Annotated in this window: 45 protein-coding genes, 2 tRNA genes and 1 pseudogene (1 of these 48 running past the window's edge); 6 read left to right on the forward strand and 42 right to left on the reverse strand. The window is 58.2% G+C overall.

Annotation, left to right across the window (positions count from 1 at the left end; all coding sequences use genetic code 11):
- Positions 1-283: 283 nt before the first annotated feature.
- The 7 genes from ACEXKH_RS06770 to ACEXKH_RS06800 form a co-directional block, all read right to left on the reverse strand.
- Positions 284-1,102, reverse strand: coding sequence for a hypothetical protein (locus ACEXKH_RS06770; protein ID WP_373573566.1), 819 nt, complete (start codon positions 1,100-1,102; stop codon positions 284-286).
- A gap of 2 nt (positions 1,103-1,104) precedes the next feature.
- Complete coding sequence (locus tag ACEXKH_RS06775) at positions 1,105-2,205, reverse strand: AAA family ATPase (RefSeq protein ID WP_373573567.1); 1,101 nt, start codon at positions 2,203-2,205, stop codon at positions 1,105-1,107.
- Positions 2,206-2,841: 636 nt separating this feature from the next.
- Positions 2,842-4,206 carry an AbiH family protein gene (locus ACEXKH_RS06780; RefSeq protein WP_373573568.1) on the reverse strand — a complete coding sequence of 455 codons (1,365 nt, stop codon included), beginning with the start codon at positions 4,204-4,206 and terminating at the stop codon, positions 2,842-2,844.
- Between the two features lie 503 nt (positions 4,207-4,709).
- Positions 4,710-5,642 carry an Abi family protein gene (locus ACEXKH_RS06785; RefSeq protein ID WP_373573569.1) on the reverse strand — a complete coding sequence of 311 codons (933 nt, stop codon included), beginning with the start codon at positions 5,640-5,642 and terminating at the stop codon, positions 4,710-4,712.
- A gap of 556 nt (positions 5,643-6,198) precedes the next feature.
- Positions 6,199-6,360, reverse strand: coding sequence for a hypothetical protein (locus ACEXKH_RS06790; protein WP_349090448.1), 162 nt, complete (start codon positions 6,358-6,360; stop codon positions 6,199-6,201).
- Positions 6,361-6,447: 87 nt separating this feature from the next.
- On the reverse strand, positions 6,448-7,113 hold the full coding sequence (locus ACEXKH_RS06795) for an RloB family protein (protein WP_373573570.1): 666 nt from the start codon (positions 7,111-7,113) through the stop codon (positions 6,448-6,450).
- A gap of 1 nt (position 7,114) precedes the next feature.
- Positions 7,115-8,272, reverse strand: a complete 1,158-nt coding sequence (locus ACEXKH_RS06800) for an AAA family ATPase (protein ID WP_373573571.1) — start codon at positions 8,270-8,272, stop codon at positions 7,115-7,117.
- 658 nt (positions 8,273-8,930) lie between these two features.
- Here ACEXKH_RS06800 and ACEXKH_RS06805 point away from each other — a divergent pair.
- A complete protein-coding gene (locus ACEXKH_RS06805) occupies positions 8,931-10,259 on the forward strand; it encodes a hypothetical protein (RefSeq protein WP_373573572.1) in 1,329 nt (442 codons plus the stop codon).
- Positions 10,260-11,105: 846 nt separating this feature from the next.
- Here ACEXKH_RS06805 and ACEXKH_RS06810 read toward each other — a convergent pair.
- The gene (locus tag ACEXKH_RS06810; protein ID WP_373573573.1) at positions 11,106-12,608 is read right to left on the reverse strand and encodes a reverse transcriptase domain-containing protein; all 1,503 of its coding nucleotides are present in this window, start codon (positions 12,606-12,608) and stop codon (positions 11,106-11,108) included.
- A gap of 82 nt (positions 12,609-12,690) precedes the next feature.
- Here ACEXKH_RS06810 and ACEXKH_RS06815 point away from each other — a divergent pair, with 82 nt between their 5' ends.
- Entirely contained in the window at positions 12,691-12,948 is a 258-nt protein-coding gene (locus tag ACEXKH_RS06815) for a hypothetical protein (protein WP_373573574.1), read from the forward strand.
- Positions 12,949-13,407: 459 nt separating this feature from the next.
- On the opposite strand, the gene ACEXKH_RS06820 is transcribed toward ACEXKH_RS06815, so the two are convergent.
- The 20 genes and pseudogenes from ACEXKH_RS06820 to ACEXKH_RS06915 all read right to left on the reverse strand — a co-directional run bounded on the left by ACEXKH_RS06820 (position 13,408) and on the right by ACEXKH_RS06915 (position 34,042).
- Positions 13,408-13,791 (reverse strand): hypothetical protein, encoded by a 384-nt coding sequence (locus ACEXKH_RS06820; protein WP_373573575.1) that lies wholly within the window; start codon positions 13,789-13,791, stop codon positions 13,408-13,410.
- 511 nt (positions 13,792-14,302) lie between these two features.
- Complete coding sequence (locus ACEXKH_RS06825) at positions 14,303-14,461, reverse strand: hypothetical protein (RefSeq protein WP_349090465.1); 159 nt, start codon at positions 14,459-14,461, stop codon at positions 14,303-14,305.
- A gap of 31 nt (positions 14,462-14,492) precedes the next feature.
- Positions 14,493-15,506: an acyltransferase family protein gene (locus tag ACEXKH_RS06830; RefSeq protein WP_373573576.1), complete on the reverse strand. Its 1,014-nt coding sequence runs from the start codon at positions 15,504-15,506 to the stop codon at positions 14,493-14,495.
- A gap of 157 nt (positions 15,507-15,663) precedes the next feature.
- Positions 15,664-16,197: a serine acetyltransferase gene (locus ACEXKH_RS06835; RefSeq protein ID WP_373573577.1), complete on the reverse strand. Its 534-nt coding sequence runs from the start codon at positions 16,195-16,197 to the stop codon at positions 15,664-15,666.
- Complete coding sequence (locus ACEXKH_RS06840; protein WP_373573578.1) at positions 16,194-17,333, reverse strand: glycosyltransferase family 4 protein; 1,140 nt, start codon at positions 17,331-17,333, stop codon at positions 16,194-16,196. The genes ACEXKH_RS06835 and ACEXKH_RS06840 overlap by 4 nt, the downstream gene beginning before the upstream one ends.
- A 116-nt stretch (positions 17,334-17,449) precedes the next feature.
- Complete coding sequence (locus ACEXKH_RS06845) at positions 17,450-18,478, reverse strand: glycosyltransferase (protein WP_373573579.1); 1,029 nt, start codon at positions 18,476-18,478, stop codon at positions 17,450-17,452.
- A gap of 126 nt (positions 18,479-18,604) precedes the next feature.
- Complete coding sequence (wecB, locus tag ACEXKH_RS06850) at positions 18,605-19,792, reverse strand: non-hydrolyzing UDP-N-acetylglucosamine 2-epimerase (protein ID WP_373573580.1); 1,188 nt, start codon at positions 19,790-19,792, stop codon at positions 18,605-18,607.
- A gap of 4 nt (positions 19,793-19,796) precedes the next feature.
- Positions 19,797-21,014 (reverse strand): polysaccharide biosynthesis C-terminal domain-containing protein, encoded by a 1,218-nt coding sequence (locus ACEXKH_RS06855; RefSeq protein WP_373573581.1) that lies wholly within the window; start codon positions 21,012-21,014, stop codon positions 19,797-19,799.
- 1 nt (position 21,015) lies between these two features.
- Complete coding sequence (locus tag ACEXKH_RS06860) at positions 21,016-22,077, reverse strand: polysaccharide biosynthesis protein (protein WP_373573582.1); 1,062 nt, start codon at positions 22,075-22,077, stop codon at positions 21,016-21,018.
- A 148-nt stretch (positions 22,078-22,225) separates the two neighbouring features.
- A pseudogene (locus tag ACEXKH_RS06865) lies at positions 22,226-22,369 on the reverse strand (acyltransferase); the annotation flags it as partial.
- A gap of 286 nt (positions 22,370-22,655) precedes the next feature.
- Entirely contained in the window at positions 22,656-23,975 is a 1,320-nt protein-coding gene (locus tag ACEXKH_RS06870; RefSeq protein WP_373573583.1) for a lipopolysaccharide biosynthesis protein, read from the reverse strand.
- The gene (locus ACEXKH_RS06875) at positions 23,962-25,293 is read right to left on the reverse strand and encodes a hypothetical protein (RefSeq protein ID WP_373573584.1); all 1,332 of its coding nucleotides are present in this window, start codon (positions 25,291-25,293) and stop codon (positions 23,962-23,964) included. Before ACEXKH_RS06875 ends, ACEXKH_RS06870 begins: the two co-directional genes overlap by 14 nt.
- On the reverse strand, positions 25,293-26,477 hold the full coding sequence (locus ACEXKH_RS06880; RefSeq protein WP_373573585.1) for a glycosyltransferase: 1,185 nt from the start codon (positions 26,475-26,477) through the stop codon (positions 25,293-25,295). Before ACEXKH_RS06880 ends, ACEXKH_RS06875 begins: the two co-directional genes overlap by 1 nt.
- On the reverse strand, positions 26,474-27,487 hold the full coding sequence (locus ACEXKH_RS06885) for a capsular polysaccharide synthesis protein (RefSeq protein ID WP_373573586.1): 1,014 nt from the start codon (positions 27,485-27,487) through the stop codon (positions 26,474-26,476). The genes ACEXKH_RS06880 and ACEXKH_RS06885 overlap by 4 nt, the downstream gene beginning before the upstream one ends.
- The gene (locus tag ACEXKH_RS06890) at positions 27,480-28,763 is read right to left on the reverse strand and encodes a glycosyltransferase family 4 protein (RefSeq protein ID WP_373573587.1); all 1,284 of its coding nucleotides are present in this window, start codon (positions 28,761-28,763) and stop codon (positions 27,480-27,482) included. Before ACEXKH_RS06890 ends, ACEXKH_RS06885 begins: the two co-directional genes overlap by 8 nt.
- Positions 28,760-29,884 (reverse strand): glycosyltransferase family 4 protein, encoded by a 1,125-nt coding sequence (locus ACEXKH_RS06895; RefSeq protein WP_373573588.1) that lies wholly within the window; start codon positions 29,882-29,884, stop codon positions 28,760-28,762. Before ACEXKH_RS06895 ends, ACEXKH_RS06890 begins: the two co-directional genes overlap by 4 nt.
- Positions 29,885-30,634, reverse strand: a complete 750-nt coding sequence (locus ACEXKH_RS06900; protein ID WP_373573589.1) for a sugar transferase — start codon at positions 30,632-30,634, stop codon at positions 29,885-29,887.
- Positions 30,635-30,715: 81 nt separating this feature from the next.
- Complete coding sequence (locus ACEXKH_RS06905; RefSeq protein ID WP_373573590.1) at positions 30,716-31,306, reverse strand: hypothetical protein; 591 nt, start codon at positions 31,304-31,306, stop codon at positions 30,716-30,718.
- A gap of 324 nt (positions 31,307-31,630) precedes the next feature.
- The gene (gene thrS, locus ACEXKH_RS06910) at positions 31,631-33,394 is read right to left on the reverse strand and encodes a threonine--tRNA ligase (protein ID WP_373573591.1); all 1,764 of its coding nucleotides are present in this window, start codon (positions 33,392-33,394) and stop codon (positions 31,631-31,633) included.
- A gap of 216 nt (positions 33,395-33,610) precedes the next feature.
- Positions 33,611-34,042, reverse strand: a complete 432-nt coding sequence (locus ACEXKH_RS06915) for a double zinc ribbon domain-containing protein (protein ID WP_373573592.1) — start codon at positions 34,040-34,042, stop codon at positions 33,611-33,613.
- Positions 34,043-34,831: 789 nt separating this feature from the next.
- On the opposite strand from ACEXKH_RS06915, the gene ACEXKH_RS06920 reads away from it, so the two are divergent.
- From ACEXKH_RS06920 to ACEXKH_RS06935, 4 genes are all read left to right on the forward strand, one after another.
- Complete coding sequence (locus tag ACEXKH_RS06920) at positions 34,832-36,295, forward strand: NAD(P)/FAD-dependent oxidoreductase (protein ID WP_373573593.1); 1,464 nt, start codon at positions 34,832-34,834, stop codon at positions 36,293-36,295.
- Between the two features lies 1 nt (position 36,296).
- Entirely contained in the window at positions 36,297-37,643 is a 1,347-nt protein-coding gene (locus tag ACEXKH_RS06925; RefSeq protein ID WP_373573594.1) for an NAD(P)/FAD-dependent oxidoreductase, read from the forward strand.
- Between the two features lie 4 nt (positions 37,644-37,647).
- A complete protein-coding gene (locus tag ACEXKH_RS06930) occupies positions 37,648-38,046 on the forward strand; it encodes a DUF1667 domain-containing protein (protein WP_373573595.1) in 399 nt (132 codons plus the stop codon).
- A 485-nt stretch (positions 38,047-38,531) separates the two neighbouring features.
- Positions 38,532-39,620, forward strand: coding sequence for a M24 family metallopeptidase (locus ACEXKH_RS06935; protein WP_373573596.1), 1,089 nt, complete (start codon positions 38,532-38,534; stop codon positions 39,618-39,620).
- 325 nt (positions 39,621-39,945) lie between these two features.
- On the opposite strand, the gene ACEXKH_RS06940 is transcribed toward ACEXKH_RS06935, so the two are convergent.
- From ACEXKH_RS06940 to selA, 14 genes are all read right to left on the reverse strand, one after another.
- Positions 39,946-41,289, reverse strand: coding sequence for a bifunctional folylpolyglutamate synthase/dihydrofolate synthase (locus ACEXKH_RS06940; protein ID WP_373573597.1), 1,344 nt, complete (start codon positions 41,287-41,289; stop codon positions 39,946-39,948).
- Between the two features lie 280 nt (positions 41,290-41,569).
- The gene (locus ACEXKH_RS06945) at positions 41,570-44,266 is read right to left on the reverse strand and encodes a valine--tRNA ligase (protein WP_373573598.1); all 2,697 of its coding nucleotides are present in this window, start codon (positions 44,264-44,266) and stop codon (positions 41,570-41,572) included.
- Positions 44,267-44,476: 210 nt separating this feature from the next.
- Complete coding sequence (gene clpX / locus ACEXKH_RS06950; protein WP_373573599.1) at positions 44,477-45,883, reverse strand: ATP-dependent Clp protease ATP-binding subunit ClpX; 1,407 nt, start codon at positions 45,881-45,883, stop codon at positions 44,477-44,479.
- A gap of 1 nt (position 45,884) precedes the next feature.
- Positions 45,885-46,505 carry an ATP-dependent Clp protease proteolytic subunit gene (locus tag ACEXKH_RS06955; protein WP_022095182.1) on the reverse strand — a complete coding sequence of 207 codons (621 nt, stop codon included), beginning with the start codon at positions 46,503-46,505 and terminating at the stop codon, positions 45,885-45,887.
- Positions 46,506-46,668: 163 nt separating this feature from the next.
- Complete coding sequence (gene tig, locus ACEXKH_RS06960; RefSeq protein WP_195363869.1) at positions 46,669-47,967, reverse strand: trigger factor; 1,299 nt, start codon at positions 47,965-47,967, stop codon at positions 46,669-46,671.
- Between the two features lie 91 nt (positions 47,968-48,058).
- Positions 48,059-48,142, reverse strand: a tRNA-Leu gene (locus ACEXKH_RS06965).
- A gap of 327 nt (positions 48,143-48,469) precedes the next feature.
- Complete coding sequence (locus ACEXKH_RS06970; protein ID WP_373573600.1) at positions 48,470-51,301, reverse strand: molybdopterin-dependent oxidoreductase; 2,832 nt, start codon at positions 51,299-51,301, stop codon at positions 48,470-48,472.
- The gene (locus ACEXKH_RS06975; RefSeq protein ID WP_373573601.1) at positions 51,301-52,203 is read right to left on the reverse strand and encodes an FAD binding domain-containing protein; all 903 of its coding nucleotides are present in this window, start codon (positions 52,201-52,203) and stop codon (positions 51,301-51,303) included. Before ACEXKH_RS06975 ends, ACEXKH_RS06970 begins: the two co-directional genes overlap by 1 nt.
- A gap of 133 nt (positions 52,204-52,336) precedes the next feature.
- Positions 52,337-53,692: an NADP-specific glutamate dehydrogenase gene (gene gdhA / locus ACEXKH_RS06980; RefSeq protein WP_373573602.1), complete on the reverse strand. Its 1,356-nt coding sequence runs from the start codon at positions 53,690-53,692 to the stop codon at positions 52,337-52,339.
- Between the two features lie 257 nt (positions 53,693-53,949).
- Entirely contained in the window at positions 53,950-54,345 is a 396-nt protein-coding gene (locus ACEXKH_RS06985; protein WP_373573603.1) for a DUF3343 domain-containing protein, read from the reverse strand.
- 29 nt (positions 54,346-54,374) lie between these two features.
- Complete coding sequence (gene mobA / locus ACEXKH_RS06990; RefSeq protein ID WP_373573604.1) at positions 54,375-55,007, reverse strand: molybdenum cofactor guanylyltransferase; 633 nt, start codon at positions 55,005-55,007, stop codon at positions 54,375-54,377.
- 154 nt (positions 55,008-55,161) lie between these two features.
- Positions 55,162-55,258, reverse strand: a tRNA-Sec gene (locus tag ACEXKH_RS06995).
- A gap of 149 nt (positions 55,259-55,407) precedes the next feature.
- Positions 55,408-57,375: a selenocysteine-specific translation elongation factor gene (selB, locus tag ACEXKH_RS07000; RefSeq protein WP_373573605.1), complete on the reverse strand. Its 1,968-nt coding sequence runs from the start codon at positions 57,373-57,375 to the stop codon at positions 55,408-55,410.
- Positions 57,372-57,671, reverse strand: the end of a protein-coding gene (gene selA, locus ACEXKH_RS07005) for an L-seryl-tRNA(Sec) selenium transferase (protein ID WP_373573606.1). The gene runs 1,158 nt beyond the window's last position; the window shows 300 of its 1,458 coding nt (coding positions 1,159-1,458); its start codon lies off the right edge, out of view; the stop codon is at positions 57,372-57,374. Before selA ends, selB begins: the two co-directional genes overlap by 4 nt.

Consider the following 57,671-nt stretch of genomic DNA (forward strand, 5'->3'; position numbering starts at 1 on the left):
CCGCCCCCGGTGCCATTCCGCAATATCAACGGTGCCGATTCGCAATAATCACCGGTGCTCAGACGAGCAAATACTCAGTTCTGTCCATTATCTAGCCGAGGATATGAGTGGAAACGCCCTGCCACCGAGGCAAAAACCGGAAGTATGCGGCAAATTCAAAACTTGCCGAGCGCACCGGGATGCCGCAACGCCTCTACCTGCGGTTTCTCTGCGCAAAAAGGGCGGTGTGCTCGTGGGTTCCGGAATTTGCCGCATACTTCGGGAAAGAGTCGAAGGAAAACTTTTAGAACAAACGGATACCCAAGCCCCGCATAGTTGCCTTGCCCCAAATGTCATTCAGCCTCTTGGGCCAATTTGCAATAAAGAAAAGGCAGGTGCAGCAGGCACAAAGCATATCATTATTAAGACGATTAATCTCTTTTTTTAGGAGCACAGAATGATTAACCCCGGCGGCCATCTCAGCCAAATCATCGGCGCGCTCCAAATCAAAGTCAGTCTTTTTTTCGTTAGTTATCCCTAGAGCCCTCACAGCATGAACGGCTATTACGCCTGCGAAGGTATAACCATCTAGCCGCCCAATATCCGCAAGCGAATCTCCTCTTCGAGCGACCCATTCCTTGTAAGACGGATGACCAGAAATGACCTCAGGAGGAACAACGGCATCTTCCAATGATAGGTATTTGAGCGGATCGAAATCGCGGTATGCTTCGATCGACGGATAGTTAAGAAATAGCTGACCCATATCAGTGCTATCGCAGTAATAATCCTGCATATTCTGCAGACGCTTAAAATCGTGTCGATTATCTTGAGGGTCCAGATCAAATATGAGCAAGGTATCAGTAAAGTTAGTTTCAAGCAGTCGCGCCGCCTTGCGCTTATCCGGAAGCAAGTCAGCGACTAAATCCACAAGCTCAAGCCCGTCAAAATCACAGTCGTATTCTTGAAAGAGCTTATCAAGAAAATCATGAACGTTAATCTCGACAGGAACAATTTGATAATCGTCCGCGAGCCCAAATGATTCAAATAATCGCCGCATAAGTTTAGGCTCGCGTTTGGCACCTTCGACAATGAGCAGAATGTTCTTTTCGGACGAGCTGTACATGACTAGTCAAACTCTCCAGCGCGAAGAAGCTTCTCTATGTTATTTCCAAGCCTCAGCTCACGTTCCGTAGAGTCAGCCAACGTTCGAATGCCATCTTTTGCAGAGATTTGATAGACGCAATCAGGCCTCATGACACCGTTTTTTACAAGCGAAGTATTGTGCGTCGAGCACAAAATCTGACAGGACGTCTTAGATGCGAAAAACTTTAGAAGACTCTCAGCCATCTCAAAGTGGCAAAAAGCGTCAAACTCGTCAATAAACAGAAAGCTTGCCGATTCCTTCAGCTCTAGCTCCGAAAAAAGCTTGACCAGGGTCCTAGTGCCACTTGAGCACGCCTCTACAAACGGAATGTATCGCATGGGATGATCAAAGTAGAGAACGGGCGTTCCGTCGGGCTCTTTAACAACAACAAGGTTCTCATCAATTCCAAAGTCGCGAATAAACGACTGGAAATGAGCGACTTTGTCTTCACGAATGATTCGGTCTATAACTCTTCTTGTCTCGATGCCTTTTACGCGAACGTCGTCCATTCGAATCAGCCTCATACGCGAGACAAAATGTCGCAATTCGGCCAAAACGCCTAAAACGTCAGTCGGAAGGCTACTCGTAATGTATGCCAGAAGACTCAAGGAGGAGTCGGAGAACTCAAAGTTGACCCCATCGGCCCCGATTCGATCAAGGTGTTTTTCTTCGAATACTCCCTTGTAATTATTAAAATCAAAGATGCACTCACCATCGATTGCGAGACTCTCATGAAGCCATGCCCGTGGAGCAATCTTCTCATAGCGGTAGCGAATCTCACGACCGTCGAATTCAAAATCATAGGTAAAGCGAGCGGCACCTCGACCGCAGTCCGCATTTAAATACAAACGGTCTTCCTGATCAGAAAAATCCAATTGCTTCGAAAACCCAAGAGTTATATCGAACAATGATGCTCCGAAGTTCGATTTGCCAGATGCATTTCTTCCGATAAGAAGCGCATTCGTCACGATTCCGAGGCGTACATTGTTTTCCGCAAATTGATAATCACGCGAAGCAGAGAAATCAAACGTAACCGGAACCGGAAAATTCCTGTATCCATCAACAGTAAATCGCTTAAGCATTTGAGCCTCCAGTCTCTTGCCGTAATTATATTACGGCAAGAGACTGGAGGCTCGCATTAAATACGCCATTGCGGAAAAGTTATGCAACCAAAACCTGTATGAGCCATTAAAAATCCGCTCTGAAGCCACCAATAATCGGAAGTATGAGGCAAATTCAAAACTTGCCGAGCACACCGGGATGCCGCAACATGTCTACCTGCGGTTTCTCTGCGCGAAAGGGCAGCGTGCTCAGGAATTCCGAAATTTACCGCATACTTCTGGAATTACTGACCCAGATCGAAAGCCCACGCAGCAATGAAGGCATCCGCGACAACATCCAGTTGTCGCGGAAACGTCAAAGGGCCGTTGCCGGAAACCGAACAACGACCCTTCTTTGTCTCCGCCTCACTTAGAGTCCACGGCGACTGTATCACTGAAAACATCTTACCGTAACTTCAAGCGGCCCAACAAGGCGACGATTGATAACGCAGTCGTTCATCCCAATTTCCATCTAAATTAAACTAGGGGATGCCCTCCGTTTGGAAGGAACCCCCTTGCAAAACGATGGCCTATAACAGGCATTCATTTTTCATCTAGGACATCATACCGCAGCGGCTACTTTCAGAGCCGACCCATTTCCGACATAGGCAAATCGACCTAAATCTCCCGAACGACGAGCCTGCCCTCCAGCATGAGCTTGTGCGCGAGATTGTTGCTATGTCCAGCAATACCGAGCGAACTGCCATAGTAATCAAGGAGGGCAAGCACTTTGGCCACCTCTGACTCGCGAACACCCTTGGCGTAGTTTGAGTATAGGAAGACCAGGATGGTATGCCCGCTATACAAATCCACCGTGCTAAAAATGGACTCAAAGTAAGAATAATCGGCCCGCGAAAGCGAATGGCCAAAAAAGACTATCGAAGATGTCTCAAGACCATCCCCTCCCCTTTGCGAAGGATAAGCAATCGAGCCGCTTGGAACCCCTCGAGCAGACTTCAACACACGATATGTCTTGGTAAACGGGAGGATATCCCGATCATCCAAATTGCCGGAACCGTCGATTCCGAAAATACTTTCATCGTCAAGCGTGCCGTGGATATTGACAAGAGCGGCATCCCCAAACTGCTGTTTAAGCCACCGATATGGAGACGTGTAGTTAAAGTTGAGAACAGTCACTGCATCATCGGGCATACCATCGACCACCAAGGTATGCTTAATCAGCTTTTGCATTAAGTTATCCGAACAATCCGAATAGCCATCTTTGCAGGCAACCTCATCTTTGAGATAACAATTAAAGCAATGTTCCATACGCTCAAGTTCCGTCATGAGGATGGAAGACAACTGCCCCTCAGAATCCTTAAGGACCTGAGGGTACTCACAAGCGAGATAGCGCTCCACACGTTCGGTCCAAGGATTGGGCCTATGTCCCAAAAGATGAGAGCCCTCTCTGAATAAAGCGGAATATACCTCTGAGGCATCCGAGTCCCCTGAATCTTCAATGCCCAGCTCCGATAGAACCCCTTGATCGCCATCATCGATGCCGTCTCTAAGCCGTTCGATTTCATCGACCCGATTCTCGATATAGTCACTTGCATTGAGAGTGTTCACTTCATCTGCCAGATATAGGTAGTCCTGCAAAGAACCGAACGAGACGGCATAGTCGGATATCATAACGCCTTCATCGTCGATGCCGTCCTCGGGCAGGTTGATGCCAAACACATTGGCAATAGCCGTCTCGACGTCGCACCAATTCACATTGAAGGCTCTTGCCTCCATGTCCTTTCGGCTTCTAAGAATTAGATCCCAAGCAGTCAGGCCTCTCGCTTTGATGGCTTCATAATCACAAGAGCCCTCTTCCGAAACAAGTGAGTCGACGACTCTCATCCGAGGCTCAAAGAAATCTTTAAACGAAGACGCCAAACCGCAGGAAAGATCGAAGCCGTTGCCAATCACTATAAGGTGATGATTGTGGCATTTCTTCCCATCATCCTCATCGGTAAGCCTGATATCTTCTGCACTCACACTAGTCCCTAATACACCGTTAAAACTCATTCTCTGTCAGATAACGCTAATGATATCCAAACCATTGGGATGTCATTAACGTATTTACGTCTGCCGACCTTGGCCTAATAGAGTTACTTATCATGAGCATAATGAAGAGAGACGGCCATCCAAAGGAACAGCCGCCCCTCCGCAGGACGCAGGCCCGTAGGTTGACTGCGTCAATACCGCTTATCTACTCTATCGCCCGGGTACCAAGGGGTCAATTCAATTATTGGCAGCAAACATATGACGCCCCAACTTCACGCCTGACTGACGAGGTATATCAGGGCATCTCGCGCAACCTCATTATCAAAACGTCTAAATATGCATCATTAAACTCATAAAAAGGGCAACACTCTCCATTGAAAGCGTCACCCTTAAAGCTCCCGAAAAGCTTTTGTATTGCAGCACAACACCTTACACCATCACAAGGAGATGGTGTAAGGTTTCCACCAACGCAAGCATCAAATCGCACACATCGATTACAACCCTAATATTTCCTTAGGAAACACGCTCGGTAAATCATTGACACCCATAGCAAAAAGAACCCTTGCACTGGCATCTCCGCTGAGTGAGTCACTTAACTTAAAAGTTTCAAGCAGTATTTCACGACGTAGCATCTTGTAATCGTCCTCAGTTAGCACTAGCTCAAGATCGCCTAAGACACCCACCAAATTGACATCGCAAGATGGAGATACCCTAGCGCAGAACAGACGCTCGTCATGCGCGCAGATATTTCGAAAATCTTTAATGTGATCGTATGCAAGTCTTAGCCTACGAGGGCTGATGTGCTTATCGACTTCATGCGTCTCGGAATAGAGATCAGAAAACGACTTGGCAATGGAATTTCTCATACTTTCTGGCTGGAACTCGTAAAACTTGAATGCCTGACCAAGCATCAAATAATTCATAAGAATCCATACAGGCGTATTGTCGTGATTATTTTCGTAATGACGAATGTAGTCCCTTTTATAATCACTTTTCCATTTTTTAGACCTACATAGTACCTTCTCGAAATCACCGATAAGCGTGTCGATCTTTTTTCGATAGCCGGCATCAGCACGATAGGATTCTCTGTCAAGGTATGCTTCTGGGGTATCTTTATGAGCCATAGCAAACCGATAAGAGCAGACGGTCTTAAGAACTGCCTCCGCCTTGTTAAAATACTCAAACATCAGCAGGCGCAACGTTCGATCGAATTCGAATAAACGATAGATATCAGAAAACTTGGCCCCTGTAACGAAAAGCTCTTGGCCGGGGTCTCCCCGTTCGTCGAGAAACAAATCCTTGTAGCCGTTAACAACCGGGTAGTATCCCTCACGCTCCAGAACTAAACGAGTATCGTTATCGCATTCAAGCCCACGGCTTTCAAGAATAGCAATCTGCTCGGCAATAGATTTAAATGGCTTATCCATATGGGCCCCTTAAACGCGAAAACCGCCTTTCGGCGGTTCCCACGGACCAAGCCGGACGTACCGTCGCAAGGCCTCATCACAACAGTTACTTTAAGGGAGAACTCGGGGGCCGTCAATCCAATAACCACGAATCTCCCAAATCGGCCTTTAGAACCTTGAATGCCAACTTCATCCTTTAGACTCTCGCCCGAGCCAAAGAGCCCTGCACGCGCCGGCGCACGGCCCAGAATAGCGAACCGCTACCCCTCAGGCATAATTCCTGAGCAAAATCAAGCAGGAACACGGCTTTTTGCGGCACTTTGAGACGTAATCGGGGTGTGGCAAGCGGTCAAATTCGGAAGTGCGGGGAAAATCGAAGAAATGCTGACCAGACCCCCGTTTTACGCTTCCGCGACCTGCGGTTTTGTTCCTAAAAATCGCGTTGTGCTCGAAGGTTTGCGATTTTTCCCCGCACTTCCGAAATTACATCCTTCGGCAGCCAGATGTCAAAAGAAAACGGGGCAGAACCGCTTGCGCAATCCCGCCCCGATAAGCCCAAAGGCTTTGTTATGTAGCGTTAGTTTAGTACGCCCACCGCCACGGTCAATCGCTTCATGAAGAGAAGCGCCGCGACCGCCGCGTTCTCCTGAGGAATCCCGCAGCCGTCGACGAGAGAGACGGCCCGCGCGTCGCGGGCGAAATCGAGAACGTTATGACCCGAGTGCTTGGAGGCGATCATGAGGGGAATCGATAAGTTCAAGGAGCGCTTCGCAGGTCACGATGGCGACTGTTCATGCGAGTGCTCCTTTCGCTCTCGAAACTTATTTCACCCCAGGTAGGGCCCCAGCTCCTCGAATATGTCCCCGGCCCTGGTCGCCGGGTTCCGGTCCGAGGGCCTCATGTTGCCGAGGCTGTCGTGGTGGCCGTCCAGGCGCGCGGCCCTCGCTAACGCCTCCTCGCGATTCTCTTCGACGAGGTCGAAGAGCCCGTCGATGTTCTTTCGGTAGTCGACGCCGAACCCCTTCGACATCGCCTGCGACAGCGCCCTCTGGCACTCCGCCGCCGACATCGGAGCCGACGTGTAGCGCAGGTGCAGGAGCGGCCACAGTTCGAAGCAGGGGTTCGACCACAGCGCATGGAACGTCCTCGACCCGTCGGAGAGCTCGGCGAACTTGCGCTCCATCGCGTCGAAGTCTGCCGCTGGGAAGTCGTCCTTGTCGAACACGAGCCACACGTGGTCGAACGTCTCTGGCGCGTAGCGGCAGTGCTCGACGGCGAAGCCGAGCAGGTCGAGCGTGTGCTTGCCGGTTCCCTTGACGACGATGGAGACCTTGCGGCCGTTCGCCGCATCCAGCGCCGCGCGCACGCCCTCGAAGTAGCGGGGCTCGGTCTCCTTGCCTTCGCTCACCACGAGGTGGCGCGTCATCTGGACCATGCGAGAGCGGCCCTCGCGCCTGCCGCTGCGCCAGTCCCTCGCCTTCTTCGCCACCATGCTAGTCCCACTCCTCGATGCGGGTGAGGTACGGGTCGGCGCCGTAACGGCCCGACAGGTACTGCTTGTCGAAGGCTGCGTTCTTGCTGACCAGGTTACCGTTGGCCTCGTGGATGTCGGCGAGCGACCACAGCTGACTGGCCTCCCCCTCGCCGCGCGCTGCGAACCATATCTCGTCGCGGCGAAACACGTCGTTTCGCATGGTGGACACGTCCTGCGACGAGAAGATGAGCTGCGCGCCGTGCTTGTTGACCTCGGGGTCCTTAAACAGCAGGATCACGTAGCGCAAAAGCTTCGGGTGCAGCTTGGCATCCAGCTCGTCGACGATCACGGTGCTGCCGCGCTCGAGCGCTGCCAGCAAAAACGCCGCCAGCCCCATGAGCTTCTGCGTGCCGGCCGACTCCTCGGGCAGCCGCAGCTCATAGCCCCTGCCATCCACGTCGTGCCTCACGAAGACGCGCTGGCCGCGCCCCTCGGGGGCCTTCTCCACCCTAAAGCCGCCGATGCGCACGTCCACGGCGCGCAGGAAGCGCGTGACCTCGGGCGAGTCTGCCTCGTCGAGCATCTGCTCGAGCGCCCGCTCCAGATAAGAGCTGTTGTAGTTCAGGAACACCCCACCGAGAAACCAGCCGGCTGCTTCCTTGACCACCGGCGCGTCGAAGTTGATGCAGAGGAACGACAGGTACGGCAGGTTCGGGTTGAACGTCGCGGCCGTCGCGAGCTTGCGCAGCGTAGGGCCGAGGTCAACCTCTGCGCCCTCGCGCTCAAACAGCATCGCCGTGCGCGATGCGCCCAGCTTGCGCCGCCACAGCCCCTCGGACACGATCTCGTCGGCGTGCACGGACAGGATGTAGCGGTACTCGTGCTCGCCTGCGCGGTAGTAGAGCTCGAACTCGGTGGGCTCGGCGACCGACACGTCGTCGAACGCGAACGCCGAACAGCGAGCCATCGTGGGGCGCTCCCCCTCGGGCGCGTCGGCGCGGGCGGACAACAGCCAGACCGGCCTGGCCACCGCCGATCGCACGTAGTCGAGGGCCTCGAGAAGGTTGGACTTGCCGCCGGCGTTGGGGCCGTACACCGCGGCCACCGGCAGGAAGCTCTGCCCGTCGGTACACTCGATGAGGGAACGCTCGAACTCCCTCATCGGCGTCGCCTGCATGGACAGCTCCGCCTCGTCGCGGTAGGACCTGTAGTTCCTAAAGGTGAACTGGCAAAGCATTGTCCTCAACATCCTATCGTTGTTTTTGAATTGAATATCAGAGTTTTCTTATGATCATATGCTCTAAGACATATCAAATCAAGAGTCGCTCGCAAGCTTGAGCCGCATACCCGTACGCAACTTGCAGACTATGCAGCTCCCGGAGTTTGCGCGACACCTCTACGCGCGCAACAACGCGCTCGTGTCGCATTTCGACTTTGTCTAGAAAATCGTTGACACCTGGGCGTCCGCTCGCCCAAAATGGCATCAGATGTCAAAACCTCCGGGTTTTATAAGGGCGGAGCCGTTTGGCGGTTCGGCCCTAATTTTTTGCCCAAACGCCATACAAACGCAAACAGTAGCACGAGTGGCGAAATCGAAAGGCATAGGAGCGCGGCCAGCAGCGTGGCCACACCCCACGTCAGCCCTTCTCGTATCTGCTCGCGCGTCACGACAGGATCTCGTACACGCGCTTCTGAACGGTCGAGTATAGGCTGCCGAGCTCCTGCCTCCTTGCCTCCCCGTTGCTGATAGAATCAAGGATGGAAAGACGGACATTTCCTACAACCAAAAGCTCGACAAATTTCTTTTCATCTTTGATTTAGTGTAGGTGAGCGAAATGACGACTCATGCATACGATGACCTTTATTCTTATCTAGCCGCATTCAAGAACAGCTCTCTTGCCGAAATAAATGCGTACCTAGAAGAACTGGGGCAAAATAGGTTCGACGCCTTTATTGGGGGCCTTGCACCCCTTATCCCAATCGATAAAATCGAAAATCAATCCCTATTCAATTTTTCTGTTGACTCCACCCTTGAAGGAGGCAAATTCCCCTGCACTGACTATGCCTGTCGAGAGCAAAACATTTACCATTTGGCAAAGTTCTCAGCATTGTATGCAGATAAAACCCTGATTCATTGTCCTATAGATTCGGCATTCGAAATGGCGCACGATGATTATGTCTCAGTCGATGAACTTGCATTCGGGATCTATTTGACCATGCGAGTCGAAGACATAGTCAAAGCTGGAATACTCGGATTTTCGAGCAATTACATTCCTCTTTGCGAAAATTGCCTAGTGCGACAAATCGAAAGAGAGTCAAAAGCAAAAGGATTGATATCGACTTATTGGGATGATCTCGTACGACAATTATGTTCCTCTACCACGTGCACTTTAAAACAAGCACCGGATGGGAATCTGTATGTAGCGATTGAGGGAATGGATGCATATGGGTCCCATGAGGAGATGGATGTCGATTTCCGGGTAATCCCGTCTGAATACGAATCGCTCTATGCAAGCCAAGGTGAAACGCGATTGGATAGGGACATGCTGGAGAACGGCGGCATCTTGACTATCTTACTGCCATTGTTGGACGACTGCTTTCAAGCCCTCGTCAATCCCTATTTTTCGAATAGCTCGTATTTAACCACTCGTCCTGCTCAGATTGAGTTCCTCGAGTCCGCAACTTCCACCCTTTATCCTCGAAAGGATCAGACCCTACCCATTCGCCGGTTATCTTGTCCCCTCCCCATTGCTGAAAATGCGACGTTACGTAGCATCCTTGATTGCCGCATTAGAAACGAAGAGTCGTTTCTTGTGTTTAGGGATACCTTGTCCAAAGGCCTGAGCGAAAGGCCCATCGACAGTTCAACATTAACTGACCTAAAGAACGACCTAATAGAGCCCGAGCTTCACAAGATATCTTTGGTGATGAAAAACGAACGATCCCGATTAGTCACCTCCGCAGGCATTGAAGCCGCTATCGGAATTGCAAGCTTTACATTGGGGCAATACGGAGTCGCATCACCTTGTGATGTCATGACCATCCTCGGGGCTGCCGGCATAGGGGCCGTTGCATCTCAATCCGCAGATTTCTTGCGAGAAGCCAAGGCAAAAGAGAACCCCATGAATTTCCTCTGGAAGCTCAATAGAAACAACCGTCTGTAACCTAATAAGAGAACTGACTGAAATATAGTCATCGAATTTTGCAGAGGACCACGCCGGCCCTAGCGCCCGCACGTAATAGCGATCACGCCCAAAAACGCATACCAACATTGATATTGAATAATCGGGGCACAACGATAAACGCTGGACTCATGAGGAGTTCCCCGCCTCAAACAGACAGTTCGTCTTACTCAATCAAAAGAAAACGGGGACACACCCAGTGGATGCGTCCCCGATAAGAAGGTATCAACCTTCTTTGTATTGTGAGTGAGTATTATAGCTATAGTCTTGTTCCCAAAAGAGACTATTTTCTAATTCACAAACCAGCCATTAATCAGGCCGCTAATAAATGCGAAACCAGTTCTTATTTGGTCATTACGAAGATAGTAGCTCTCGTTGCGATACATTCTTTCAGCTAGCCTGCGCAGCTGTTTTCCTTTATTACTCCTTACCCCGGTTGAAGCCATAGTGCTGTGAAGGTACAACGTAGTCGCAATATGCTGTAGCCGATCGTTTGATAGCTCAGCCTTAACATTCACATCTTGGAGCTTAAGTCCTGTCACAGCATTTCTTACGTCATACTAAACGTTATACGACCGGAGCCTGAAATAATTATTGTTATGTTTTAAATAACTCAGAGCTTCTTGTTTGCTCATCAAGTTGAACGCTACGCCCTTACGCTCCAAATGCTCAATCTGTTGTTCAGGAGTAAGCCATGGTTTATCGTGCATAACGCCCCCCACCGGTCATTCTTTATTAGTGAACAGAATATCAAGCAATTGACATTGAAAAGTTGTAAGGCGAAGCCCCGCAGGGGCAACGATTAAGGGCAACTACTAATTGGTTTAATTAATTGTCTATTTGTAGTCGAAATCGATCGGCGCTATAGCAGCAAAATGCCCGAGCACTCAAGCGTTTAATATTCCTGTAAATCTTGGCCTCATCAGGGGCAATCGGATCATTTGGAAACGCCTTTTGGGCTCTTGCCACGTAGGAAAGAAAGTTTCCATAGAGCGAAAATGCAGAAAGGCCGGCATCACCCGATGGGCACAAACTTCTCCCCTTAATACCAAGCGGCGAGTAATGTTGATACAGAGCGGAGACGCGCTTCTTGGACGCATGTCTCCCCTCCCCCTGATTAGAACGCGCAATCGCAGTGGCCGCCTTACGGAGACGCTTGTGGTACCTTCCAACCGTAGACTGTCGCAGTCTTACAACGCGCCCGTCAAAGTCAAACCCCAGGAAACTGACGTTCTGCGCCGGATGTGCATCAGAGTACGAATAGACCTTACCAGCACGAACGCTTTCAAAATCAAGCTGAGCAACTCCGTTGCCATCAACCCGGAACACCATGGTTTTATCAGGCTGCAGTTTAACGGAATCGACATCGGCCATTAGATTGATGGCGTCTACAAGTGCATCAAAGCCAGACTTTGGAACGGCAATAATAAAGTCATCGCAATAACGAAGATACAAGCCGCCAACCCGTTCAACGGCAAACCTGACTTTCATGTCGATATCGGCCATATAGATGTTAGCGAGCACTCCACTTGCAGCAAGACCCTGAGGAATGCCCAGAGCAACGCCCTTTCGCTTCCACGGCCTGGTGATGACCTTACTTTTGTTTGCAAGAAACTCAGACCTTGGCAAGATAACATCCAGCTTATTAAGTTCGCGAATAGACTTGAACCGAAGCTCGATAGCTGCTTCGCTGATCATTTTCTCCCGAGTAGGATCGATTGCTGGCCATGGCAATTCATGTCGAGCAGCCAAATCATCAATAGGCCAGCACGAATAGTGGAGGATATTTTTAATGACTTGATAATGATCGTCCGGCAAGCGTCCACTGGGAAACAACGAACGCAACGACGTCATTAAATGAGCATGATTTAAATTGTCGAAGAAGCTCTCGAAATCACCCGTAACCACAAAAGCCGAATCTTGCTCGCGTATATAATCGAAGGCCTTTTTAGCTGAGGAAATATTGCTGGCAGCAGTTACGGCGCTGTCTGATGAAAGCGAAGAGCGGTATGCTACGGCAACCTCATTAAACTCTTCGGCAATAGCCTTCTTGTTATATAAGTCCGACCAAAGATAAGAGTAGTACTGGAAGACGCGATGATCAAAATGCGAGGCATAAGCGATATTGCGAACCTTGTAGCTTCGCTTACCTCCACGATACCGAACAGTAATGATCTCGTTGGAAATTAAAGGGTAGAACGCGTGGTCGGAAACGTACCCTGGATCTAGGATCTTGGTCTGAGCTTCGGCAAAAGAAACCCTATAATCAAAATGGGCATATGAGCTTTTGGAACTATATCGAGGAATACGAGCAATATCGAACTCGGCCAAAATACCCCCAAATAAATCAACCTGTCCGGATCAACAAGCGGCGGCTAACCCTCCCCGGACAGGCTAATCAAAGGCGCAGCAAGTGCAACCAACGCTTTCGCGGCCACCTAAAACAATGCTTGCCTATGGCATACTAGACGAAAGCGAGGAATTGGCACTTAAGACCATCGAAGCCCTTATCCGGCTAGCCGCAGGCAACGCTGGCGTCAATGTTGCGAACGTCGGAATTTCGTCGTTTGCTATATTGACGGCAGTAGCGCACCCCATCGCCAATTCGCGATGGGCAGGAAACTTTATTCCCTTTTCAGTCAATGCTAAACAGCAAAAAGGCCAGTTTTAGCAAGCACTCAATTGCAGAACAAGGACCTGCGCATCCCTAACAACATGCGGATTGGAATAGGCACTGTTAGCGCCGGGCGATTTTAGCCACTGATAGTCAAACGATTTTGACCAATCCCGATTACCGAATAATGGCCACCGCGCCTCCCCGCCGCCACTACGCTGATGGCGCCAACACGCCGGCGTTAGGAGAACCATAGAGGTGAACGAGAGACACGATGACCTACAGGAGATTATAGACGCGGCGCTCCAGGAGATGACCGCGGAGAAGGGCGACGGGTTCGACCCGCAGGCATGCAACCTCGCGGAGTTCTGCAGAAGGACGGGGCCCACCCACTGCTGGCCGAATAAAACAATTTGCGAAATAATCTTCACGGCACCGGGGCACCGACCGGCAGCGATGCCCCGAAAGATAATTCGCACTTCCTTCAATCCGATAAGTAATTTCTGCCTTACCGGACTATTCACCTTCGATTGAATTAACCCATTCATCAAATGAATCAAGCATACGTCCGACGAAACAAGAGTCGATAAATTTAAACAAAGGCTGTTCAAAAAACCTCTGTCTCATTAGATCCAATAGAACACAAGCAACATATAACGCACAGGTGAAAAGAATGCCCTCGAATAGCAACACGATAGAGGGAGAACTATAGATCGAGGCAAGAGACGGCCACAACGTCTTTCTCACCAGCCAGTTTTCATGTATTAAATAAACAGCGAAAGAACCAGATGCCAGCATATTGATAGAAAGGATTGAACCAATTTTTAGTTCCGATGCAGCTCTAAACACGCAAACGGATATGCACAGCATGAAAATCGAGTTCATTGCAGTAAGGGGCATCTTGCGAACTCCACAAGCGCAAGATATTACAAAGCTGGATATATAGATGACGGCAAAGCAAATGCCAATCAGTCTATAATCCAGGCGCCTAGACCACGAAATCCCCAAAGACGAATATATACAGCAATTAGATATAGATAAACGAACCATACAGACCCATTAACAATAAAATCCATATGGGTAAACGTCGGAATAACCGACAAAGGGACAAACATGAAAATTAAAAATCTATAAAGCTGCTTTTGACTGAGCTTATTCAATAGTAGCCTCAAGACCGGACTAACAATAACCATGCCGATATATGAAGTTACAAACCAATACATTGAGCTAATACAAGGAATGAAAGACTTGACAACGTTAGAGCCGCTGTCAACAACAGCTGGATTAAAGATCAGATAAAGCAAAAGAATGCTTACTGAATAAAACACTGTTTCAAATACCACGCGCAACAGCGATCTGGATTTGAAGGTCGAGCAAGCTGTCATATAACCAGATATCAGAATGAACAGATTTACACCGAGCTTCCCCCCCATGCAAGAAGCAATAAAACACCCGTCTTAATGGGATCGTCAGCGGTAGCCGGCGCATAGTAACCCAAATGATGCAAAACTATTAAAATCATCGAAACAATACGCAGCAGCTCGAAATTTGACTGACGTTGTTTATTCATGTTTCTCCCAAATACTGAAATTGACTATTTGCTAGTCCCTTCCCAACCGCAAGCATTTCCCATAAGTAGCCATTGCTATCTCGTGCAGAAGCACGATAACCCACTCCGCAGCTCTGTTTATCATCGAACAAAAGGGCCTCATAAGCCTTTGGCGTAGAAGATCAAAGAGAATACAAAAAACGAATACTCCCATCGCCACAGCCAGCGAGAACATCATATACGCCATGCCATTCAGGCCCAAAGAGCCCACGGCGCCGCCGATCAGACGAGATGCTACCGTGTCAGTAAGAATAAGGTAAACGGCCAGCGTGCCGGTAGCCGCCTTATTGATAATCAGATTAGTCCGGGGATTTTTCGTTGATGCGATTGTCAGCGCACCAAGCGCGAGAAACATCGGGGGAAGGCACGCCGGTGTATTAAGCCAAAGCTGATGACTAAGCATAGATTTGCCCATAATCAGCAACGGAAACCCAAACAGAACCTGTGTCCCGATTCCCAACGCAAGTCCCAATGCCAACAATCGTTTTCCCAGGCGCCCATTCAGTAGAAACTCTGAATAATGCCATCGAAGACAGGTTATTAATACGTATTGGTAAACAAATAGCCAAACTGAATAGGACATATCGAATCGAATTAACCCATTTAGAAAAGAAAATGGGAACAGAGAATAGAGAAGCAACAGGACAAAGCAAAGAAGCGAATGTGCCCGTTTGTCCAACGAACGAAGCCCCTCGTTTAAAAAGGGGCAGAGCAGCAGGAAAATCGCATAGCTCGTTGTGTACCACCAATGCGAAGACATCAAGGGAAAGAAAGCACCAAACAAAGCGTGGCACAAACCGCCCAGCGAGAAAGAACCTCCTTCTGCGCATTGAGTCGCCAACGTTGTCGCAAATAGGATTGTCCCATAGAACAAAAGCTGCGCCTCGAGCGTGCAGACGCGTTTGACGTTCTTCCCAAGTCCCTGGATCTCCTCAGATAAGAACCATGCGCTGATGCCAAAGAACAGACAGTCACCAAGCCCACCGAAGTTGGATAGTAAATTCACCAAGAACAGCGCTATCCCCCCCCCGGAAAGCAAGCGGAGGAAAGAGAGTCGTAATCCCAGGGAAAGTGGTTAAGGACAATACACGCCATGCCCAATAAGCGTAGAAACTCAATGTTTGAGTTACGATTCACGGCAGATCTTCGTTTTCCTGATGCTGCTATTGCACTTCCCATCTATTTCTCACATACCTTCCAGGGTTATTAAAGTTAACGACCTTAGCGTAGTTACCGACCGCCGTGGCATTAGCAGGAATATCTTTCGTGACAACGCTCCCAGCCCCTATGGTGACGTTGTCTCCGATATGAACATTCTCGATCAGACAGCAGGCGGGACCGATATAGACGTTATCCCCGATAACCGCAGCAGCACCATCAATAGCTCCGATAGTCGTGAACTGAGACAAGTTAACATTGTTGCCCAGGATAGCAGTGGGGTTTACGACAACGGGACCGTTGTGCCCAATATATAAGCCGTAACCCACCGTGGCCCTACGATGAATCTGAATGTTTTGACGGTTGCGATTGGTCTTCCAGAGAAGCGCACCGATCAGCTTTTCGATACCGGTTGAGTTCACAAGCCTGAATGCAACCTGCCAACGAAACGTCTTGTTTCTAAGATATTCGGAAGCGACTCCTCGAAAGGTCGGAACGGCACCGTACCTCACAGCGTCACTTTTGACGTATTCATTCATGAGAAAGACCCTCCACATGAAGAAATCGATTCATAGATGCGAAGCAATGTAGAGAGGTTGGCGTCCCTATCATGAGTCTTGGATGAGCGCTTATGCGAAGCATGGGAGAATTCCATAGCCAAAGAATCATCGTCAAACAGTCGTTTGACGTACCAGGCGAGCATATAAGGGGCACTCGATTGATAGAGGAAGCCTTCCTTGCCATGATCGAGCAGATCGGAAACCCCACCAACGTTCGACGAGACAACTGGACAGCCGAGCAACATCGCCTCCCCGACAGAGTTAGGCGAATTCTCAATAGTCGAAGGCGAGATAAAAACATGCGTGCGTAGGTAGCGATCACGCATCGCATGTGCGTCGAGCGGCCCAAGGAACCTAACGTTATCTCGAAGCCCAAGCTCGTCTATAAGGCGCGCGATGTACAGTTGATAGGAGTTGCGCCCCAGGTTGCGCTTGAGACTGTCACGAAAGACTGTCTCCCCCGTGGTGTAAAGGACAACGTCTGGATAGTTAGCCTTGAGCATGGAAAGTGCCTGCAGCGCGTAGTGGAAGCCTTTTACGGGATATGAGCACTGGCTGACAAAAAGGCTATGTCTCTCAACGGTATCCAAATTCCAGTCGCCGGCGTAGAACTCGTCGCGCAGCGATTCGTTGCAGTGATGATATTTGACATTCGGGTTCACTTGGTAAGCACAAGCCTTGTCCCACTCGGTGCGTCCGATAACGTGCTTGGCAAGCCTGAGACATTCCCTTTCGGCTTCGCCGTGGCGGATGAAGGTCAGGCGCGCTTTTTCCAGCGACGTGCGGCGGATGAAATCCCCAAAGCTCGGGTTGCGCATCACGTGTTCGGGGACGCCCTCGGCATAGTGATATCGGCCATATATCGACACAAGGCCCTGAATCGAGACAACCGTCGAGGCATCGATCCTCAGCTCGCGGGCAGCTTCGACGGCCTTGAGAGAGTGCGGGGCCTCGGTCCCCCATACGTGCACCACGTCAGACTTGAAGGTCTCCAGCCTTTCAGCGAACCACGATGGCTGGACATCCGCTGGGAACGAGCAGAAGGACAGGGCTCCTGCATGTCCAGACACCCCCTCCCCGCCAGGAAAGAGGACGAGCAGCTCCGTGTCATCCATGCCCAAGAGACTCGACGCGGTCGAGTCGAGCCATCCGCCGAATACACCGCCGTCAATCCCGGCGGCTCGCGATACCGGCAAAGGGGCCTTGTTGCATACCCAGGCTAAGCGCATTCTTAAAATCCTTTCTCGCCAAACAGGAAGCAGGCCAATTGGTTGGAATAGACGCGATAGTCAAGCAATCGTCTTGCAGTCGAAACCGATTCCCCGCGCATGCGCGCACGCTCAGCAGGTGAGAGCGCGATGGCACGCCTCAGGGCGTTGGCGCACGCGCTCGCCGAGTAGTCATCAACCACGACGGCGTTCGTGCCATCCGAAAGGAACTCGCCAAGGTCGGACGTTAGATTCGAAATCACGGGGACGCCGCTACCGAGACTCTCCGTCACCTTGGTTGGCATGCCCGCCCGGGCGAAGGTCTTCGAGGGGTCGCGCATTAAAATGGTAAATTCGCTGCAATGCAGCGCCTCGATGATCTCGGAGCGCGGAACGCGGCCGTGAGCACGAACGCACTCCGGCAAAGGCTCACCGTCACGCATAAGTCCGCGCGCCTGACCATCGGTCACACCATACAGGTCAAGTCGCAGGCGCCCCCTCTCCTCCGCGGACAGTTCGCTTATCGCCGCGAGCACGATGTGGAGCGCGTCCTTCTTTGCAGGCGATCCCGCGTACATCAAACGCACCTCGCCCTTCGGCCGGACTGAAATATCGCGCGGCGCAAGTTCCTCGATATCGAGGACGGCGGGGACGCGCAGGACGTTACAGCCCATCGCCTCGAAATGGCGCTGGAGATAGCTGCTGATGGCTATGACCTTGACAGCAGGGTCAACGGCCTGCTTGAGAAGCCTGATGTGATCACGATACCCACCGTCCCGCTCGCCCTTCGGGAACTGCTCGGGTTCGAACCACTCGGTGAAATCACCGGCAAAGACCGTCCCGCGGCTTCGGCACGCCGCCTTCATCGCCTCTACCGACCTTGCGGGAAGAAAAGAGAAGACGATAGCATCGTACTCATCGACGTGTGCACGCACGAAAGAAGCGGCCCTTTGGCCCATCAGCCTCCACATCGCCCAGTTGAGAAACTTGTTATCGGGATAAGGGTTGAGCGTGTGGCATTTAAAGCCATCGAACACCGACTCGTCGCCCATACCGCAGAGTTCAACGTCGCAGCCCTGCATCCGAAGAGCGCGAGCCAGCATAAGAAGCCGGGTGGCTCCGGCATCGCCCTCAGGGAACTGGAAGGACGATATGAATAGGACCCTCTTTGACACGCCTTACCTCCCAGCCTTCCTCCACACCATCTTGTCCACGACGCCGGTGTAGCTCTGGATGATCTTGACCACCTTCGTGGACACGGTCTCGTCGGCGTAGTCGGGAACGGGGGCCTCGGGAAGCGACCCCTCCGCGTCGAGCTCGACGGCGGTGCGGACGGCCTGCAGCAGGCCGCGCTCGCTGATGCCGGCCAGCGTGAAGCAGGCCTTGTCGAGCGCCTCGGGGCGCTCGGTGGAGGTGCGGATGCACACCGCCGGGAACGGGCGGCCGACACTCGCGAAGAAGCTGGACTCCTCGGGCAGGGTGCCGGAGTCGGAGACCACGGCGAAGGCGTTCATCTGCAGGCAGTTGTAGTCGTGGAAGCCCATGGGCTCGTGCATGCGCACGCGGGAGTCGAGCTCGAAGCCCGTGGCCTCCAGGCGCTTGCGGGAGCGCGGGTGGCAGGAGTACAGGATCGGCATGTCGTACTTCTCCGCGAGCGCGTTGATCGCGGTGAACAGGCTCGTGAAGTTGGCCTCGGTGTCGATGTTCTCCTCGCGGTGGGCCGAGAGGAGCATGTAGCGCTTGGGCTCAAGGCCGAGCTCGGAGAGGATGCCGGAGGCCTCGATCTTGCCCAGGTTGGCGCGCAGGACCTCTGCCATGGGCGATCCGGTGACGTAGGTGCGCTCCGGGGCGCATCCGGTGTCCTTGAGGTAGCGGCGGGCGTGCTCGGAGTAGGCCAGGTTGACGTCGGAGATCACGTCGACGATGCGGCGGTTGGTCTCCTCGGGCAGGCACTCGTCCTTGCAGCGGTTGCCGGCCTCCATGTGGAAGATGGGGATGTGCAGGCGCTTGGCCGCGATAGCGGACAGGCAGCTGTTGGTGTCGCCCAGGATAAGCAGCGCGTCGGGCTGGACCTGGACCATCAGCCTGTAGCTCGCGGCGATGATGTTGCCCACGGTCTCGCCCAGGTCGGCGCCCACGGCGTCGAGGTAGACGTCGGGGTCGGCGAGCTCCAGGTCGCGGAAGAAGATGCCGTTGAGCGTGTAGTCGTAGTTCTGCCCGGTGTGCGCCAGCAGGCAGTCGAAGTGGCGGCGGCACTTCCTGATGACCTCGGACAGGCGGATGACCTCGGGGCGCGTGCCCACGATGATCAGGAGCTTCAGGCGGCCGTCGTCCCTGAATGCGATATCGGAATAGTCCTTGCCCATGCGGCTAGACCTCCTCGTGGTAGGTATCGGGGTCCTCGGGGTCGAAGGGCTCGTTGGCCCACATGACCGTCACGAGGTCCTCGGTGTCGGACAGGTTGGTGATGGAGTGCGTGTAGCCGGGGATCATCTCGACCGCGCGCATGTCGGAACCGGAGACGGTGTACTCGTCGACGGGGAACGGGTTGCCCTCGGCGTCCTCCCCCACCTTCCTCAGCTTGATGCTCGCGGTGCCGGAGACGACCAGGAACCTCTCCCACTTGCTCATGTGCCAGTGGTTGCCCTTGGTGATGCCAGGCTTGGAAACATTGATTGAGACCTGGCCGCGCTCGGGCGTGCGCAGGAACTCGGTGAACGAGCCCCGCGCGTCCGCGTTGGGCCTGAGGCCGTAGGCGAAGTGCCCCGGCTCGTAGTAGGACAGGAACGTGCTCCAGAGCTTCTTGGAGAAGGAGCCCTCCGTGAGGTCGGGCACCGAGAGCGTCTCGCGGCTGTCTCGGAAAGTGCCCAGCAGGCAGACGATCTCGCCCAGGGTCTTCACGTCGGTACCGGGGACGTAGCAGAATTCCTCGCCGTCGATGCGCTCAAGGCCATCATAGCCGCAGCGGTGCTCATCGCCCAGCAGCGCGCCCAGCATCTCGCCGACCAGGTCGTCGATGTAGAGGAGCTCCAGCTCCACGGATGGGTCGTTCACGGTGTAGGGGCGCCCGTTGGCGATGGCGTCGCAGAAGGTCGCCACGGCGGAGTTGTAGCGCGGGCGGCACCACTTGCCGTAGAGGTTGGGGAAGCGGTAGATGAGCACCGGGGCGCCCGTGCGCTCGGAGTACTCGCGGAACAGGCCCTCCCCCGCGAGCTTCGACTCGCCGTAGACGGAGCCCACGAAGCGGCCCGACAGGCTCGCCTGCGCGGAGCTGGAGAGCATGACGGGGCATCTGTTGCCGTGGCGCTCGAGGGCGTCCAGCAGCGTGGAGGCGAACCCGAAGTTGCCCTCCATGAACTCGGACTGGTCCCTGGGGCGGTTGACGCCGGCCAGGTTGAACACGAAGTCGGCGCGGGAGCAGCAGTCCTCCAGCTCGGCGGGCGTGGAGTCGAGGTCGTACTCCATGACCTCGAGGGGAAGCAGGCCCGCGTATCTCTCGCGGCGGTCCTTGCCGTCCCTTATGTTCTTCAGCGCGCAGCAGAGGTTCTTCCCGACGAAGCCCCTCGCGCCGGTGACGAGGACGCGCACCCTACTGCACCGCCTCGTGCTCGCGGCCCTCGAGCGCCAGCCGCACGTACTCGGCGGTCTTGATCTTGGCGATGGTGCCCTCCACGTCGAGCCTCTCGGTGTTGTGGGAGGTGTAGGACTCGTCTGCCTGGGTCTCCACCTCGCCGTCGACGACGAACTTGTCGTAGTTCAGGTCGCGCGAGTCGCAGGCCACGCGGTAGTAGCCGCCCATGTCCTCGGCCCTCAGCCGCTCCTCGCGGGTCATGAGGGTCTCGAAGAGCTTCTCGCCGTGGCGGGTGCCGATGACCTGGGTGCCCACGCGGCCGAAGACCTCCTGCACGGCCTCGGCGAGGTCGCCGATGGTGGAGGCCGGCGCCTTCTGGATGAACAGGTCGCCGGGGTTGGCGTGCTCGAAGGCGAACTGCACCAGGTCGACCGCCTCGTCCAGGTTCATGAGGAAGCGGGTCATGTTGGGGTCGGTGACCGTGAGCGGCTCCCCCTTTCGGATGCGGTCGATGAACAGCGGGATGACCGAGCCGCGCGAGCACATGACGTTGCCGTAGCGGGTGCAGCAGATGGTGGTGCGGCCGGCGCCGTTGCGGGCGTTGGCGTAGATGATGGACTCCATCATGGCCTTGGACTTGCCCATGGCGTTGATGGGGTAGGCGGCCTTGTCGGTGGACAGGCACACGACGCGGTCCACGCCCTCGTCGATGGCTGCGTGCAGGACGTTGTCCGTGCCGATGACGTTGGTGCGCACGGCCTCCATGGGGAAGAACTCGCAGGAGGGGACCTGCTTCAGGGCGGCGGCGTGGAAGATGTAGTCCACGCCGTGCATGGCGTCGCGCACGCTCTGGGCGTTGCGCACGTCGCCGATGAAGAAGCGCACCTTGGAGGCGAGCTCGGGGGACCTCTCCTGCAGGCGGTGGCGCATGTCGTCCTGCTTCTTCTCGTCGCGCGAGAAGATGCGGATCTCGGCCAGGTCGGTGTTCATGAAGTGCTTGAGCACGGTGTTGCCGAACGAGCCGGTGCCGCCCGTGATCATGAGGGTCTTGTCTTTGAATGCAGTGGTGTTGATAGTCATACCCAATCCTTTACATAAACTCATAGATTCCGCGGGAGCTGCCCGTGTAGCCGTAGTGCCTCTTGAGAGCCAGGTCCTTTTCCTCCCAAGCGAGGTGCCCGAGGTGTAGCGAGCGGGCCTTCAATTTCTCCAGGTATTCGTCGGCCGTCTCGATAACCCTTGCCGGCACGCCGACCGCGACCGAGTCGCTGGGGATATCCTTCGTGACTATCGCGCCAGCACCGATAACGACGTTGTCCCCGATGGTCACCCCCCCCATCACGATTGCGCAGTTACCGATGTAGACGTTGCTGCCCAGAACAATTGGTCGGGTAACCTCCAAATCGGGGACGTCCTTGCGAAATAGAAGGGTCCCGCCGTCGTGCGTCTCGAAGCGAACGCCGTCGGTGATGTGAACGTTGTCACCCACCGTTATTAACCAGGGCTCGGTGGACCATACGACCTCGCCGTAGATATGGAAATCATCACCGGCATTCACACCGATACGGCGCGCATACTCCTCAGGCGTGTGCGAATGACGCCACAATTTATATTTCAGCTTCTTAATAATTGACACTAGACACCTTCCTTCCAGTCGGTCATTCGGCCCCGCGGCCGGAGGCCTCGGCACGGTCGAGGACCTTCTTGGAATATCCGGGGTACGTCACGCTGCTGATGAGCATGGCGACAATCGTCCCGAGCAGAACCCCATTCACTCCGAGCCCGCACGACGTGGCGAAGAAGACCGAAAGAGGGATGTTGAGCACCGCCTGTACGCAGGCAACCGCAACCATGAAATTGACGAGTGTGAGTCCGTTGATGACTTGGGAGTAGATGGTGTTCCACATATATACGACTGCATATACGCCCATAAGAGCGATGAGTGAGTCATCGAACCCGAGGTCGCGCCCCAGCCAAACCCTTACGAGGGGCTTGAAGACGAGCACCATGACGATGACCCCGCCCACCGCGACAGCGAACAGCCTGTGCATCTTCCCGAGCGTCCGCCTGATCTCAGCGATATCGCCACGTGCGTAGTCGACGGTAGTCTTTGACCATAGAGGTACGACGAGCGCGGCAAACAGGGACGAGAGTACCGTGAACACCTTGTTGGCAGTTGTGTAGACCGTCACCTGCTCGGGCCCAAAGAGATTCGAGACGATGAGGTTATCGGTAGTGAAGAGGACAAGTGTGGCGATCTGGGTGATGAAGAACATGATGCCCAGGCCGCCAACGTCCTTTGCCACGGCACGAGAGCAGCTGCGCGGGGACGGGGCGAGTTCCCGGTTCCTCGCGAAGACGTAGATCGTGAAGACGCCGTACACCAAAATATTGGAAGCTACGTAAAAGACCGCGACCGCCGTGAGGCTTCGGGAATCTGTGAACGAGAGCAGCCAGACCGACAGGAGCATGACCGCCTGCTGGCAGACCGAGATGAGGTTGACGACCTGGGCTCTCTGAAGCGCGTAGTACACACTATTGCAAAGCGTAAGGACGAAGCTGAAGCACATACCAAGGAAGCTGAGCTCAACAACGCACAGCAGACTCTCATCCACCTCCCAGGCGGAAAGCAGGGCGGGCCAATCGATGAACGCGATGGCGATGCCGCAGACGGCGGCGACGACGGCGACGACGCCTGAGAGAATGGCGTAGGCGCTCGACACGAGGGCCTTCGGCGATACGCGCGGCGAGTCGGAGGCGATGGCCTCGGAAAGGCGGTTGCGAAGGCCGTTGCCGATGCCAAGGTCGAAGTAGGAGATCCACGAGAGGATGCTCAGGATCGACGCCCATACACCGTATTTGTAATCGCCGAGATAGTTGAGAACGATGGGGACGTAGACGAGGCTGAGGGCCATGGATACGCCCTTGTACACCATGGCCCGGCTCATGCTACGGCCGAGGTTGCTAGCGAGCTTCACGTAAGACTCCAAACGAAGAAGCGGCCGCGCGCAAGGGCTGGACAGACGTTTCGGCCACGTTTTTGCAGTACAGGTAAATTGAAATGAAAATAAGCGTGGTGTAAAAGACCTCGCACTCGAGATAAGTCGCTATGAGATACATGGCGACGAAAGCCAACTTAGCGGAGAGTCCGAGCTCTCGAGATTTAAAAACGGGATAACAGGTCCAAATGAGAATAGCAATGCCCATAATCGGACCGTAGACGGCAGCCACCTTAAGTAAACAGGCGCCAACGAACTCGCTGTTACCAGTCGAAATGGCAGCCCCGTACACGTTATAGCCGCATCCAAAAGGATATCGCTGCATAAGAGCCAGCGCAGCATTCGCAGCTCCAACCCGGGCCTCGCCCGATGCGTCCAGGGAGATACCCCCGTCGTTCATGAAGCGGCCAAGAACGGAGTCCGTAGCCCACGCCGAGCTCCCCATCGCAGACGCGATGAAAACGAACACGCATAAGGACCCGAGGAAGATCGGAGCAATTGCGGAAACACGATCGCCCCTCTTCAATGAGGAAAGAGAGTAGGCGAAGAAGACCAGGAGAGTTGTGGCATAGCCAGTGGCGGATTTTGTGGAGAGGACACCCGCCACAAACAGCGCCAAAAGCCGCGCACGCGTCTTCTTATCAATTTCCTTAGGCTTCATGAAGAGCAGCACAAAGATAGCTGAATTGAGCAATATCTGGTAAACAGCAGGCTCTCTAAATATGCCAACGTTACGCGTATGGTCAAACCCTCGGTCGACGTACAGGAGCAGCCCATCGGCCCGATAGTTGACGACGATCCTGTTCACGGAGTCCAACCATGTTGTATCTCCAAAGGACAAGAAAAATGAAAATGGAGATAGGTGGCCCCAAACCCCCGGGAAAACCTGAGAAATCAAATAGACAACTAGGCTGAAGCCAGTGAGGAAAGCCGCTAGTTTAATGAAGCGGATAAGAAAACTCGAAACATCAAACATCACTGCAATAAGGGTAATTCCCACCATCGCTACCCAACTCAAAAGCTCTGTCGGCCCGAGCGCGTTTGTGCTTACTCGGACGAACAGCATGGCAAGAAAACCCAAGGCCAAAATCGAAATGGGATATACAAGCTGATATTTCTTGTTGGCCATAACGATGAGAGCAATTAGGGCCACCACCGGTATAACAATGTTCGTGAGAATGCGGTCGTACAGAAATGAATCAGCAAAAGCCACCATAAGGTAAATGAGCAAGTAATGACAAACAGCCTCGCGCTGCTTCTTCGAAGCTGAATTTTTTATGCTAAGAGTCGCCCTCATTACCGCTCGCCCTCTAAAGCCTGGAAATAGTCTTCAACGCGGTCGGCGTTCCCGTACTCATTCGACTTGAGATAGAAGCTGAGCTCCTCACAACGAGAGGGGTCTTCAAGCAGCCCTTGCACGGCATCAGCGAGCGATACCGCGTCAGTGCCAGCGATGATTCCCTCTTTGACGCCCAGCTGGTCATGGACCGTGGGGTACGCCGTCGCAACAATGGGCCTAGTAAGAATCTTGGCCTCGTCAAGGGCGACTGACTTTCCCTCGAAGCGTGACGGCTGCACGACGATGTCGCAGTCAGCGATGTAGGGATAGGGATTCTCGCGAGCGCCCAAGAACGTGAAGACGTCCGCAACACCCAGCTCTTCAACAAGTTTTTCGCAAGCGGCTTGCTCGGAATCGCCAGTAAGCCCCTTTCCCATCTCGTACCAGCGAAACGAGCAGCCGCGCTGCTTGAGCTCGGCTGCCGCACGGATGGCGGTGTCCACACCCTTCTCGTGAGTGATGCGCGCCACTGTAAGGATTCTCGGCGCGTCAGCATCGTACTCTGGCGGAATGAACTCGGACGCGCGGCGTCGCACTACATCCGAAGAAACAATGTTCGGAAGACTCTTCATCTTGTATGCCATCTCAGGGAAAACAGAGCGCACGATGTCGATGCACTTATCGGAAACGGCATAGATACCATCCATGCGTTCCAGGCAGGGTCGCTCGTATTTTTCCGAATAGCGGGCAGAGCGATAGTCTCCGTGATAAAAGACTATCTTGCGATCGGCCTCAATCTTCTCATCGACAAAGTAGAGAACTTGACCGTTAATAAATGAAACAGCCACGTCGTAATGACCCGGTATTTTATCTATGGCAGGAGAAAAGAAGTATTTCCAACGGAATCCGCGGCGGGTCTCTTCATCGCGAGAGACAATGCCGGAAACAACGTCTGCCGTTAGACGCCACACCCCAGCCTTACGGCCGCGAACCGATGTGAAGCAATCGCGTACTTTAGCGGGAGTCTGAAGTACAGCTACCTTTGACGGTATTTGCCCCATAAAAAGCCCGGTGGGGTTCAAAAGCAGGAGATTGACGTCGTAGCGCGTTTCCGGAAGCTCTTCCAGAAGGTTGAGAAGCGCTCGCTCCGCACCGCCATTGTCCATTGAGGACATGACGAACAGGACTTTCTTTTTGCTCACGACAATCCCCCTTCCAATAGCCTGCCGTAATACGTTTGCCTACCATCAGTTTGTTTTGGAAATTCTTGCTTCCACGTGAGCTTAAAGAGACTCGTATCCAGAAGGAGCTCACTCCAAGCACTTTGATCGAAAGGCCTATCTAGTATCGAAATAAGGTCGTCGCAACGAGGATTATTTGGTTCGATGGACGCAAATGCGGCGGCGGCCGAGGGGTCATGACGTTGAGCTAGGACGATGAGGTAATCGACCAGCAGATAATCAATCAACCGATCGCTATTGCGCCAATACTCGAGGAAGAAGTCTCTCGCAACGACGAACGGATGACGCTGACCCTCTTTGCAGGCAAGCGAATACCCCGCAAACATGCCGCATGCGACCGAAGCATGCAGATAGTCAGGCCTTTTAATGGACCAAATTGGCAGATCCATGTATTCATGTAGCGAGCCAGTGCAGAAGAAAGTGGCATCCAGCCACATGCCACCGTGCTCGGCAAGCAGAGAGAGCCTCAGAAGGTCGGATAGGTTCGTCCGCGACATGATGCCGGTACGGACCTTTTCGAGCACCCAATCGGGGATATTGACATATTGGGAAAGATTCTCGTCCGTGATGACGACGACCTCGTGCCCGCCGGCGTTGCGGCGCACGGAGTCGATGCACACCCTCACGATCTCGGGGGCGTTCTCCTCGCCCTGCCACCAGCACATCCAGATCTTCCCCTCGAGGGCGGGATCGGACGGCGGCAGCGGCGCATCGTAGTCGTATGACTCGAAGAAATCGCCGAAGCGGTTCTCGAGATATTTGAGAACAGTCTCGTGCTTGCGCAGCAACCGCTCCTTCACTGCAGGCGGCTCCTTATACCCGTTACGACTCATGACCTGGATGTCGAGCTTCGCCCTAAACGTGTTGATCGCCTCGGGCCACGACGTGGCCCTGGCGATTCGGAACGTTGCGCCGATCTCCTCGCAGGAGCGGTGCACGATCCTCTTGATGCTGTTATGGCCGTTAGCCATCGATTGACTCCTTATACAGGTTCACGAGGTCGTTCATGAACTTCTCGCGCGAGCAGTTTTCCATGACGTAGGAGCGGCAGTTGCGCTGCAGCATCGAGTAAGCGGACCGATCCAAGAACGCGCTCGTGCCGCGCGAGATGGCATCCGCCATCGACGGGACATCCCCGGGCTCGCAAATGAACCCCGTTTTCCCCTCATCGACCAACTCAGGAATTCCGCCAATATTTGTGCCGACGACAGGCGTGCCGGCAGCGAAAGCCTCCACGATCGAGTACGGCATGTTCTCTCGCCATCTCGAACTCGCGATGGCGAGAGACGCCCTCTCCACATACGCTTGCAGTGCCCCACCGGTCTGATAACCGGCGAACTCAATGCGAGACGCACAGCCCAACGAAGACGCGAGCGTTTTGAATTCGGCGGCATCCGGGCCGTCGCCGACGACAACCAGGCGCATGCCCTGCGGAAGGTTCGGCAAGGCGGCATCGAAGGCCCTCAGCAGCGTGTCGACGCCCTTCTCGGCAGAGAGCCGCCCGAAGAACAGGAGGTAGGGGTTCTCCCTGTCGGTCGCATCCGCCCCGGCATTCGCCGCGCGGTCGAGGATTGCGTCGTCGGCGAAGTTCTGCAGGAAGACGACCTTGCCCTCGGGCCAGCCGCCCTCGATGAGCTTGGATCGCATGAACCTGGAGGGCGCGATGACCCTGTCGATCCGCCGGTTTGACTTATGGGCCCTGTTGAAGGACGCCTCCATCGCCGCCAGCGCGCTCTTCGCGCGCGAGCCCTTCACGCAGCGGTTCTCGATGCAGTGGCGGTAGCGCCCGTCCTCGAGGCACGCGTCGCAGACGCGCCCGTCGCCGTCGAGCATGAGGTAGCCCGGGCAGACGGTCACGTAGTCGTGGGCCGTGTAGAAGACCGGGACCTTGTTCTCCCTCAGGTAGGGGGCGTCGAGAATGGACAGCGTGATCTGCCTGTGCACGTTGTTGAGGTGGACGACATCGGGGCGGAACTCCTCGCAGAGGGCTTGGAAGTTACGCTTCGCCTCGGGCGAGTAGATCAACGTCATGCCGTCGCGCACGGCCTTAAGTGGGTTCTTGACGTTGTTGTACTCTCGCTGCGTCACGAAGCACTTGTCCCACTCGCAGGGCAGGTTGTCAGGGTGCCTCATCGAGAAATAGGCAACCTCATGCCCCATGCGCTCCAGCTCGGATCCGACGGTAAGGTAATAGGTCTCCGCACCGCCCTTGCGGTAGTGGAACTTGTTTGCGAGAAGGATCCTCATCGGCCTTCACCCCCGTAGACGGCAAGGGTCCGCTCGACGACGGAGTCCCAGTTGTAGGTTTGCTCGACATGCGCTTTGGCGGCGGTGCCGAGGGCGTCTGCGCGGCCAGCGTCCGTGAGTAGTCCTTGCAGCGCGGCCCGCAGGGAATCGGCATTCCCCTTCTCGAACGTCACGCCGTTGCCCGCGAGGACATCCGCGCACTCGGGAATGTCGCTAGTCACGCAGCAGCGGCCGTATGCCATGGCCTCCAGCAGGCTCATGGGCATGCCCTCAACATCGGACGGCAGCACGTAGGCATAGCAGTTGGAGTACAACTCAGCTAAGGGCTCGCCGGTGATGAAGCCAGTGAACAATATGCGGTTGTCGCCCTGGGCTGCAGCGCGCAACTCCTTCTCGTACGCCGAGGTATCGGAGCTGCCGCCAGCGATGACCAGGTGCTTATTGGTATCAAGGGCTCTGAATGCCTCGATCAGCAGCTCAGGGCGCTTCTCGGGCACTAAACGGCCAAGATAGAGAAGGTAGGAATCTTTCTCGAGATTCCACCTCTCTTTGATGACGCTCGTCGGAAGGGCTTCTTTGGCATCTACGCCATTAGGGATAAAGACGGCTTCGCGACCGTAGGCTTCCATGAAATAGCGCCTAACGCCCTCGGAGAGCACGATAAGACCATCCGCCTTAGACGCGGCGGTCTTCTCCCCCATCTTGATGTAGGTGCTCGCAAGCCTGCCCCACTTGGCGCGCTGCCAGTCCAGGCCGTGGATGGTGGCCACGGTGCGAATGCCAGCGCGCTTGGCCAGCGCGAGCGGCACGCAAGGACCCTCGGCGTGATAATGAATCACATCGGGACGGTCCTTGATAGCCGCCTTGGTGGCAAAATATGAGGACGAGAGGGCAGCGAGGCCCTTCTTGTCGATTGTCTTAACCGGCACGACGCGCACGCCGTCGACGACGCGCTCGCGGACGTCCGCGGCATCGCCGGTCATGACGTCCGCGCCGGAGCGGTCGTAGCAGGTGACCTCGTGGCCGAGCGCCGCCATGCGGCGGGCGAGCTCGGTCACGACGACCTCCACGCCGCCCTCGCGGGAGCCGTATCTCTTGTGCCCGATCATCGCGATGCGCATCTAGCACGCACCCTTGCCGGTGATGACCTCGATAACCGTGAGGACGACGATCTTGAGGTCCGTGACGGGTCCGCGCTTGGCGATGTACTCCAGGTCCCGGCGGACCATGCCGTCGAACCCGGTCGAGTTGCGCTCCGTGACCTGCCACCAGCCGGTGATGCCGGGCTTCACGGCCAGGCGCTGCAGGTCGAACTCGGTGTACTCCGCGACCTCGTTGGGCAGCGGCGGGCGCGGGCCCACGACGGACATCTGGCCCAGGAACACGTTGACGAACTGCGGGAACTCGTCGATGGAGTGCTTTCGGATGAACTTGCCGATCTTGGTGACGCGCGGGTCGTCACTCATCTTGAACATGGCGCCGGCGATCTCGTTTCGCCCCTTGAGCTCGGCGAGGCGCTCGTCGGCGTCCTTGTACATGCTGCGGAACTTCCACATGCGGAAGGTGGACAGCCTGCCGTCGCGATGGGTCTGGCCCACGCGGATCTGGCTGTAGAACGGGTTGCCCTCGCTCTCCAGGCGGATGGCCGCGGCGAGCACCAGGCTCGGCACAGCGATGACGGCCAGAACGCAGCCGCTGAACACGATGTCGAACGCGCGCTTCACGGCACGGTAGCCCAGGCGCGTGCGGTCCCAGTCCCTCACGGCTTGCATGGCCTTGTAGCGCACGCTCACCTCGCCGCCGCTCATGGCCTGGGCAACAAGCGCGGCCCCCACCGGCGCGTTTTGCCCTGTCACTTCTTTAGTAGTCAAGCTCAAATCCACGTCCCTGCCCCCAGGGATCCCCCAATCAATGAATTCAAATTGCGAATGAATTGCGAGTGCGACGTCCCCTTACGTCTTACTGGGCACGTCCAACGGAAGCAGCTCCCTAAAAGCGGAGTCGCCTTCGCCCACGTCTACCAGGCACCAGCGCTTATGACGGTCGATCTTCTTTACGCGGGCCTCTTGCCCCACCAAGGGCCCTTGCTCTATGTGCAGCACGCCGTCTTCTATGCGGGCGACGCTGTTGCGCACCACGCCGTCGTCGTCGAGCACGCTGCGGTACCAATCCTGCGCATCGTCCGGCATGGGCGCATAGGCCCGCTCCTTGCTGCCGGCAATGCGGCAGCCAAAGCTCAACTGGGCCAAAGCCCTATCGAGCGTGGCGGCATCGCGCGTGGCGACGAAGAAATATTCCTTGTACATAGGTTTGGTCTGGAGCGACCAGGCGCCGTCCCGCTTAAACCAGAACTCCTTTTGCATCACAAAAGCGTCCTGCATCAGCTCATGCGGGATAATGCGGCGGACCTTTTCGCAGGTCTCGCGCTCTTTTCCATTGGGGGTGTGGACCAGATACCAGCGGACGCGACCGCGCTGGCTGTTGGTAGTAGCGCCACTAAAAGCGCCGGGCAGCTGCTCTTGGCGCCGCTTTGTCTGTTCCACCTCTCGCCCCCTTTTCTTATCTCCGCGACACACGCGGATGCAGGGCGTTAAGAACAGGCTTCTCGCTCGCAGCTAGGCGCAGTCGCAAAAGTACAGGTTTTTGTATCTTTCGACGGAGTTCATTATACGAGCAAACTGCTCGCGTTTTCCCAGATTGCACAAAATGCGCCGCGAATGGGTGCATCTCCATACGCCTCTACAAAAACCTGTACCTTTTTGCACAACAAAAAAGCCGCTCTAACCAGCGGCTTTTCTTCTATAGACAACAAAAAAGGCGACCGCCCGCGAGGACGATCGCCTTTGTTAATTCTTGTATTGTTTGTGCTAGGCGCGGGTCTTGATCTCCTCGAGCACCTTGGCCACAAACTCGTCAACGCTCATCTGAACGGTCTCGTTGGAACGATCGCGGACGGAGATGTTGCCGGCCTCGACCTCCTTCTCGCCCAGGATGAGCATGTAGGGCACGCGGTCGATGCTGCGGGCCTCGCGGATCTTGTAACCGATCTTCTCATCGCGATCGTCGCAGACCACGCGAATGCCGGCCTCCTCCAGCTTGGCGCACACCTCGTGGGCGTAGTCGCGGCTCTTCTCGGAGACGGGAAGTGCCTTGACCTGCACGGGGGCCAACCAGGTGGGGAACTTGCCCGCAAAGTGCTCAATCAGAATACCGATGAAGCGCTCGATGGAGCCAAAGCACACGCGATGCAGCATGATGGGGCGCTTCTTGGTGCCGTCGGCGTCCACGTACTCCAGGTCAAAGTTGAGCGGCATCTGGAAGTCGAGCTGGACGGTACCGCACTGCCAGGTACGGCCGAGCGAGTCCTCCAGGTGGAAGTCGATCTTGGGGCCGTAGAAGGCGCCGTCGCCCTCGTTGACCTCGTAGTCCATGCCCAGCTTCTCCAGAGCGGTGCGCAGGCCCTCCTCGGCGCGAGCCCAGTCCTCGTCCGAACCCATGGAGTCCTCGGGGCGGGTGGAAAGCTCTACGTGGTACTTAAACCCAAACTTCTGGTACACGGAGTCGATGAGGTTGACCACGCCCACGATCTCGTCGGTCAGCTGGTCGGGACGCACAAACAGGTGGGCGTCGTCCTGGTTAAAGCAGCGAACGCGGAACAGGCCGTGCAGGGCGCCGCGCAGCTCGTGGCGGTGCACCAGGCCAATCTCGCCGGCGCGGATGGGCAACTCGCGATAGGAGTGCGGCTTGGAGGCGTACACCAGCACGCCGCCCGGGCAGTTCATGGGCTTAATGCAGTACTCTTCGTCGTCAATAACGGTGGAGTACATGTTGTCCTTGTAGTGATCCCAGTGGCCCGAGGTCTTCCACAGCTGCTTATTCATGATAAGCGGCGTGGAAATCTCAACGTAGCCGGCCTTGTGGTGGATCTCGCGCCAGTAGTCCAGCAGCGTGTTCTTAAGGATCATGCCGTTGGGCAGGAAGAACGGGAAGCCGGGGGCCTCGTCGCGCATCATAAAGAGGTCCATCTCGCGACCGATCTTGCGGTGGTCGCGCTTCTTGGCCTCCTCCAGCATGTGCATGTGCTCGTCGAGCTCCTCCTTGGTGGCAAAGGCGACGCCGTTGATGCGGGTGAGCATCTTGTTGTTCTTGTCGCCCTTCCAGTAGGCGCCCGAGACACCGGTGAGCTTAAAGGCCTTGAGGGCCTTGGTGTAGCAGATGTGGGGGCCGACGCACATGTCGATGTAGTCGCCCTGCTGGTAGAAGGTGATGCGGGCATCGTCGTCCAGGTCGCCGATGTGCTCGACCTTGTACTTCTCGCCGCGCTCCTCCATAAGGGCGATGGCCTCGGCGCGGGGCTTCTCGTACACGGAGAACTTGAGGTTCTCCTTGACGATCTTCTTCATCTCGGCCTCGATCGCGGGGAAGTCGTCCTCGCTGATCTTGACGCCCTCGGGCAGGTCGACGTCGTAGTAGAAGCCGTTGTCGGTCGCGGGGCCGTAGGCAAAATCGGCCTCGGGGTACAGGCGCTTGATGGCCTGCGCCATGATGTGCGCGGCGGAGTGACGGATGACGTGCGTGACCTCGTCCTGCGGGAGCTCGGCCACCGAACCGTCATTGTAGAGTGCCTTCATGGGTATGTTTTCTCCTCTCGGATGCCTGATGCAAGTGCGTGCAATGCGCTCGGCGTTTTTGACTTGCATCATTATAGGCAGGTTGCCTTGGTATACAAGCGCCCGCCGCACCTTAATGGCACGGCGGGCGATTTTCTACGCATGCTTCATCGTGTGGGCGGGGTGCGCGTGCTTGCAGCGTGCCCGTGGCTTGCGGCCAGCCCGGCGATGGATGCGTTACTGGATGCGAGTTCGGCAGTAGGGGCAGACCTTCCAGTGCGCGTCGAGCGGGCGATGGCAGCTGGGGCAGACGTTGCGAACCTGGGTGTCGCACACGGGGCACACGACAAAGTCCTTCTCGATAGGGGCGCCGCACTGCGGGCAGGTGCCGTACTGGGCAAGCTGGCGCTCGCGCAGGGCCATGTCCAGCTCCTGCTCCTCGCGGTCGGACGCGTAGGAGTGCGGGCGCAGGACCAGATAGGCGATGAGGCCCACGAACGGGATCAGGGCGATGATGCCCCATGCCACGTAGGCGCTGGCGCCGCGACGGCGAGCGTCGATGAACACATAGACGACCGACAGCACGTACAGGGCGATGATAAAGCCCACGAAGGCATAGATGACGCCCATAAGCTGCGGTGACATGAGCTCGTTGATGTATTTGGACATTGAGGTGTACCTTTCGGAATATTTACAGTCCGTTCAAGTTTACCACGGGGTTTGTTTATATGGGACCACGGCTGAGTACAGCGCTGGTGCGGACACAAACATCTCAATCTGTAACAGTTACTCGGCAAATTCGGGACTAGGTGTTACAGAATTAGACAAACCGTTCTCTCCCAGACTTAAATCTCGATCTGTAACATCTTGGGCCAAATTTCCCCTCTTACTGTTACAGATCAAGATGAACGGACAAACCGCCCGATGATTATTTCAATCTGTAACATCTACTCGGCAAAAACAGTCCCAGATGTTACAGATTTAGACAAACTCTTCTCTCCCCGACTTAAATCTCGATCTGTAACATCTAGAACCCAAAAACAGTTCTTACTGTTACAGATCGAGACATTCAAAATCCGTCGGAAAGTTTGTCTCAGCCCGCAACAGAAAGGGTCCAAAAACCCTGCCAGCTGTTACAGATCGAGAGATACACATAACCGGACGGGCTAACGTCTCGATCTGTAACACGTAGGACCACAATCCCCCTCCTACTGCTACAGATCGAGACGAAAGTGCGTCTGTGGACTTAACGTCTCGATCTGTACCAGGTAACGGCGCAGACCGCGAGGTTGGGCGGGAAGAACTCACGGTCTAACGTGGCCGGCATCCGTGCCGGGCCGGCCCTCGCCTGCCGTTGGCGGGTGTTGCGGGGCTGTTCGCCGCATTGCCGTCGCGCAGGCGGTGCGCACACCGTAGGATAGTTCTATTGACAGCCTGTCAACTCGTCTGGGAGGCACTGTGACGGAAACGTTTGATATCGCGATTGTGGGCGCGGGCATCACCGGGTGCGCCATCGCGCGGCAACTCGCGCGGTTTGACCTGTCCATTTGCGTGGTCGAAGCGGCGAACGACATCGCCCTAGGCGCATCGAAGGCCAACGGCGGCCTGGTGCACGCCGGCTACGATCCGTCGCCGGGAACCGTAAAGGCGCAGGTCAACGCCCGCGGCTGCGAGCTATATGGCACCTGGGCCCAGGAGCTAGGCTTTTTGTTTTGCCGCACCGGCTCGATGGTGCTGGGCTTTAACGACGAGGACCGTGCGCAGCTGGAGAAGCTGAAAAACAACGGCATGGCGAACGGCGTGCCCGAGCTGTCGATTATCGGCCCCGACCGCATTCACGAGCTGGAACCGCGTGCGAGCGCCGAGGCGACCTGCGCGTTGTGGTGCCCCTCGACCGGTTTTGTCGATCCATTTGAGGTCGCCATCGCCGCGCTGGAGAACGCCGTGGCCAACGGCGTGACGTTTATGCGCTCCGCGCCGGTGGAAGCGATTGAGGTTGCTGGCGGCGAGGCTACCGACAGGGCCGCGCGCTTTACGCTGGCAACGCCCGCAGGAGACGTGCACTGCCGTTACCTGATCAACGCCGCGGGCAACGGTGCCGCGGACATCTCGCATATGGCCGGCGCCGAGGAGTTTCAGATGGTATGGCGCCAGGGAAACATCGTGGTACTGGACAAGGAGCCGCGTACGCTCATGCCGCTCTATCCCGTGCCCACGCCGGTGTCCAAGGGCGTTATCGTCACGGGCACGGTACACGGCAACACCGTGATCACCGCGACCGCTGCCGTGCGCGAGCCGGGCGACACACAGACTTATGCGAGCGATGTGAACGCGCTACTGACGGGAGCGCGCAAGCTGGTTCCCGATCTGGACACGCGCCGCGTGGTGCGCGCGTTTGCCGGCGGGCGTCCGGTCATAAAGGGAACGAACGACTTCTTTATTGGGCAGTCCGCCGTGGTGCCAGGCCTGTTCCAGGCGGCGGGCATTCAGTCGCCAGGCGTGGCGAGCGCGCCGGCCATTGCCGAGCGCATGGAGCAGGTGCTGCGCGAGTCGGGCGTTGCTTTGCGTGAGCGGGCCGATTGGAATCCGATTCGCCGCGCGCCGGATGACTTCGACCGTGCACCGCTTGCGCGCAAGGAGGAGCTAATCGAGTCCGACCCTGCATGGGGGCAGATCGTCTGCCGCTGCGAGACAGTGCCCGAGGCCGAGATTGTTGCCGCGATTCGACGCCGCCCGGGTGCGGTTTCGGTCGAGGGCGTCAAACGCCGCTGCCGCGCGGGCATGGGCCGCTGCCAGAGCGGCTTTTGCCAGAGCCGCGTGGTGGCAATCCTGGCGCGCGAGCTGGGGTGTGACCCCAGCGAGGTGCTGCTGGAGGACACTGGCTCGTGGCTCGTTGAGGGACCTTTGAAGGGGGTGCGCTAGGATGGCGGAATTCAAATCGAGCGCGATTGATAGCGATGCCGTTGAGGCAGTACCTACGCAAGCCTTCGACGTGGTCGTTATCGGCGGCGGACCTGCCGGCATGGCTGCCGCACTTGCCGCGCATAAGGCCGGCGCGCGCGTGGCTATCGTGGAGCGCGAGCAACACTTGGGCGGCATCCTGCGCCAGTGCATTCACCCCGGCTTTGGACTATCGCACTTTAAGCAGGAGCTCACCGGCCCCGAGTATGCGCAGCGCTTTATAGACCAGGTGCGCGCGACCAACATTGCGCTGTTCTTGGACAGCATGGTGCTTGAGATTGATTCGGGCGAGTCCACGGAAAACGTCGCGGACTACACCGTCACGCTCATGAGCCCCACCGGCATGTTGCAGCTCACCGGACGGGCGGTCGTCCTTGCCATGGGCTGCCGTGAGCGCACCCGTAGCGAGATCAAGATTCCCGGTAGCCGTCCCGCCGGTGTGTTTACGGCCGGCCTGGCGCAGCGATACATCAATATCGAGAACCTCAAGCCTGGCTCGCGCGCCGTCATTTTAGGCTCGGGTGACATCGGGCTGATTATGGCGCGCCGCTGCACGCTCGAGGGGATTTCGGTCGAGGGCGTGTACGAGCTCATGCCGTACGCCAATGGCCTGCGTCGCAATGTGAAGAACTGCCTGGACGACTTTGGCATTCCGCTGCACCTGTCCACAACCGTGACGCGCGTGATCGGACACGATCGCGTGGAGGCCGTCGAGGTGAGTCAAGTCGACGAGCACCTGGCACCCATTCCGGGGACCGAGCGCGTTGTTCCGTGCGACACGCTACTGCTTTCAGTGGGCCTGATTCCCGAGAACGAGCTTTCGGTTGCCGCGGGCGTGGAGCTGGATCCCCGCACGCGCGGTGCCGTGGTGGACCAGAACCTGCAGACAGGCGTTCCGGGCATCTTTGCCTGCGGCAACGTGCTGCACGTGCACGACCTGGCAGACAACGTGACGACCGAGTCTGAACGCGCAGGTGCAGCCGCGGCGGCATACGCGTTGGGTGTCGGCGATAGCATGGTCGCCAGCTGCGAGCTCACGGTCTCCCCCGCCGGCATTGCGGGCTACGCACTGCCGGGACGCATTACGGCTGTGGCACTCACCAAACTCAACTTCCGCGTGCGCCGACCAGTCGATTCCGCCCGTGTGCGCATTCTGGCAGGCGACGAGGAATTGTTCGCAGGCAAGGTCCGCCCGTTTAAACCGAGCGTAATGGAAAGCTTCCCGCTGCCGGCAAAGGTGATTCAGCGCGTACTCGACCTGGGTGTTAGTGAGATTGTTCTGTCCGTCGATCCCGTTGAGGAGGCATAAGGCCATGAGCATAAACGCGATCGAAACGCTGCAGTTCAACTGCACCACCTGCCCATCCGAGTGCCTCCTAACCGTGGAAGTCGAGCGCAGCGCAGACGGCACCGTGGTAGAGGTGCGCTCCGTAACTGGCAACAGCTGCCCGCGCGGCGACAAGTTCGCACGCCAGGAACTCACCTGCCCCATGCGCGTGCTCACCACCAACGTGGCCGTATCCGGCGGCGACGAGGCGCTGCTGCCCGTGCGTACGGCCGAAGCCATCCCGCTCGAACTCCATGCCCAAGCCATGGACCTCATCCGCGGCCTGGTTGTCGACGCGCCCATCCGTATGGGCGACATCGTGCTAGAAGATCTTCTCGGCACCAACATCGACCTCATCGCCAGCATGGACATCGACCCAGCCTAAGCAGCCAATTTAGGACTCAGCTCTTTTAACTACCCCGCCATCCACCCTGCCCTCCTCAGTTGCGGTGAAATAGTTCCTGATTTCCGCCATTACCCCGGCAAACAGGAACTATTCCACCGCAACTATCCTTGGAATCGGTATTTAGCCTGGGTCTACTTTAGTACCATTTCAAAACTATGCCGGATTACGGGGCTGATTCGGAGACCCCCATCCATACCGGCAATTTTCGATTTTTGATAAGCCTTCTACCTGCGGTTTTAATTTCGCCATTTTTCCTATGGTCATGTAATACAGGTCCAGCCCCGTAATCCGCCATACTTTTGAAAGCAGCTAATTCGGGACGAGACTGTATTGACTACTTTTACCTATCAGCCCGCCCCAGAGAAATCATTCCGCATGTTTGACGCAGCTAAAATAGCCCCGTCCCAAATTGACTACCCTGGCATTGGGGATACCATGGTGGCAACCTAGCGAAAGGACGACGTATGGCACATGTCGATGACCAGCGTGCAGCGCGCGTGCTCGATGCGCTCGAGGCTCAGCACCCCGGCGCGCAACTGCTTGTGAATGACCCGTGGTCGATCTACTATCTGACCGGCTTTTATGCCGATATGTTCGAACGTTTTTGTGGCGTGCTGCTCACGCGCGATGCCGAGCCGGTGATCTTGGTCAACGCCCTGCATCAGCTGCCCGAGTACGACAATGCCTGCGTCGCCTACCACACCGATACCGACGTCGTGGCCGACGCCATCGCACGCGAAGTCGATCCGACCAAGCCCCTCGGCATCGATACCGTCATGCGCTCCGGCTTTTTAATGCCCCTTATGGAGCGCCACGCCGCCAACGAGTTTTTCCTGGGCGATTTTGCCGTTACCGCCGCACGCACCCACAAGGACGAAGCCGAGCAGGAGCTCATGCGCGTGTCCTCGGCCGCCAACGACGCCGTGATGGCCGACGCCATCAAGCTCGTTCACGAGGGCGTGACGGAGCGCGAAATTGCCGACCAGATGCTCGGCCTGTACCGCAAACACGACTGCGAGGGCTTTAGCTTTCCGCCCATCGTGAGCTTTGGCGCCAACGCCGGAGACCCGCATCACGAGCCCGACGGCACTGTACTCAAGCGCGGCGATGTGGTGCTGTTCGACATTGGCGGGCGTCATCGCAACTACTGCTCGGATATGACGCGCACGTTCTTTTGGGGCGAGCCGGACGAGGAGACGGCGCGCATCTACGACATCGTGCGCCGCGCCAACGAGGCTGCCGAGTCGCTCATCTCACCGGGCGTGCGCATGTGCGACCTAGACCGCGCCGCGCGCGACGTAATTGAAGACGCTGGCTACGGCAAGTACTTCACGCATCGCCTGGGCCACTCGATCGGTCTGCAGGACCACGAGCCAGGCGACGTCTCGCTCGTCAACGACCAGGTTATCGAACCGGGCATGACCTTCTCCATCGAGCCGGGCATCTACCTCCCCGGCCGCACCGGCGTCCGCATCGAAGACCTGGCCCTGGTCACCGAGTCCGGCGTCGAGATCCTCAACGCCTACCCCCACGATCCGACGCGCCTAGACTAGGTACGCCGCCAAAGCGCCCCTAAAAGTTGCGGTGGAATAGTTCCCAGATTGGCCCACAGAGGCATAATCCAGGAACTATTCCACCGCAACTACAATGGGGCCAAGTCGGCCAACTTGACAGTCTAGAGATGCGCCACGAAAACGGGCTATCTACTACGTTTAATCCGCATGGGTCGACCATGCGGGTATTTTTTGAAAATTGGCAAGCCTTCTACCTGCGGTTTTGATTTTGCAATTCTCGGTGTGTTCAGGGGTAACCGCTAAAACGTAGTAGATAGGCCCATTTCGTGGCGAGCAGGTCAACTAGCTGCCCTGCAGAAAGGTTCTAGCGTAGCAGCCCCGCTACTTCGCCGGCTAGGGTGATGGTGCCGGCTGCTACGAAAGGCTCGTCCGCGGCTTCGAAAGCTGCGAGGGCCTCGGATACGCTGGGGTACACGCCCGCGAGCTTATCGGCATCCACCAGGGTAGCAAGCTCCTCCGCCGGTAGGGCGCGATCGGAATCGGTCTGCGTCACGACTACGCGCGGGAAGGCCGGGATCAGCACATCGACGATGCCCGCCACATCCTTGTCGGCCAGCGCGGCGCACAGCAGCGTGGGGCGATTCTCCACGCACGGGTCAATCTCGTCCAGCGCGCTCACAAAGTTCTCGCAGCTCTGAGGGTTATGACAGGCGTCGATCAGCTTGAGTGGATCGGTTCCCAGCACATCAAAGCGACCCGGCGTGGGGCAGCCCATAAGCGAAGCATCAAGCGCCTCATGGTCGAGCTCGCGACCCAAATACCCCTCGCACAGCATAATCGCGCACGCGGCATTCTGTGGCTGATACGCCGGCTTGACCATACTCGACGTGTAAATGGCACGCGGCGTGGTGCAGCTAAACTCCACCGTATCGCCCACATGCGCCGGCACCTTGGTCGTGGAGTGGCTCACCACGAGCGGCACCACACCGCACTCACGGCAACGGGCATCCATCACGCGCTGAACGCTCGCCTCGTGCGTGCCCTCGCCCAAAACAACCAAGCGCCCGGGTTTGATAACCGCAGCCTTCTCCCCCGCAATGGCCTCGAGCGTGTCGCCCAGGATGCGCGTGTGGTCGAGCCCGATGCCGGTGATGGCAACGGCGACGGGATCGGTCGCGCTCGTGGCGTCCCAACGGCCGCCCATGCCAACCTCGAGCACGGCAACGTCCACCGCAGCCTCGGCAAACACCACCAGCGCGGCAGCCGTCAGCAGGTCAAAAGGCGTGATGGTATAGGCGTGCTCCCCCGCCGCCACACGATGGGCATTCACGCGATGCCCCGCCTCGACGGCGGCAGAAACGCCACGGGCAAACGCCTCATCGCTCACGACGCGCCCATCGACCTCCATGCGCTCGGGATAGCGCACCAACTGCGGCGACGTATACAGTGCGGTCTTTAACCCCTCACCACGAAGGATGGCAGCCGAAAAACGCGAGGTCGAAGTCTTGCCATTGGTACCGGCAACCTGAATGCAATCGAAATACTCGTCCGGACGTCCCAGCTCATCGAGCATATCGACAACCGTCTCAAGCAGAGGCCCAGCATCCCCAGAAATCCGCCCCGTATCAGCAGCAAGCCCCACAGCCTCATCAAACGGAAGCGAATCAAACGAAAAAGGAACGACATACGACCCAGAACGCTTAGCCATAACCCAAAGTCCCCCATAACAGAAATAGAGGCCCATCAAAAAGAATGAGCCCCTCGCGTTGACAATATCAGCCTTTATCCGCTTGCAGCGAGATCAAGGCCACAACCAAGTGGCCCTAACCTACCAGTTGCAAACAACCACGTAAACGAAGTAGGAGCGGCCCGATGCTTTGCTCGCCGCAAGTTCCGCACGCAAAGGACAGCACTTAATGTGCTGTCCGTCTTGCGCAGGACTGTCCGCAGCGGAGAGCAAAGCATCGGGACGCGCCCCCAAGTAAACCTTACGAGAAGTCAGCAACCTGAGCAGTCAGCGCCGCCAGGATCTCCTTGAGCTCAGCTGCACGGTCCCTCTTCTTCTGGACCACCGCGGGCGCGGCCTTAGCCACAAAGCCCTCGTTGGCGAGCGTCTTCTCGCAGCCGGCGAGCTCCTTCTGGGCCGCGGCGATCTCCTTCTCCAGGCGTGCCTTCTCGGCCGAAAGGTCAACCTTGCCCTCGAGCACCACAAAGACCTCGACGCCGCTGTCAACCACGGCAATGCTCGCAGCCGGCTTCTCAACGTCGGTGCCCATAACCAGCGAAGCCGTGTTGGCCAGCGGCTCAATGGTCGAACGCAGGCTCTCGAGCTTCTCGATGTCCTCGGCGCCGGCGCGCACGACCACGTCGAGCTCGGCCTTGGGGCTCAAGCGATAACGCGAACGGGTGGCGCGTGCGGCAGACACGACGGTACGGCACAGCTCAAACGCACGCTCGGCGTCCTCGTCGACATACTTGGCGTAGTCGGCGGGCTCGGGCCACTTGGCAATCATGAGCGCCTCGGCGCGGTTCACGTTGCCCTCGGCGTCCAGGTCGAGCACGCTGGCCGGCATGTTGTCCCAAATCTCCTCGGTGACAAACGGCATAAGCGGGTGCATCAGGCGAATGGAGGTGTCGAGCACAAAAATCAAGTTGCGCTGCGCCTGCAGACGGCCCTCGCCCTTCAGGCGGGCCTTGGTGACCTCGACGTACCAGTCGCAGACCTCGTTCCAGAAGAACTGCTGCACGCCGCGGGCCATGTCGCCAAAGGTGTAGTTCTCGATGCCCTCGGTCACCATCTTCACAGCCTTGGCCAGGCGACTGAACATCCAAGCGTCGGCCGGCGTCTCCACGACAGGCTCGCCGGGCGTGTAGCCCTCCATGTTCATGAGCAGGAAGCGGCTGGCGTTCCAGATCTTGGTCACAAAGCTCTTGGCCTGGTCGGTACGCGGGCTGTCGATGAGCTTTTTGGTCTTCTTGTCGATGTTCGCGTCGAACTTAACATCCTGGTTGTTGGTGCACAGCGTGAGCAGGTTGTAACGCATGGCATCGGCACCGTACATGCCGATGAGATCCATGGGGTCAACGCCGTTGCCCTTGGACTTGGACATGCGGCTGCCGTCCTTGGCAAGGATCGTCGGGTAGATGACGACGTCCTTAAACGGCACCTCGTCCAGGAAGTACAGCGAGCTCATGACCATGCGGGCGACCCACAGCGCGATGATGTCGCGCGCGGTGACAAGCGCCGTCGTGGGGTGATGGCCCTCGAGCAGCTCCGGCTTTTGCGGCCAGCCCTGCGTGGCGAAGGTCCACAGCTGCGAGCTGAACCAGGTGTCCAGCACGTTCTCGTCCTGATGCACGTGATGGCCGCCGCACTTGGGGCACACATCGGTGTCCTCGGTAAGGGCGTCCTCCCAGCCGCAGTCCTCGCAGTAGAACACGGGAATGCGGTGGCCCCACCACAGCTGGCGGCTGATGCACCAGTCCTTAAGGTTCTCCATCCAGGTGGTGTAGGTCTGCGTCCAGCGCGCGGGATGGAAGGTGACCTTGCCGGAGTTGACGGCGTCGAGCGCCGGCCCCTTGAGCTTGTCGACGGCGACGAACCACTGCTCGGACAGCCACGGCTCCAGCGCGGCGTCGCAGCGGTAGCAGTGCATGACGGAGTGATCGAGGTCCTCGACGTGATCGAGCAGGTCGTGCTCCTCGAACCACTTGATGACGGCCTCGCGGCACTCCTCGCGGGTCATACCGGTGAACTCGCCGTAGCCCTCGACGACCACCGCGTGCTCGTCAAAGATGTTGATCTGCGGCAGGTCGTGGGCCTGGCCCATGGCGTAATCGTTGGGGTCGTGGGCCGGGGTGACCTTGACGAAGCCGGAGCCAAAGTTGGCGTCGACGTGCCAATCCTCAAAGATAGGAATCTCGCGATCGACGATGGGGAGCTTGACGGTCTTACCCACAAAGGCGGCCTTCTCGGGGTCCTTCGGGGAGACGGCAACGCCCGTGTCGCCGAGCATGGTCTCGGGGCGCGTGGTGGCGACGACGATGTAGTCCTGGCCGTTGACCGGCTCGGTCAGCGGGTAGCGCAGGTGCCACAGGTGGCCCTTCTCGTCCTTGTACTCAGCCTCGTCGTCCGAGATAGCGGTGGTGCAGTTGGGGCACCAGTTGACGATGCGCTTGCCGCGATAGATCAGGCCGTCGTGGTACCAGTCGCAGAAGACCTTGCGCACGGCCTGGGCGTAGTCCTCGTCCATGGTGAAGCGCTCGTTATCGAAGTCGACGGAGCAGCCCATACGCTTGATCTGCTCGACGATGATGCCGCCGTACTCGTGGGTCCAGTCCCAGCAGGCGTCGACAAACTTGTCGCGACCGATCTCCAGGCGGCTGATGCCCTCGCTCTTGAGCTTCTTGTCGACCTTGGTCTGCGTGGCGATACCGGCGTGGTCGGTGCCCAGCACCCAGCGCGTGGACTTGCCGCGCATGCGGGCCATACGGATGATGGCATCCTGGATGGAGTCGTCGGTGGCGTGACCCATGTGGAGCTTGCCGGTCACGTTGGGAGGCGGAATGGTGACGGTGCAGTCGCCCACGCCCTCACGGCGCTTGTAGTAGCCGCCGTCGAGCCACTTCTGCAGGATCGCCGGCTCGTTGGTCGACGGATCGTAGTTCTTGGGCATTTCTTCCATATATCTCTCCCTGTCCCGCCGGGGAGGAATGTAGGCCCGACAGGGCCTACATTCCTCCCCTTAGGTATCGATTACTTCAGTCTGAATGACTTCGCTGAGGCTTAAACAAACACACAGAATAACACAGGTAGTTGGGGTTATTGCGTATATATAAAATAGCCTCCGACCGCGGGTGGTCAGAGGCTATTTGCAAGCACGTTTTTGGCAGGTTTACCCGTAGATGCGTTGGGGCTGCTCTTCGCCCTTTACGGAGGCTTCGGTCACAACGACCTTGGAAACGCCCTCCTCGCTGGGCAGGTCGAACATCGTCTGCTGCAGCACGTCCTCGCAGATGGAACGCAGGCCGCGGGCGCCGGTCTTGCGGGCGAGCGCCATACGGGCGATCTCGTGCAGGGCAGCGTCCTCAAACTCAAGCTCAACGTCCTCGAGCTGGAACATCTTGCGGTACTGACGCACCACGGCGTTCTTGGGCTCGGTCAGGATCGACACCAGGTCGTCCTCGTCGAGCGCCTGCGTCTGGGTGACGACGGGCGTACGGCCCACGAACTCGGGGATCATGCCAAAGGCGTTGAGATCCTGCGGGAGCACCTGACGCAGCAGGTCGTTCTCGTCGACCGAGGTGGGACCGGCAATCTCGGAGTTAAAGCCCACGCCCTTGTTGCCCACGCGGTCGGCGATGATCTTATCCAGACCCACAAAGGCACCGCCGCAGATAAACAGGATGTTCGTCGTGTCGATCTGCAGCAGCTCCTGCTGGGGATGCTTGCGGCCGCCGGTGGGCGGAACGCTTGCCACCGTGCCCTCAAGAATCTTAAGCAGCGCCTGCTGAACGCCCTCGCCCGAAACGTCACGGGTGATGGAGAGGTTCTCGGCCTTGCGGGCGATCTTGTCGATCTCGTCCACGTAGATGATGCCCACCTGCGCGCGCTCAATGTCGCCATCGGCGGCGTTAATGAGCTTGAGCAGGATGTTCTCCACGTCCTCGCCCACGTAGCCGGCCTCGGTAAGCGCGGTGGCGTCGGCGATGGCAAACGGCACCTCGAGGATGCGCGCGAGCGTCTGGGCGAGCAGGGTCTTACCGGTACCGGTGGGACCGAGCAGCAAAATGTTGGACTTAGCGAGCTCCACCTCGTCCATGTCATCACCGAGCTGCGAATCCAAGCCGTCGTCAAAGGCGGACACCGCGGCACCGCCCTCGATCACGCGACGGTAGTGGTTGTACACGGCCACCGACATGGCGCGCTTGGCGTCCTCCTGGCCCATAACATAGGCCGAAAGCTCGTCATAGATCTCGTGCGGCGTCGGTACGTGCGTGATGACCTGACGGTCGTCCTCGATCTCAAAGCCCTCCGTCTCGGGGTCAACGGCGGGCTGAGACGCAGCCTGGCCGTGGTCGTTGAGGAAACCCGGGAGATTGCCGTTGCGGGCGGCGTCCATAAAGTCCGAAGCCAACGACTCCTCAAGGATCTCGGAGCAGGCGGCGACGCACTCGTCGCAGATAAAGATGTTGGTCGGGCCCTTTACGAGACGACGGACCTGGCCCTGCTCTTTTCCGCAGAAGGAGCAGCGGATGGGGTTGCCGTTCTCGTCAAAGTTGTCCTGCATGTTACCTGCCATCCTAGGCGTCCTTCGCGGCGAGGTCGCGCGAGGTGACGATACGGTCGATCAGGCCATAGTCGAGGGCCTCGGCAGCGGTCAGGTAGTTATCGCGCTCGGTGTCGGCCTGGACCTTCTCGATCGGCTGGCCCGAGGCATCGGACAGGATCTGGTTGAGCTCGCGGCGGGTCTTCTTGATCTCCTCTGCCACGATCTCGATCTCGGTCTGCTGGCCCTGGGCACCGCCGCTGGGCTGGTGAATCATGACCTTAGAGTGCGGCAGGCAGAAGCGCTTGCCCTTGGCGCCGGCCGAAAGCAGCACGGCGGCCATGGATGCAGCCATGCCGACGCAAATGGTGGAAACCTGCGGCTTGATGAAGTTCATAGTGTCCAGAATCGCCAGACCGGAGTAAACCTCGCCGCCGGGCGAATTGATGTAGAGCGAGATATCCTTCTCGGCATCCTGGCTCTCAAGATGCAGCAGCTGGGCAACGACCAGGTTGGCGCTGACGGAGTTGATCTCCTCGCCCAAGAAGATGATGCGGTCGTTGAGCAGGCGCGAATAGATATCGTAGCTGCGCTCGCCGCGCGGCGTCTGCTCGATAACGTATGGCACGAGGGCGGAATCGAACTTGGCGATCATACGCATCTCCATTTCTCTCTTGCGGACCAAATTGGTTCTAGATAAACGTACGGTGCCCGCATGCTATGCATTGGCTGGCACCGTACGAAGCAACCGGATAACCGGTGTATAACTTTACCCCATCACGGGCGCGACCATGCGCTCGCGGAAAAGGTGGCGAGAATTACTCGGCGTCCTTGGCAGTCTCGTCGACCTCGGTCACCTTGGCGTTCTCGACCAGGTGATCGACAGCCTTGGAGCGACGGATGGACTCGCGGACGGCAGGCATGCGGCCATCGGCAATGAACTCGGCCTTGGAAGCCTCGACGTCCTTGACGCCGGCCTTCTCGAACTCGGCGTTGATGTCGTCCTCGGTGACCTCAATCTTGAGCTCACGGGCGAGGGCGTCGAGCGCCAGGGACTCACGGGCAACGTCGTTGGCCTGCTTGTGCAGGTCGCCGATGAACTGCTCCATGGTCAGACCGGAAGCGGGCAGCCAGGTGTCCAGGGTCATGCCGCGGGCAGCGAGGTTGGACAGGAAGTTCTGGCCGAGCTCCTCAAAGACGGACTGCTCGTAGTCGGCGTCCATCTCATCGAGCTGCAGACGCTCGGCGAGAGCGGAGACGCAACGGTTCTCCTTCTCGGCCGGGAGGCGGGAAGCCTTGTCCTGCTCGATCTCGATCTTGATGGCGTCGCGCATGGCCTCGATGCTGTCGAAGCCAAAGTCGGACTTGACGAGCTCGTCGGTGAGCTCGGGGGTGTTGCGGACCTTGATGCCCTTGACGGTGACCTCGACGGTGTGAGTCTCGGCCTCCTCGCCCTCCTCGACCTCGTCGGTCCAGGTGACGGTCTTGACGTCGTCAACGTTAGCGCCGATCAGGGCCTCGTTGAACTCCTTGGGGTTGCTGTCGCTACCGGCGATGAGCATGCGGCCCTCGGCGGCAAAGTTGTCGGCGTTCTCGACGGCCTTGAGGTCGACGGTCACGTAGTCGTCAGCCTCGACGGCGCGACCCTCGACGTCCTCGAAGGTGGCACGGTAGTTGAGGAGCATCTCGACCTGGTTGTTGATCTCGGACTCGGTGACCTCCGCGGGAGGCATCTCAATCTCGACGGCGTCGAAGGAGGAGAGCTCGGCAGCAGGGCGCAGGGAGAACTCGACGGTGTAGGTGTAGTCCTCGTGATCCTTGGCGAGGTCGAGCTCCTTGTAGTCACCGTTCTTGGTGGGGACGATGTCCAGCTCGTTGAGGACGACAGGCTCGTTAGCGGCGATCAGGTCGTTGGTGGCCTGAGCGAGGGTAGCCTCGGCGCCAAGAGCAGAGTCGATGACCGGACGGGGAGCCTTGCCGGCGCGGAAGCCCGGGAAGCGGTACTTCTTGGCGGTGTCCTTGTAGGCCTTCTTGATCGCGGCGTCGACGTCGGCGGCCGGGATAGTGACCGTAGCGGTGAGCTTGGCGTCCTTGACGTCAGAAGCGGTGATGTTCAACACGTTCCTCCTCATACTGCCCAGCTTATCTGAGGTGCTGGTACCTTTATGCAACAAAGAGTCGCGACGGCGAGAGCCGACGCAGGTGCGTTGGTGCGGGCGAAAGGACTCGAACCTTCACGGGAATCCCACCAGAACCTAAATCTGGCGCGTCTACCAATTCCGCCACGCCCGCATGAGCGCACAGACTAGGAATGATAGCAGATACGAGCGACAAGCGCACGCACACGTTTTTGGCTCACGACCTCACCACGAGTATTCCGGTTCGCGCTTTCCGTTTGAGACGTTGACCGGAAAATGCATCCCGGTTTGGGACCTCGAAATGGGCCACGCTTTCCGCCGAAGGCCTCAACCGGAATGCGCATCCCAGTTTACGAGCAAATTCCGGGATGGACTTTCCGCAAGGGGCCTCAAACGGAAACTGCGTCCCACAATTCGGCCGAAAAGTGGGACGCAGTTTCCCCGGGCTCGCCAAAGGGCAACAGCGGCAGCGGCGCCTCGTCTACTCCCCCAGCAGGGCCTTCTCGGGCGTGATGGGCAGCGAGCGGACCTGGTGGCCGGTGGCGTGCGCCACGGCCGAGGCCACGGCGGCGAGCGGCGTGTTGATGACGACCTCGCCGATCGACTTGGCACCAAACGGACCCGTCGGCTCGTAGCTCGGCTCGAAGGCCACGCGAATGCTGCCGATATCCAGGCGCGTGGGCAGCTTGTAGCTCATAAAGTTGCCGGTGCGCAGGCGGCCGCGGTCATCGTGCTCGACAATCTCGTAGAGCGCGTGGCCGATGCCCTGGGCAATGCCGCCCTCGGCCTGGACGCGCGCGAGCGCCTCGTTGATCACGGTACCGCAGTCGACGGCCGCTGCGTAATCGACCACAGTCACCTTGCCGGTGGCCTTGTCGACCTCGACCTCGGCAATACCGGCCATAAACGGCGGAGGCGAAACGGGCAGGCAGGCAGAGGCATGCGAGGTGAGCGCGTCGCCGCCCGCAATGTTCTTGACGCACAGGTTGGCAAAGTCGCGCAGCGTGAGGTAGCGGTTCTGCTCGCGAGCGGCACGCTCGTCGGACAGGCGCACGTACTGGCCGTCGAAGACCACGTCGGCGGCGTCAACGTCCCACATCTGGGCGGCCTTGGCGCAGATCTTCTCGCGCAGCTCGGTCGCGGCGTTCTTGGCGGCAAGGCCCGTCACGTAGGTACCGGAGCTCGCGTACGAGCCGGCGTCGAACGGCGACACATCGGTGTCCACGCCGCGCACCACAATGAGCGAGCTCTCCACACCCAGCTCCTCGGCGGCAATCTGCGCCAGGATCGTGTCGACGCCCATGCCGTTATCGGTGGCGCCGGTGCCGATGGTAATGAAGCCGTCTTCTTCCAGGCGCATGTCGATGCCGGCGATGTCCACGTTGGAGATGCCCGAGCCCTGCATGGTGAGCGCGCAGCCCAGGGCGCGCACGCGGTCGCCCAGGTCCACGGCCAGCGGCTTGTCGCGCCAGCCGATCATGTCCATCGCACGCAGCAGGCAGCGGTCGAGCGCGCAGGCATTGAGCTTCTCGTTGTAGTACTGCGGCATGGTCTCGCCCTCGCGCACGATGTTCTTAAGGCGCAGGTCGGCGGGGTCCATGTGCAGCATGTCGGCGAGCTCGTTGACGGCGCTCTCCACGGCAAACTGGCCCTGAGTGGCACCGTAGCCGCGATACGCGCCGCCGCGGTTGGTGTTGGTGTAGACGGCGTCCCACCTAAAGCGGCTCGCCTTCACATGGTTGTAGATCGGCAGGCTCTTGTGGCCCGAAAGGCCGATCGTCGTGGTGGCGTGCTCGCCGTACGCGCCGGCGTTGGACAGCGTATGCAGGTCGATGGCCGTGATGGTGCCGTCGTTCATGGCGCCCAGCTTGACGGTCATCTGCATCTGGTGGCGCGAGTTGCCCGCAGTGATGGTCTCCTCACGGGTGTAGCAGCAATAGCTCGGACGGCCGGTCTGCTGGGTGACAAACGCCACGAAGATCTCGCAGCAGCCCGTCTGCTTGGAGCCAAAGCCGCCGCCGATGCGCGGCTTAATGACCTGCACCTGCGACTGCGGAATGTCGAGCGACTGCGCGACCATGCGGCGCACGTGGAAGGGCACCTGCGTAGAGGTGGTCACCGAGATGCGCCCGAACGCGTCGGTCGTCGCGAAGGCGCGGAAGGTCTCCATGGGCGCGGTCTGCGTGGCCTGGCTGGTGTAAGTGCGCTCAAAGACGATGTCGCTCTGGGCGAAGGCCTCGTCCAAGTCGCCATAATCGCTGGTACCGCTGCACACCAGGTTGCGCGGCACGTCGCCGCCCTGCGGGAACATAAAGGTCACGTCGCCCTCGGGGTGGACCACGATGTCGTTATCGAGTGCCTGGGTAAAGTCGAGCAGGGGCTCGAGCACCTCGTAGTCGACCTTGATGAGCTTGAGTGCCTTGTCGGCGGCTTCCTCGGTCTCGGCGGCGACAATCGCCACCTCCTCGTTTTGATAGCGCACGAGGTTCTCGAGGATCAGGCGGTCGTAGGGACTCGGCTGCGGATAGCTCTGGCCGGCGATGGTGAAGCGGCGCTTGGGCACGTCCTCGTAGGTGTAGACGCCCACCACGCCCGGCACCTTCAGGGCACGCGAAGTATCGATGGAGCGGATCTTGGCGCGGGCATAGGGGCTGCGCTTGAGTTTGACAATGAGCGCGCCGGCGGGCACTAAGTCGCCCGTGTAGACGGGGCGGCCCTCGAGCAGGGCCTTCGAATCCTTCTTGGGCTGCTTGTGGGTGATCTGCTTGTAGGTAACGCCGTCGGAGCTCGTGTCGTTGACGGGCAGCTCGGGCATCTCAAAGCCCACCTGCACGCCGGACTCGTTGAGGAAGCGAACGATGGCGCGCAGCTGGCTCTCGTAGCCGCTGCAACGGCAGAGGTTGCCGGCCAGCTGGCGCGACAGCTCCTCGCGTGTGGCGACGAGGCTCGGGTCCTCCTTGGCGGCGCGGGCGAGCGCCAGCACGTTCATGATGAGGCCGGGGGCGCAAAAACCGCACTGCTCGGCACCTTCGGCAGCCATCGCGCGGGCGAGCGCCTCGGATTCGGCCTTAAGGCCCTCAAGCGTGGTGATGGTGTGGCCCTCAACACGGGCGGCGGGAACCGAGCAGCTCAGCACCGGGTCGCCGTCGAGCCACACCGTGCATAGACCGCAGTTGGTGGTCTCGCAGGCGCAGCGCACCGACGCGCAGCCCTGCTCGCGCAGCAGCGCAAAGAGCATGGTGTCGGGGGCAATCTGAACCTTGACCTTGCGGCCGTTGAGTGTAAAGGAAAGATCGATGAGTTTGGCAGCCATTAGCGCACCTCGCTAGAATCGACGCCGGGCACGCGGCGGCAGGAATACTCGTCCGTGGCAAACTTAGGAATCTGCACGCTCTCGAGCTCGCGGGCAAGCGCGGCCGAAAGCTCGATGCCGGCGGCGCGGCGCACGGCCTGAATCGCCAGCGGGGCCGAAATGCGGCGGCGGTAGTCGGCCGAGCCCCACAGGTTGGTGCCGTAGCTCAGCGCGCGCACGGACGCGGCGAGGGCACGCAGCTCGTCCTCGGAAGGCTGCTCGCTCACCAGGCCGCACGCCTCGCCCTGCAACAGGGTCGCGCGCAGCGGGCGGGCACCCACGGTGACGTGCCAGGAGTTGTCCCACCAGGCAGCGGTGACATTGAGCGAGGGGAAGTCGGTCGCGGCCTTGCGCACGGCCTCATAGCTGGCACGGTAATCGTGCTTGACGACCACCACGTGCTCGATCACGTCGCGTACGTAGCCCATGTCAACGAACTCGGCGAGCGGCACGCGGCCGGCACCCGTCAGCTCAACATACGAATCGAGCGCCAGGAACGCCGAGAGCACGTCCGAGAAGCCAAAGCGGCCGTAGATGCTGCCGCCTACCGTGGCGGTGTTGCGCAGCTGCACACCCACGATGTCATGGACGGCGAACTCAAAGACATTGTTGACAAGCGCGTTGAGCCCGGCATGACGCTCGAGCTGGCGCAGGGTGCACATGGCACCGATGCGAAACTCGGTCTCGGTCTCCTCGATCTGATCGAGTCCGCAGGCCGAAAGGTCAATCGCCGTCGCCACACGACGCGAACCCAGGCGTATCCAGATGCCGCCACCCACAATTTTGTTGTTGCGGTTCTTCTGCAAGAGCTCATAGGCTTCGGCCGCGTTTCCAACACGGACGTAGGTACCGAACTTGAGCACGTTCTCCCCCATCTCTTCACTTGTCCAGTACTTTTAAGTGTACCAAACGAGGGGGCGCCGCCATCGTCACCATAGAAAAAGGCTCCCAGCCGGATAGCTGGGAGCCTCATCACATGCTATGTCGAGCGAAGATTTAGCAGACGCCCTGGGCGAGCATGGCGTCGGCGACCTTCAGGAAGCCAGCGATGTTGGCGCCCATGACAAAGTTGCCCTCCTGGCCATACTCCTTGGCGGTGTTGTCCACGTTGTGGAACATGCCGCGCATGAGCTGCTCGAGCTTGCCGTCGACCTCCTCGAAGGTCCAGGACAGGTGCTCGGCGTTCTGGCTCATCTCCAGGCCGGACACGAGTACGCCGCCGGCGTTGGCAGCCTTACCGGGCATAAAGGCGACGCCGTTCTCCTGGAAGTAGGTCGTGGCCTCGATGGTCGTGGGCATGTTCGCGCCCTCACCGACCACCTTGCAGCCGTTGGCGACGAGCGCCTGGGCGTCCTCGAGCAGCAGCGTGTTCTCGCGAGCGCAGGGCAGCGCGATGTCGCAGGGCAGCTGCCATACGCCGCGGCCGTCGCCCTCGTGCCACACGGCGTTGGGCTTCTCGTCAACGTACATGGCGAGCGTGACACCCTTGTCGTGGCCGGAGCGCTTCTTGTTGTAGACATGCTCGAGCACGGTGTAGTCGATGCCGTCGGGATCCTCAACCCAGCCGTGGGTGTCGGAGCAGGCCAGCACCTTGCCGCCGAGCTGGGAGACCTTCTGAACCGCGTAGATGGCGACGTTACCGGAGCCGTGAACGACGACGTTCTTGCCCTCGAAGGAGTCGCCGCGGCTCTTGAGGTACTCGTCCACAAAGTAGGCCAGGCCGTAGCCGGTGGCCTCGGTACGGGCGAGCGAGCCGCCAAAGGAGAGGCCCTTGCCGGTAAGGACGCCGGTCCACTCGTTGGTCAGGCGCTTGTACTGACCGAACAGGTAGGCAACCTCGCGGCCGCCAACGCCCAGGTCGCCGGCGGGAACGTCGGTGTTGGGGCCAATGTGGCGATAGAGCTCGGTCATGAAGGACTGGCAGAAGTGCATGATCTCGTTGTTGGACTTGCCCTTGGGGTCAAAGTCGGAGCCGCCCTTGCCGCCGCCCATGGGAAGGGTGGTCAGGCTGTTCTTGAGGATCTGCTCCAGGCCCAGGAACTTGAGCATGCCCAGGGTGACCGTCGGGTTAAAGCGCAGGCCGCCCTTGTAGGGTCCAATGGCAGAGTTGAACTCGACGCGATAGCCGCGGTTGACCTGAACCTTGCCCTGGTCGTCGACCCAGGGAACACGGAACATGACGATGCGCTCGGGCTCGACGAGGCGCTCAAGCAGAGCGGCCTCCTCGTACTCGGGATGGGCGTCGAGCGCCGGCTGGATGGTGCCGAGGATCTCGGTTGCGGCCTGGATGAACTCAGGCTGCTCGGGATAGCGGGCCTTGAGCTCGTCGAGAACTTTCTGCGTGTAGCTCATGCTTCCTCCAATGATGGGAAACGAAAAATGTTGGTCGCGGCACCCTATGCGCCGCGAGCTTTATCGTGTATGGATAATATCGCACTGTTGCGGCAAAGTTTCGCATAAGCCGATGAGCAGATGTTTCATTTTGATTACGATGCAGGTAGAAGCGTTTTTGAGTGCCTGACGTGCAAAACCTGTGTTTCAAACCTGTTTCGTCCACGTGTTCCAAACCACCACATTGGGGACAGGCATCTTTGTGGTGATGTTGGTGGTTAGAGGACGAGCTGATGGTAGTCGGCGGGGGTTATGCGGCCTTCGGTGGCAGCGCGGAAGGCCGCGAGCGCATCGCCCGAGAACGGCATGGCCCAGCACAGCCCGCAGCCGGCGGTAATGGAGCCGGGCAGCGGCATGATGCGTCCAGGCACGCCGGCATCCAGGCACAGCTGCTCGCATTCCATCACATCGAAGGTGCTGTCAAACGACACGATGATCTTGCGCTCATGTTCGAGGGCATCACCGGACGGGCCTTTACGGTGCGACTCGCGATACGCAGCCGCCGCTGCCTCTTCCTCGGCCGTATGTCCACAGCCGCCACAGCCGCAGGTGCAAGGCTCGGACCCATCGCAAGTGCAAGGTTCCCCAGTATCGGGGCAAATATCATGTGACACGGCATCTCCCGTCATTGATGTGTGCAGATCTAGGCGAGCAACTCGGCCGCCGCAAACTCCTCGGGCGTATTGACGTTCTCGAAGCAGAGCGTCGAGCCTGCGACCTTAACGATCTGCGGTTCATCCATATAACCAGCCTGAACGCGATTAATCAGGCAGCGAATGCGCTGACGGTCGCAGGCGAGCAGCTCTTGGGCGACCGGCGCACACGCGTCACGGCGCCAGACGGCACAAAGCGGCTCGATCCCCCGCTCCTCGCGCGGCACGCACACATCGAGCGCCTCGGCCTCAACACGATCGGCAAGCGCGCCGATGAGTTCCGGCGAGACAAACGGCATATCGCAGGCGACGATCGCCACGAGAGGCAGCCGAGCCGCAGCCAGCGAGCTCGCGATGCCGCGCATGGCGCCTGCCGGCCCCTCAAGGTCCGACACTATTCGCGGCACCAGACCGCCAAACGCGCGCTCCTCAAGATAGGCAAGCTCGCTGGGGCGCGAGGTCGTCACGACCAACTCGCCGGCAACTGTCGCCAGCCGACCCAGCACGCGCTCGATGAGCGGTTCGCCGCAAAACGTCATGCGCGCCTTATCGCAGCCCATGCGCGACGACAACCCGCCCGCCTGGACGACACAAGAAAGATCGGCCCGTCTTACGGTAGTCATACGGCAAAACACCTCCATCGGCACGTTCAAAACCCAGCGCACGAAGCTAAATACCGCCGCCGAAATAGCGGCGCTACGAAAAGCTCGTGCAAAAACAAAACAGCGCCTTTGCGGCACGCAGCAAGACCGCGAGCACAAAAGCGCTGGTAGCGTATGGCGGGAACGTATGTGAATCGAACACATCCAAGACGTTTTGCACGCCTCGCAACGGTTTTGAGGACCGCGGAGCCCACCGGAGCCCATCCGTTCCCAAGTGCGCCGGTATTTTACCAAACCAAGCGGGCCCCATCCCAAAAAGACGAGCAAGAAGTTGCGGTGGAATAGTTCTTGCTTAGGCTGCAAGACCCCAAAAACAGGAACTATTTCACCGCAACTGAGGAGGCGGGAGCGGGTGACCGGCCTAGCGTAGGGACCTCAGGCCGCCGGCCTCCTTGTCGAGCACCGTAAAGCGCACGGCATCTAGGTGCTCCAAGATGCTGATTGCACGTTTGCGCGACACACCCAGGGCCTCGCGCAGCACGCTCGTGGTGGCTGCGCCGCCGGCTGCCTCAATGGCAGCGGCGACGAGCTCACGCGCATGGGCCTCGGCGGTAGCAGACAGGGCAACGTCGCGCTCGACCTTAACGATCGAGCGATTGAGCGAAAGCTCGCGCAGGGCACGCGTCATGGTGTCGCGATCGAGCTGCAGCCGCTCGCCCACCTCGGGCAACGTCGGCGCATCGAGGCCGGCTTCGTCCAACAAGGAAACGATGCGCTCGCAAGCCTCGTGCACTACGCGCGCCGCGGCGGCAGCGGAGTGCGGATCGAACACCTCGGCGCCCTCAGAGGCGCACACGCCGCGCGAGCAGCCCTCGGAAATCAGGGCTGCGGCAATTGCATCGTCAGCGGTAGGCCAAGCAGCATGGGCAACGGCGCCGGGCGTAAAGCCCGTTTCCTTGGGAGCCGCCGCATGCATAGCTGACAGAGTCGCCGCCAGCGTGCCCATCGCGGCATCGAGCGCGGAAGCATCTGCATACAGCGAGCCATCCGAGCCAGCAAGCGCGCAAGCAGCGCCCTTCGCCACCAACTCGCGCAACGCTGTCTCAGCCTTGCCGGCAACAAGATCGAGCGCCGCGGTAACATCGGCAGCCGCAACCGGCAGCGCTTGCAGCGCCAGCCACGCACCCACCGCGCCCGCAATATCTCCGGCCTCAAGCGCCGCGTACAGCGCGCGCTCCCCCTCAGTAAGTTCGCGCGAACGACGGCAGCGCGAAAGCAGCACACGCCCGCCGCCAATGAGCATAACGGGCGAATACGACAGCACCACAGCATGGTCTCCGGCTCGCAGCGGCAACGGCTCCTCCAAGCGCACCTGCACGGTACGGGTCTCGCCCACCGCCATGGGGGCCTCACCCTCCATGAACATGATGCGGCCGACAACCTCGGCCGTACCCGCCATCACGTGCACACGCGCGCCCGACTCGAGCACGCGCGGCTTGGCACCCTCGCGACCCAGGTAGGTGAACGTCATCATAAAGCGTAACGTCTGACCAAAACGGTCTGCCACGCCCAGCATCTCGCCGCGGTCAAGTGCCGCGACACCGTCACCAACCAGGTTGAGCGCCACGCGTTGCCCAGGCAGCGCGCGCGGCGTATCGCCATGCACCTGAATCCCGCGCACACGACAGACCGTACGCGACGGCAAAGCCATCAGCTCGTCGCCCACCGCAACCGGCGCATCGTGCAGCGTTCCCGTCACGACGGTGCCGACGCCCTTAATCGTAAAGCAGCGGTCAATCGGCAGGCGAGGCGCGGCATCGCTCCGCTCGGCACGGTCGCGACAGGCATCCCAGCAAACACCCACCTGCTCGTCGAGCACCGCAAGCAGCCCGTCGATCCCCTCGCCCGTCTTGGACGACACGGGCACGATCGGCGCGCCCGCAAACACGGTACCCGACAAAAAGTCATCGACATCGAGCTCGGCAAGCTCGGTCATCTCGGCGTCGGCCAGGTCGCACATCGTCAGCGCGACCACCATATGCGTAACGCCCAACAGCTCCAGCACATGCACGTGCTCGCGGGTCTGCGGCATCACGCCCTCGACGGCCGAAACCACCAGCACGCCCACGTCGATACCCGTGGCGCCCTGCACCATGGCGCGCAAGTAATGCGCGTGGCCCGGCACGTCGACCAGGCCAACGATCTTGCCGCTCGGCAGCGCCAGCTCGCCAAAGCCCAGCTCCACGGTCATACCGCGACGGCGCTCAACCTCCAGACGGTCGGGATTCTTGCCGGTCAGTGCCTCGATCAGTGCCGACTTACCGTGGTCGACGTGGCCCGCCGTGCCAACGATAACGGGACACTCCACCAGCGCTTTAACCTCACTCATCGAGCAATCGCCTTCTTAACGCACGCGACGAACGCCGTTGCCGCCGTCTCGATATCGCGGTCGCCCACGAGCGTACGCACGTCAAACAGGACGCGATCGTGCGAGGCGCGCGTGACGACCGGCGTGTCGAAATCTTGAACGAGCGAGCGCTTGAGCGCGTCAACGGAAAGACGCTCATCGACAAGACGCACGGCAACGCACATGGTGGGCAGCTCGACGGTAGGCAGCGAGCCGCCGCCGGGAGTCGACGACTCCTCGACGATTTCCAGCTGCACGGCACACGGGCAGCCAGCCTT

The organism is Collinsella aerofaciens ATCC 25986 (genome assembly GCF_964259375.1).
Classification (GTDB): domain Bacteria; phylum Actinomycetota; class Coriobacteriia; order Coriobacteriales; family Coriobacteriaceae; genus Collinsella; species Collinsella aerofaciens_BO.

Bases quoted from the DNA above. Each gene is read 5' to 3' on its own strand.
- ACEXKH_RS06770 (WP_373573566.1), bottom strand. From the start codon at position 1,102: ATGTACAGCTCGTCCGAAAAGAACATTCTGCTCATTGTCGAAGGTGCC.
- ACEXKH_RS06775 (WP_373573567.1), bottom strand. From the start codon at position 2,205: ATGCTTAAGCGATTTACTGTTGATGGATACAGGAATTTTCCGGTTCCG.
- ACEXKH_RS06785 (WP_373573569.1), bottom strand. From the start codon at position 5,642: ATGGATAAGCCATTTAAATCTATTGCCGAGCAGATTGCTATTCTTGAA.
- ACEXKH_RS06790 (WP_349090448.1), bottom strand. From the start codon at position 6,360: ATGATCGCCTCCAAGCACTCGGGTCATAACGTTCTCGATTTCGCCCGC.
- ACEXKH_RS06795 (WP_373573570.1), bottom strand. From the start codon at position 7,113: ATGGTGGCGAAGAAGGCGAGGGACTGGCGCAGCGGCAGGCGCGAGGGC.
- ACEXKH_RS06800 (WP_373573571.1), bottom strand. From the start codon at position 8,272: ATGCAGGCGACGCCGATGAGGGAGTTCGAGCGTTCCCTCATCGAGTGT.
- ACEXKH_RS06805 (WP_373573572.1), top strand. From the start codon at position 8,931: ATGACGACTCATGCATACGATGACCTTTATTCTTATCTAGCCGCATTC.
- ACEXKH_RS06820 (WP_373573575.1), bottom strand. From the start codon at position 13,791: ATGCCCCTTACTGCAATGAACTCGATTTTCATGCTGTGCATATCCGTT.
- ACEXKH_RS06825 (WP_349090465.1), bottom strand. From the start codon at position 14,461: ATGAATAAACAACGTCAGTCAAATTTCGAGCTGCTGCGTATTGTTTCG.
- ACEXKH_RS06835 (WP_373573577.1), bottom strand. From the start codon at position 16,197: ATGAATGAATACGTCAAAAGTGACGCTGTGAGGTACGGTGCCGTTCCG.
- ACEXKH_RS06840 (WP_373573578.1), bottom strand. From the start codon at position 17,333: ATGGATGACACGGAGCTGCTCGTCCTCTTTCCTGGCGGGGAGGGGGTG.
- ACEXKH_RS06845 (WP_373573579.1), bottom strand. From the start codon at position 18,478: ATGGGCGACGAGTCGGTGTTCGATGGCTTTAAATGCCACACGCTCAAC.
- wecB (WP_373573580.1), bottom strand. From the start codon at position 19,792: ATGGGCAAGGACTATTCCGATATCGCATTCAGGGACGACGGCCGCCTG.
- ACEXKH_RS06860 (WP_373573582.1), bottom strand. From the start codon at position 22,077: ATGACTATCAACACCACTGCATTCAAAGACAAGACCCTCATGATCACG.
- ACEXKH_RS06875 (WP_373573584.1), bottom strand. From the start codon at position 25,293: ATGAGGGCGACTCTTAGCATAAAAAATTCAGCTTCGAAGAAGCAGCGC.
- ACEXKH_RS06885 (WP_373573586.1), bottom strand. From the start codon at position 27,487: ATGGCTAACGGCCATAACAGCATCAAGAGGATCGTGCACCGCTCCTGC.
- ACEXKH_RS06890 (WP_373573587.1), bottom strand. From the start codon at position 28,763: ATGAGGATCCTTCTCGCAAACAAGTTCCACTACCGCAAGGGCGGTGCG.
- ACEXKH_RS06895 (WP_373573588.1), bottom strand. From the start codon at position 29,884: ATGCGCATCGCGATGATCGGGCACAAGAGATACGGCTCCCGCGAGGGC.
- thrS (WP_373573591.1), bottom strand. From the start codon at position 33,394: ATGAAGGCACTCTACAATGACGGTTCGGTGGCCGAGCTCCCGCAGGAC.
- ACEXKH_RS06915 (WP_373573592.1), bottom strand. From the start codon at position 34,042: ATGTCCAAATACATCAACGAGCTCATGTCACCGCAGCTTATGGGCGTC.
- ACEXKH_RS06925 (WP_373573594.1), top strand. From the start codon at position 36,297: ATGGCGGAATTCAAATCGAGCGCGATTGATAGCGATGCCGTTGAGGCA.
- ACEXKH_RS06930 (WP_373573595.1), top strand. From the start codon at position 37,648: ATGAGCATAAACGCGATCGAAACGCTGCAGTTCAACTGCACCACCTGC.
- ACEXKH_RS06935 (WP_373573596.1), top strand. From the start codon at position 38,532: ATGGCACATGTCGATGACCAGCGTGCAGCGCGCGTGCTCGATGCGCTC.
- ACEXKH_RS06940 (WP_373573597.1), bottom strand. From the start codon at position 41,289: ATGGCTAAGCGTTCTGGGTCGTATGTCGTTCCTTTTTCGTTTGATTCG.
- ACEXKH_RS06945 (WP_373573598.1), bottom strand. From the start codon at position 44,266: ATGGAAGAAATGCCCAAGAACTACGATCCGTCGACCAACGAGCCGGCG.
- clpX (WP_373573599.1), bottom strand. From the start codon at position 45,883: ATGGCAGGTAACATGCAGGACAACTTTGACGAGAACGGCAACCCCATC.
- ACEXKH_RS06955 (WP_022095182.1), bottom strand. From the start codon at position 46,505: ATGATCGCCAAGTTCGATTCCGCCCTCGTGCCATACGTTATCGAGCAG.
- ACEXKH_RS06970 (WP_373573600.1), bottom strand. From the start codon at position 51,301: ATGGCTGCCAAACTCATCGATCTTTCCTTTACACTCAACGGCCGCAAG.
- gdhA (WP_373573602.1), bottom strand. From the start codon at position 53,692: ATGAGCTACACGCAGAAAGTTCTCGACGAGCTCAAGGCCCGCTATCCC.
- mobA (WP_373573604.1), bottom strand. From the start codon at position 55,007: ATGACTACCGTAAGACGGGCCGATCTTTCTTGTGTCGTCCAGGCGGGC.
- selB (WP_373573605.1), bottom strand. From the start codon at position 57,375: ATGAGTGAGGTTAAAGCGCTGGTGGAGTGTCCCGTTATCGTTGGCACG.